41 protein-coding genes and 1 pseudogene are annotated in these 44,691 nt (G+C 70.2%); 21 read left to right on the forward strand and 21 right to left on the reverse strand.

Going from position 1 to position 44,691, the window contains the following annotated elements; all coding sequences use genetic code 11:
* Positions 1–209: 209 nt before the first annotated feature.
* Positions 210–2,330 (reverse strand): DNA topoisomerase IV subunit B, encoded by a 2,121-nt coding sequence (parE, locus tag MKK55_RS28245; RefSeq protein ID WP_243939019.1) that lies wholly within the window; start codon positions 2,328–2,330, stop codon positions 210–212.
* Positions 2,331–2,608: 278 nt separating this feature from the next.
* On the opposite strand from parE, the gene MKK55_RS28250 reads away from it, so the two are divergent.
* Positions 2,609–2,794, forward strand: a complete 186-nt coding sequence (locus MKK55_RS28250) for a hypothetical protein (RefSeq protein ID WP_243939021.1) — start codon at positions 2,609–2,611, stop codon at positions 2,792–2,794.
* A 51-nt stretch (positions 2,795–2,845) separates the two neighbouring features.
* Here MKK55_RS28250 and topA read toward each other — a convergent pair whose 3' ends face one another.
* The 3 genes from topA to MKK55_RS28265 all read right to left on the reverse strand — a co-directional run bounded on the left by topA (position 2,846) and on the right by MKK55_RS28265 (position 7,577).
* On the reverse strand, positions 2,846–5,608 hold the full coding sequence (gene topA / locus MKK55_RS28255) for a type I DNA topoisomerase (RefSeq protein ID WP_243939023.1): 2,763 nt from the start codon (positions 5,606–5,608) through the stop codon (positions 2,846–2,848).
* A 206-nt stretch (positions 5,609–5,814) separates the two neighbouring features.
* Positions 5,815–6,726 carry a molybdopterin-binding protein gene (locus tag MKK55_RS28260; protein WP_243939025.1) on the reverse strand — a complete coding sequence of 304 codons (912 nt, stop codon included), beginning with the start codon at positions 6,724–6,726 and terminating at the stop codon, positions 5,815–5,817.
* Positions 6,723–7,577: a cytochrome b/b6 domain-containing protein gene (locus MKK55_RS28265; RefSeq protein ID WP_243939027.1), complete on the reverse strand. Its 855-nt coding sequence runs from the start codon at positions 7,575–7,577 to the stop codon at positions 6,723–6,725. The genes MKK55_RS28260 and MKK55_RS28265 overlap by 4 nt, the downstream gene beginning before the upstream one ends.
* A 143-nt stretch (positions 7,578–7,720) precedes the next feature.
* Here MKK55_RS28265 and MKK55_RS28270 point away from each other — a divergent pair, with 143 nt between their 5' ends.
* The 4 genes from MKK55_RS28270 to dprA are packed head-to-tail and all read left to right on the forward strand — an operon-like array spanning position 7,721 to position 11,813.
* Complete coding sequence (locus MKK55_RS28270) at positions 7,721–8,668, forward strand: aspartate carbamoyltransferase catalytic subunit (protein ID WP_147859268.1); 948 nt, start codon at positions 7,721–7,723, stop codon at positions 8,666–8,668.
* Between the two features lie 5 nt (positions 8,669–8,673).
* Positions 8,674–9,984 (forward strand): dihydroorotase, encoded by a 1,311-nt coding sequence (locus MKK55_RS28275; RefSeq protein WP_243939066.1) that lies wholly within the window; start codon positions 8,674–8,676, stop codon positions 9,982–9,984.
* Positions 9,981–10,613 (forward strand): glycerol-3-phosphate 1-O-acyltransferase PlsY, encoded by a 633-nt coding sequence (gene plsY, locus MKK55_RS28280; RefSeq protein ID WP_147859269.1) that lies wholly within the window; start codon positions 9,981–9,983, stop codon positions 10,611–10,613. The genes MKK55_RS28275 and plsY overlap by 4 nt, the downstream gene beginning before the upstream one ends.
* 21 nt (positions 10,614–10,634) lie before the next feature.
* Positions 10,635–11,813, forward strand: coding sequence for a DNA-processing protein DprA (gene dprA / locus MKK55_RS28285; protein WP_243939029.1), 1,179 nt, complete (start codon positions 10,635–10,637; stop codon positions 11,811–11,813).
* 29 nt (positions 11,814–11,842) lie between these two features.
* Here the strand turns inward: dprA and ruvX are convergent, their stop codons facing one another.
* On the reverse strand, positions 11,843–12,334 hold the full coding sequence (gene ruvX, locus MKK55_RS28290; protein ID WP_243939031.1) for a Holliday junction resolvase RuvX: 492 nt from the start codon (positions 12,332–12,334) through the stop codon (positions 11,843–11,845).
* Between the two features lie 22 nt (positions 12,335–12,356).
* The gene (locus MKK55_RS28295; protein ID WP_243939067.1) at positions 12,357–12,938 is read right to left on the reverse strand and encodes an SMI1/KNR4 family protein; all 582 of its coding nucleotides are present in this window, start codon (positions 12,936–12,938) and stop codon (positions 12,357–12,359) included.
* Between the two features lie 442 nt (positions 12,939–13,380).
* On the opposite strand from MKK55_RS28295, the gene gatC reads away from it, so the two are divergent.
* From gatC to gatB, 4 genes are all read left to right on the forward strand, one after another.
* Positions 13,381–13,668, forward strand: coding sequence for an Asp-tRNA(Asn)/Glu-tRNA(Gln) amidotransferase subunit GatC (gene gatC, locus MKK55_RS28300; protein WP_243939033.1), 288 nt, complete (start codon positions 13,381–13,383; stop codon positions 13,666–13,668).
* 97 nt (positions 13,669–13,765) lie between these two features.
* Positions 13,766–15,256 (forward strand): Asp-tRNA(Asn)/Glu-tRNA(Gln) amidotransferase subunit GatA, encoded by a 1,491-nt coding sequence (gene gatA, locus MKK55_RS28305; RefSeq protein ID WP_243939035.1) that lies wholly within the window; start codon positions 13,766–13,768, stop codon positions 15,254–15,256.
* Positions 15,253–15,555, forward strand: a complete 303-nt coding sequence (locus MKK55_RS28310) for a hypothetical protein (RefSeq protein ID WP_147727685.1) — start codon at positions 15,253–15,255, stop codon at positions 15,553–15,555. Before gatA ends, MKK55_RS28310 begins: the two co-directional genes overlap by 4 nt.
* Before the next feature lie 64 nt (positions 15,556–15,619).
* Entirely contained in the window at positions 15,620–17,092 is a 1,473-nt protein-coding gene (gene gatB / locus MKK55_RS28315) for an Asp-tRNA(Asn)/Glu-tRNA(Gln) amidotransferase subunit GatB (protein WP_243939037.1), read from the forward strand.
* A 447-nt stretch (positions 17,093–17,539) separates the two neighbouring features.
* On the opposite strand, the gene MKK55_RS28320 is transcribed toward gatB, so the two are convergent.
* The 6 genes from MKK55_RS28320 to MKK55_RS28345 all read right to left on the reverse strand — a co-directional run bounded on the left by MKK55_RS28320 (position 17,540) and on the right by MKK55_RS28345 (position 22,248).
* Entirely contained in the window at positions 17,540–18,037 is a 498-nt protein-coding gene (locus tag MKK55_RS28320) for a DUF3280 domain-containing protein (protein ID WP_243939039.1), read from the reverse strand.
* Positions 18,038–18,140: 103 nt separating this feature from the next.
* Entirely contained in the window at positions 18,141–19,199 is a 1,059-nt protein-coding gene (locus tag MKK55_RS28325) for an HlyD family secretion protein (protein WP_243939041.1), read from the reverse strand.
* A complete protein-coding gene (locus MKK55_RS28330) occupies positions 19,199–19,393 on the reverse strand; it encodes a DUF1656 domain-containing protein (RefSeq protein ID WP_147729829.1) in 195 nt (64 codons plus the stop codon). The genes MKK55_RS28325 and MKK55_RS28330 overlap by 1 nt, the downstream gene beginning before the upstream one ends.
* A 25-nt stretch (positions 19,394–19,418) precedes the next feature.
* Positions 19,419–21,452, reverse strand: a complete 2,034-nt coding sequence (locus MKK55_RS28335; RefSeq protein WP_243939043.1) for an FUSC family protein — start codon at positions 21,450–21,452, stop codon at positions 19,419–19,421.
* Complete coding sequence (locus tag MKK55_RS28340; protein WP_243939046.1) at positions 21,449–21,889, reverse strand: DUF4345 domain-containing protein; 441 nt, start codon at positions 21,887–21,889, stop codon at positions 21,449–21,451. The genes MKK55_RS28335 and MKK55_RS28340 overlap by 4 nt, the downstream gene beginning before the upstream one ends.
* 59 nt (positions 21,890–21,948) lie before the next feature.
* On the reverse strand, positions 21,949–22,248 hold the full coding sequence (locus MKK55_RS28345) for a hypothetical protein (RefSeq protein ID WP_147859278.1): 300 nt from the start codon (positions 22,246–22,248) through the stop codon (positions 21,949–21,951).
* A 244-nt stretch (positions 22,249–22,492) separates the two neighbouring features.
* On the opposite strand from MKK55_RS28345, the gene MKK55_RS28350 reads away from it, so the two are divergent.
* The gene (locus MKK55_RS28350; protein ID WP_243939048.1) at positions 22,493–23,128 is read left to right on the forward strand and encodes a glutathione S-transferase N-terminal domain-containing protein; all 636 of its coding nucleotides are present in this window, start codon (positions 22,493–22,495) and stop codon (positions 23,126–23,128) included.
* Positions 23,129–23,192: 64 nt separating this feature from the next.
* Here MKK55_RS28350 and MKK55_RS28355 read toward each other — a convergent pair whose 3' ends face one another.
* The gene (locus MKK55_RS28355; protein ID WP_243939050.1) at positions 23,193–23,699 is read right to left on the reverse strand and encodes a DUF2147 domain-containing protein; all 507 of its coding nucleotides are present in this window, start codon (positions 23,697–23,699) and stop codon (positions 23,193–23,195) included.
* A 230-nt stretch (positions 23,700–23,929) separates the two neighbouring features.
* Between MKK55_RS28355 and ndk the strand changes: the two genes are divergently transcribed.
* Complete coding sequence (ndk, locus tag MKK55_RS28360) at positions 23,930–24,352, forward strand: nucleoside-diphosphate kinase (RefSeq protein ID WP_147726086.1); 423 nt, start codon at positions 23,930–23,932, stop codon at positions 24,350–24,352.
* 178 nt (positions 24,353–24,530) lie between these two features.
* Positions 24,531–24,893 (forward strand): hypothetical protein, encoded by a 363-nt coding sequence (locus tag MKK55_RS28365; protein WP_147726087.1) that lies wholly within the window; start codon positions 24,531–24,533, stop codon positions 24,891–24,893.
* 55 nt (positions 24,894–24,948) lie between these two features.
* On the opposite strand, the gene purN is transcribed toward MKK55_RS28365, so the two are convergent.
* On the reverse strand, positions 24,949–25,605 hold the full coding sequence (gene purN, locus MKK55_RS28370; RefSeq protein WP_243939052.1) for a phosphoribosylglycinamide formyltransferase: 657 nt from the start codon (positions 25,603–25,605) through the stop codon (positions 24,949–24,951).
* Positions 25,605–26,672, reverse strand: a complete 1,068-nt coding sequence (gene purM / locus MKK55_RS28375) for a phosphoribosylformylglycinamidine cyclo-ligase (protein ID WP_243939054.1) — start codon at positions 26,670–26,672, stop codon at positions 25,605–25,607. Before purM ends, purN begins: the two co-directional genes overlap by 1 nt.
* A gap of 182 nt (positions 26,673–26,854) precedes the next feature.
* Between purM and MKK55_RS28380 the strand changes: the two genes are divergently transcribed.
* From MKK55_RS28380 to ppx, 4 genes are all read left to right on the forward strand, one after another.
* A complete protein-coding gene (locus MKK55_RS28380; protein WP_243939056.1) occupies positions 26,855–27,946 on the forward strand; it encodes an AI-2E family transporter in 1,092 nt (363 codons plus the stop codon).
* A 47-nt stretch (positions 27,947–27,993) separates the two neighbouring features.
* Positions 27,994–28,704 (forward strand): hypothetical protein, encoded by a 711-nt coding sequence (locus MKK55_RS28385; RefSeq protein WP_243938414.1) that lies wholly within the window; start codon positions 27,994–27,996, stop codon positions 28,702–28,704.
* A gap of 310 nt (positions 28,705–29,014) precedes the next feature.
* Positions 29,015–31,210 (forward strand): RNA degradosome polyphosphate kinase, encoded by a 2,196-nt coding sequence (locus MKK55_RS28390; protein WP_409566141.1) that lies wholly within the window; start codon positions 29,015–29,017, stop codon positions 31,208–31,210.
* Positions 31,211–31,319: 109 nt separating this feature from the next.
* A complete protein-coding gene (gene ppx / locus MKK55_RS28395) occupies positions 31,320–32,861 on the forward strand; it encodes an exopolyphosphatase (protein ID WP_147726092.1) in 1,542 nt (513 codons plus the stop codon).
* A 42-nt stretch (positions 32,862–32,903) separates the two neighbouring features.
* Here ppx and MKK55_RS28400 read toward each other — a convergent pair whose 3' ends face one another.
* Positions 32,904–34,349 carry an acetamidase/formamidase family protein gene (locus MKK55_RS28400; protein ID WP_243939068.1) on the reverse strand — a complete coding sequence of 482 codons (1,446 nt, stop codon included), beginning with the start codon at positions 34,347–34,349 and terminating at the stop codon, positions 32,904–32,906.
* A 65-nt stretch (positions 34,350–34,414) separates the two neighbouring features.
* On the reverse strand, positions 34,415–36,745 hold the full coding sequence (locus MKK55_RS28405) for an NADP-dependent malic enzyme (protein WP_147726093.1): 2,331 nt from the start codon (positions 36,743–36,745) through the stop codon (positions 34,415–34,417).
* Positions 36,746–36,799: 54 nt separating this feature from the next.
* Here MKK55_RS28405 and MKK55_RS28410 point away from each other — a divergent pair, with 54 nt between their 5' ends.
* Together MKK55_RS28410 and MKK55_RS28415 are read left to right on the forward strand one after the other, a co-directional pair.
* A complete protein-coding gene (locus MKK55_RS28410; RefSeq protein ID WP_243939060.1) occupies positions 36,800–37,420 on the forward strand; it encodes a CatB-related O-acetyltransferase in 621 nt (206 codons plus the stop codon).
* A 53-nt stretch (positions 37,421–37,473) separates the two neighbouring features.
* Positions 37,474–37,725, forward strand: coding sequence for a DUF3297 family protein (locus MKK55_RS28415; RefSeq protein WP_147726094.1), 252 nt, complete (start codon positions 37,474–37,476; stop codon positions 37,723–37,725).
* On the opposite strand, the gene MKK55_RS28420 is transcribed toward MKK55_RS28415, so the two are convergent.
* The 4 genes from MKK55_RS28420 to aspS form a co-directional block, all read right to left on the reverse strand.
* Positions 37,695–38,033, reverse strand: coding sequence for a hypothetical protein (locus MKK55_RS28420; protein ID WP_243939061.1), 339 nt, complete (start codon positions 38,031–38,033; stop codon positions 37,695–37,697). The genes MKK55_RS28415 and MKK55_RS28420 overlap by 31 nt on opposite strands.
* The gene (locus MKK55_RS28425) at positions 38,030–39,109 is read right to left on the reverse strand and encodes an acyltransferase family protein (RefSeq protein WP_243939062.1); all 1,080 of its coding nucleotides are present in this window, start codon (positions 39,107–39,109) and stop codon (positions 38,030–38,032) included. The genes MKK55_RS28420 and MKK55_RS28425 overlap by 4 nt, the downstream gene beginning before the upstream one ends.
* Entirely contained in the window at positions 39,106–39,975 is an 870-nt protein-coding gene (locus MKK55_RS28430) for a glycosyltransferase family 2 protein (protein ID WP_243939063.1), read from the reverse strand. The genes MKK55_RS28425 and MKK55_RS28430 overlap by 4 nt, the downstream gene beginning before the upstream one ends.
* A gap of 68 nt (positions 39,976–40,043) precedes the next feature.
* Positions 40,044–41,858, reverse strand: coding sequence for an aspartate--tRNA ligase (aspS, locus tag MKK55_RS28435; RefSeq protein WP_243939064.1), 1,815 nt, complete (start codon positions 41,856–41,858; stop codon positions 40,044–40,046).
* A gap of 230 nt (positions 41,859–42,088) precedes the next feature.
* Here aspS and rnd point away from each other — a divergent pair, with 230 nt between their 5' ends.
* From rnd to MKK55_RS28450, 3 genes and pseudogenes are all read left to right on the forward strand, one after another.
* The gene (gene rnd, locus MKK55_RS28440; RefSeq protein WP_147728090.1) at positions 42,089–43,243 is read left to right on the forward strand and encodes a ribonuclease D; all 1,155 of its coding nucleotides are present in this window, start codon (positions 42,089–42,091) and stop codon (positions 43,241–43,243) included.
* A 127-nt stretch (positions 43,244–43,370) separates the two neighbouring features.
* Positions 43,371–43,661, forward strand: coding sequence for a hypothetical protein (locus MKK55_RS28445; RefSeq protein ID WP_243939065.1), 291 nt, complete (start codon positions 43,371–43,373; stop codon positions 43,659–43,661).
* Between the two features lie 684 nt (positions 43,662–44,345).
* A pseudogene (locus tag MKK55_RS28450) lies at positions 44,346–44,691 on the forward strand (PQQ-dependent dehydrogenase, methanol/ethanol family); the annotation flags it as partial.

The raw sequence follows: 44,691 nt of genomic DNA on the forward strand, positions 1-44,691 counted from the left end.
ACCGAGTTCGCCGTCGTGCGCGCCGGCCTGAACTACAAGTTCGGCTCGTACTAGGACCTGCTGGATCCGCCGCGGCTCGCCCAGAGCCGCGGTTCGACCCGACCCGAGAAGCCCGGCCGAAAGGCCGGGCTTTTTTCGTCGTCGGATCGCGGGCATGAAAAAGCCCGGCCTCGCGGCCGGGCTCAGATCGGACCGCCGTGCCGGGCCGCTCAGATGTCGAGGTCGGTCTTCTCGGCGAAGGCGGCTCGCTCGGAGATGAAGGTGAAGCGGGCTTCCGGCTTGTTGCCCATCAGGCGCTCGACCGCGTCGCCGGTCGATTCGCGCGCCTCATCGAGGACGGCGACGCGCATCAGGATGCGCTTCTTCGGGTCCATCGTCGTCTCCTTCAGCTGCGCCGGCATCATCTCGCCCAGCCCCTTGAAGCGGCTGATCTCGACCTTGCCGTTCTTGAACACCGTCTTGATCAGCTGCTCCTTATGCGAGTCGTCGCGGGCGTAGGCCGTCTTGGTGCCCTGCTGCAGCCGGTAGAGCGGCGGCATCGCGAGGTAGAGGTGGCCCTTGTCGATGAGCTTCGGCATCTGCCGGTAGAAGAAGGTGATCAGCAGCGAGGCGATGTGGGCGCCGTCGACGTCGGCGTCCGTCATGATGATCACCTTGTCGTAGCGCAGCTCCTCGTCGCGGTACTGACCGCCCGTGCCGCAGCCGAGCGCCAGGGTCAGGTCGCCGATGAGCTGGTTCGCACCGAGCTTGTCGCGGCTGGCCGAAGCGACGTTCAGGATCTTGCCGCGCAGCGGCAGGATCGCCTGCGTGGCCCGGTCGCGCGCCTGCTTGGCCGAGCCGCCGGCCGAGTCGCCCTCGACGATGAAGATCTCCGAGCCCGCGGTGCCGGCGGCCGAGCAATCGGCGAGCTTGCCGGGGAGCCGCAGCTTGCGCGTCGCGGTCTTGCGCGCGACCTCCTTCTCCTGGCGTCGGCGCAGGCGCTCCTCGGCCCGGTCGATCACCCAGTCGAGCACCTTGTTGGCCTGGGCCGGCGACGCGGCGAGCCAATGGTCAAAGGCGTCGCGGATCGCGGTCTCGACGATGCGCGACGCCTCGACGGTGGCGAGCTTGTCCTTGGTCTGGCCCTGGAACTCCGGCTCGCGGATGAAGACCGACAGCATGGAGGCGCAGGTCGCCATCACGTCGTCGGTGGTCACCGCCGTCATGCGCTTGGCCTGGTTCACCCGCTCGGCGTGCTCGCGCAGCGCCCGCAGCAGCGCGACGCGCAGGCCGGATTCGTGGGTGCCGCCCTCGGGCGTCGGGATGGTGTTGCAGTACGAGGCGGAGATGCCGTCGTCGTGGACCATCCAGGCCACGGCCCATTCGAGCGAGCCGTGCGAGCCGGGCTTTGTGATCTTGCCGGAGAAGATCGCGTCGGTGACGAGCTCCTTGCCCTCGATGTCGCGGGCGAGGTAGTCGCGCAGGCCTCCGGGAAAGCGGTGCACCGCCTCGGCCGGGATGTCGGTGCCCTCGATCAGCGCCGGCGCACACCGCCACCGGATCTCGACGCCGCCGAACAGGTAGGCCTTCGAGCGCGCCATCTTGAACAGGCGGCGCGGGTCGAACGCCAGCGAGCCGAAGATCTGCGCGTCGGGATGGAAGCGGATGCGCGTGCCGCGCCGGTTCTGCACCCGCCCGACGGTTTCCAACCCGCCCTGCGCATGACCGCGCGAAAAACTCTGGCGGTAGAGCGTCTGGTTGCGCGCGACCTCGACCTCCAGGAGGTCGGACAGCGCGTTCACCACCGAGATGCCGACGCCATGCAGGCCGCCGCTGGTCTCGTAGACCTTCGAGTCGAACTTCCCGCCCGCATGCAGCGTCGTCATAATGACTTCGAGCGCGGACTTGCCGGGAAACTTCGGGTGCGGGTCGATCGGGATGCCGCGGCCGTTGTCGGTGACGACGAGCGCGCCGGTCTCCTCCAGCTCGACCTCGATGAAGCTGGCGTGGCCCGCCACCGCCTCGTCCATCGAATTGTCGATCACCTCCGAGAACAGGTGGTGCAGCGCCCGCTCGTCGGTGCCGCCGATATACATGCCGGGCCGGCGCCGCACCGGCTCCAGCCCTTCCAGCACCTCGATGTCGGATGCGGTGTAGCCGGCCTCCGGACCGGCGAGCGGCTCGAGCGCCGCCATCGGCGCCGTCGGCTTGCGCCGGCGCTCGGACGAGGGCAGGGGCGCGGCGGGCGAGGGATCCGTGGCCGAAGGCTTGGCCGGCGAAGAATGGGCGGGCGAAGAATGGGCAGCGGCCTTCGCGCCCGGCCCGAACAGGTCGATGGGGGCGTCGCTCAACCGACGGGCTCCAGGCTTCGGGTCACGTCTCGCATGGGCTTTCATCCGCTCACGATACCGGAACAAAACGGAAACATCAAAGGCGATCGCAGGCCGAATCCGCTATGCAGCTTCGCATGTGCAGCGCGAACCCTCCAAACGCTGCGATGCAACCGTCATCGGGGTGATGCGCAGATCCGGTTAAGATCGCCTCACGCTGCAATTTCGCGCGGAACCGGCGGCATGATCCTGAAATATATCACAAGATCTTTGCCGTAACGAGGGCTGGGACGCCGCCGATGACGAGTGCTTCGATCGAAGCTCGAACCCTGATCCTCGCGCGCCTCGAGCGCGCCGCCGGGCAAGCCTTCGGATGCGAGCAGGACGCGGCGCCCGTCTCTCGCGCGGCCTTCGTCAATCCGACGACGATCGCCCTGGCGACCTTCGCGACGGCCTTCGCCGCGACGATCAGCTACCTCGTCTGAGACCTGCGACGCGCCTGGCGCGGACCGCCGGCAAGCCGCGCCGCCGGCGGTTCAGCCGCTGGCCTTCTTGCTCGAAGCCGGCTTCGCAGCGGCCTTGCCCGCAGCGGCCTTCGGCGTGGCGCGCTTCTTCGCGGCGGGTTTGGCAGAGGTTTTGGAAGCGGTCTTCACCGTCCCGACCTCGCCGTCCTTGGCCGCCTTCGCCGGCTTGCGCGCCGTGGCCTTCGCACCCCGCGCCGGCGCGGCCTTGCGGCCGCGGCTCGGCTTGCCCCCGCCGGCCGCGCGCTTGGCGTTGACGAGGTCGATGCCCTCGGCGAGCGTCAGCGCCTCGGCGGCCATCGATTTCGGCAGGGTCGCGTTGACCTCGCCATCGGTGACGTAGGCGCCGTACTTGCCGGCCTTGACCACCAGCTCGCGACCCGTCGCCTCGTCCTTGCCGATCGGTCGGCCAGGATCCGAGGACGGGCGGCCGCGGCCGCGGCCCTGTTCCTTGGCGACGATCAGGTCGATCGCCCGGTTGGCGCCGACCTCGAGCACGTCGTCGTCCTTGCCCAGGTTCGCGTAGGTCTTGCCGTGCTGGACGTAGGGCCCGAACCGGCCGAGATTGGCCAGGATCGGTTCGCCGGTCTCCGGGTGCCGGGCGACCTCGCGCGGCAGCGACAGCAGCCGCAGCGCCTTCTCCAGGTCGACCATCGACGGCGTCACGCCCTTCGGCAGCGACGAGCGCTTGGGCTTGGCCGCGTCCTTCTCGGTCGAGGCCTCGCCGAGCTGGACGAACGGGCCGAACCGGCCGTCGCGGATCGTCACCGGCAATCCGCTCACCGGATCGTTGCCGAGCACCCGCGTGCCGGGCGGGCTGCCGTCCGGCGATGAGCCGTCGCCCTCGCCCTCGATGCCCGCGGCCGAAAGCTGCCGGGTGAACTTGCATTCCGGGTAGTTCGAGCAACCGACGAAGGAGCCGAACTTGCCGAGCTTCAGCGAGAGCTGGCCCGAGCCGCAGGTCGGGCAGGTGCGCGGGTTCGAGCCGTCGGCCTTCTCGGGGAAGATGTGGTCGCCGAGAAGCGTGTTCAGCGCCTCCAGCACCTCGGTAACGCGCAGCTCCTTGGTGCCGCCGACGGCGGCGGAGAAGTCGCGCCAGAAGTCGCGCAGCACGTCGCGCCAGTCGATCTCGGCGTTCGAGACCCGGTCGAGCTGGCCTTCGAGGTCGGCGGTGAAGTCGTACTCGACGTAGCGCTTGAAGAAGCTCTCGAGGAAGCCGGTCACGAGCCGGCCCTTGTCCTCGGGCTGCAGGCGCTTCTTCTCGATCTTGACGTATTCGCGGTCGCGCAGGGTCTGGAGCACCGCGGCGTAGGTCGAGGGCCGGCCGATGCCGAGCTCCTCCATGCGCTTGACGAGGCTGGCCTCGGAGAAGCGCGGCGGCGGCTCGGTGAAGTGCTGGGTCGAGGCGATGCGCTCGCGCTTCAGCGCCTCGCCGGCCTTCATCGGCGGCAGGCGCTTGCCGTCCTCGTCCTCCTCGTCGTCCTTGCCCTCCTGGTAGAGGGTGAGGAAGCCGTCGAACTTCACGACCTGACCGGTGGCGCGCAGGTCGATCCGGCGCGGGCCGACGCTGGCGGTCACGTCGACCGTGGTGCGCTCCAGCTCGGCCGACTCCATCTGGCTGGCGACGGTCCGCGTCCAGATCAGGTCGTAGAGCTTGGCCTGCTCAGGATCAAGCATCCGCGCGACCTGCTTCGGCAGCCGGCCCATGTCGGTCGGGCGCACGGCCTCGTGGGCCTCCTGCGCGTTCTTGGCCTTGGCGCTGTAGCGGCGCGGCACGCCCGGGACGTACTTGTCGCCGAACTCGCGGCCGATGACCCGGCGCGCGTCGGCGATGGCCTCGGGCGCCATGTCGACGCCGTCGGTCCGCATGTAGGTGATCAGGCCCACCGTCTCGCCGCCGATGTCAACGCCCTCGTAGAGCTTCTGGGCGACGCGCATGGTCTGCGCCGGCGCCATCCCGAGCTTTCGCGACGCCTCCTGCTGCAGCGTCGACGTCGTGAAGGGCGGCTGCGGATGGCGCTTGGCGGGCTTCGCCTCGACCGAGGCCACCTGGAACGTCGCGAGCTCGAGGTCGCGCTTGAACGCGGCCGCATCCTCGCCATTGCCGACGTCGAGGCGCTGGATGCGCTTGCCGTCGGCCCCGACGAGGCGAGCCTCGAACACGCCGCCGTCGGCGGTCGAGAGGGTCGCGACCAGCGACCAGTACTCGCGCGGCTTGAAGCGCTCGATCTCGACCTCGCGCTCGCAGACGAGCCGCAAGGCTACCGACTGCACGCGGCCGGCCGAGCGGGCGCCGGGGAGCTTGCGCCACAGCACCGGCGACAGGTTGAAGCCGACGAGGTAGTCGAGCGCCCGGCGCGCCAGGTAGGCGTCGACCAGCGCCTGATCGATCTGGCGCGGCTGCCGCATCGCCGTCTCGACCGACGCCTTGGTGATCGCGTTGAAGGTGACGCGCTCGACCGGGATGCCCTTCAGCACCTTGCGGGCGGTCAGCGCTTCCAGCACGTGCCAGGAGATCGCCTCGCCCTCGCGATCCGGGTCGGTTGCCAGGATCAGCTTGTCCGCGCCCTTCACGGCGCGGGCGATCTCGGACACCTGCTTCGAGCCGCGGGCGTCGAGCTCCCAGATCATGTTGAAATCGGCTTCGGGATCGACCGACCCGTCCTTGGCCGGAAGGTCGCGGATGTGCCCGAACGAGGCGATGACTTCATAGTCGCGGCCAAGATACTTGTTGATGGTCTTGGCTTTGGCTGGCGACTCGACGACGACGACTTTCATGGACGAAACAGCCTCTCGTCAAAGCCCGAGCAGCAGCAGGAACGCACCAATTGTTGGGTTTCGCGCCGCGGCCGGGCCGGACCTGCGCGGGGCATGAAGTGGTTCATGCCCCGCGGGTTGTCAAATGGGGGGCTGTTCGGGGCGCCTGCCGGGAGGCGCGTACGGGTGGGCATTCTCCCCCCCTCTGCGGGGGGAGGGGGCCGGTCTCAGATGCCGGCGTACCATTCGTAGCCGCGGTCCTCCCAGTAGCCGCCCTGGCCGTCGCCGATCCTGGCCAGCGATTCGACCACCTCGATCCGCATCACGTACTTGGCCTGCTTGTAGCCGAGCTGCCGCTCGAGCCGCAGGCGCAGGGGCGCGCCGTTCGAGACCGGGAGCGGCTTTCCGTTGAGGTCGTAGGCGAGGATCGTCTGCGGGTGGAAGGCGTCGGCGAGGTCGATGCTCTCGTAGTAGCGGATCGGCGTGCGCGTCTCCTCGGGCTCCTCGGCCGGGGCACCGCCCCAGGCGTCGGCATCGTTGCCCGCGGCCGCCACCTGGACGTAGCGCACCGCGCTCGGGTTCTCCGGCTGCAGGAACGCGCCGTCCTTGCCGGCTTCGAGGCCGCCGCCGGCATATTCGAGCGTGTCGGCGCAGTGGAACACGACGTAGCGCGCCTGCGGCTTCAGCCCGGCGCGGTTCAGCACCTCGGCCAACGGCACGCCGGACCATTTTCCGATGCAGCTCCAGCCCTCGACGCAATCGTGCCGGGTCGTCTGCGTCCGCGACGGCAGCGCGCGGAGATCGGCGAGGCCGAAGCTCTGCGGATGCTCGACGAGGCCCCCGACCTCGAGCTTGAAGGTCGAGAAGTTCGAGGCCGCAAGCGCCTTGTAGGCCTTGTCCGGCGGGTCGATCGTGCCGTTCGGCTTGAACACCGCCGAGATCTCGGAATCCGGAAATTCCTTCGCCAGGGAGGCGTTCGAGAGCAGCAAGCGCTGCACGAACAGGTTGGCGTCCTCGCCGGCCTTCAGCGTCCGCGGGCCGTAGGCGGACCCGGCGAAGCGGTCGCAGCCGGCGAGCATCGCGGTGCCGCCGAGCGCGGCGACGGTGGTGAGGAAGCGGCGGCGGTCGAGGTTGCTCATCGCGGGGTCGCTCCGTCCTTCTCGATCGCGAACCAGCCGGTGACCATGCCGCGCATGTTGTTCCAGAAGCCCGACACCAGCACCAGCACCACGTGCACGATCACGAACAGCACCAGGAGGTTGGCCACGATGAAGTGGATCGTGCGCGCCGACTGCCGGCCGCCGAACACGTCAACCAGCCAGGGCCAGGCGGCGTCCATGCCCGGCGACATCGCGAGGCCGGCCAGCACCATCACCGGCAGAAGGCCGGCGATCACGGCGAGGTAGGTCAGCTTCTGCAGCACGTTGTAGCGCTTGGCCTCCTCGCCCTTGGGGAAGTGGAGGGTGAGATGCTCGCGCACCGAGCCGCCGAAGTCGCGGATCTGGTCGCCGTCCGGGATCACCCGCCGGCGAAGCTGCCCCGACACCAGCCCGTAGAGCAGGTAGATCGCCCCGTTGATCACCAGCGCCCAGGCGAACAGGAAGTGCCAGCGCCGCGCGGTGGCGAGATCCTGCCCCGAGGGGATCGTGCTCCACACCGGGAAGGCCCGGTCGGCCATCTGGCCCTGGTCCTTCGAGAGCCCGAGCACGCCGGTGGTGTCGAAGGTGCGGCCGCCGATCGTCACGATGCCGCGGGCGTTGCCGTTGGCGTCGGTGTCGCTGGTGATCGCCAGCGCCGGGGTGTCGAAGGTCGACTTCGCGCCCCAGTACAGGGCCGGATGCGCGTTGAAGATCTGCAGCCCGCTCATCAGCAGGATCAGCAGGGAGGCGGCGTTGAGCCAGTGCGCGACGCGGATCGCCAGCGGATGCCGGTAGATCGCCTCGCGGCGGGGCGTCGCGGTGCCGGAGGGGATCGCCGGGGAAGCTGCCAAGGGAGTGTCACCTGATTGTCCGAGTGGCGACCACTTCGCCGCCTCGTCTCGGCTGGTTACGTATCGCCGCCGCCGAAAGTTGCCAGCCCGGTCTCGCGCCGCGCGCTTGCCGTCGCACCGGGCGCGACCTATCACGCGAGGCGATGAGCCAGCCGACGCACCCGAACTATCCCCACCGGCATCTCCTCGGGATAGAGGGCCTGTCGCGCCCCGACATCGAAGGGCTGCTCGACCGGGCGGACGCGGCGGTGGCGATCTCCCGTCAGGTCGAGAAGAAGCGCGCGACGCTGCGCGGCCGCACTCAGATCAACCTGTTCTTCGAGCCCTCGACCCGCACGCAATCCTCGTTCGAGCTCGCCGGCAAGCGCCTCGGCGCCGACGTGATGAACATGTCGGTGGCCTCGTCCTCGGTGAAGAAGGGCGAGACGCTGATCGACACCGCGGCGACGCTGAACGCCATGCGGCCCGACATCATCGTGGTGCGCCACCATTCGGCCGGCGCCGTGCACCTGCTCGCGCGGAAGGTCGACTGCTCGGTGGTCAATGCCGGCGACGGCGCCCACGAGCACCCGACGCAGGCGCTGCTCGACGCGCTGACCATCCGCCGCAACAAGGGGCGGATCGAGGGGCTTCGCGTCGCGATCTGCGGCGACGTGCTGCACAGCCGCGTCGCGCGCTCGAACCTGATCCTGCTGCAGGCGATGGGTGCGCGCGTCCGCGTGATCGCCCCGTCGTCGCTCCTGCCCGCCGGCATCGAGCGCTTCGGCGTCGAGGTCTTCACCGACATGCGCAAGGGCCTCGACGGCTGCGACATCGTGATGATGCTGCGCCTGCAGCGCGAGCGCATGAACGGTTCTTTCGTGCCCTCGGTGAAGGAGTATTTCCGCTATTTCGGCCTCGACGCCGACAAGCTCGCGCTCGCCGCTCCCGACGCCCTGGTGATGCATCCCGGCCCGATGAACCGCGGCGTCGAGATCGCCTCCGACATCGCCGACGGGGCGCAGTCGCTGATTCGCGAGCAGGTCGAGATGGGCGTCGCCGTGCGCATGGCGGTGATGGAAGCGCTGGCCTCGCATCTGCCGAACGCGTGATGGCCATGACCGAACAAGCTCAGATCCTGACCAACGCCACCCTCCTCGACCCGGCCGACGGCCGCGAAGGGCCGGGCCATGTCCTGATCCGCGACGGCCGCATCGCCGACATCGCCTGGGGCGCGGCGCCCGGCCTGCCGGAGGGCGCGCGGACGATCGACTGCGCCGGCCACGTGCTGGCGCCGGGCCTGATCGACATGCGCGCCTTCGTCGGCGAGCCCGGCGCCGAGCACCGCGAGACCCTGGCGAGCGCCAGCGCCGCGGCGGCGGCCGGCGGGGTCACGACGCTGGTCTGCATGCCGGACACCAACCCGGTGATCGACGGGCCGGCGATCGTCGACTTCGTGCTGCGCCGCGCCCGCGACACGGCCTGCGTCAACGTCCTGCCGGCGGCGGCGATCACCAAGGGGCTTGCCGGCCACGAGATGACCGAGTTCGGCCTGCTCCAGGAGGCCGGCGCCGTCGCCTTCACCGACGGGCTCCGCGCCGTGACGCACGCGCAGGTGATGCGGCGGGCGATGACCTACGCCCGCGACTTCAACGCGCTGCTGATGCAGCACGTCGAGGAGCCCGACCTCGTCGGCGAAGGCGTGATGAACGAGGGCGAGCTGGCCTCGCGGCTCGGGCTGATGGGCATTCCGCGCGAGGCCGAGACGATGATGCTGGAGCGCGACCTCCGCCTCGTCCGCCTCACCGGCGCGCGCTACCACGCGGCGATGATCTCCTGCGCCGACTCGGTCGAGATCGTGCGCCGGGCCAAGCACGACGGATTGCCGGTGACCTGCGGCGCCTCGATCAACAACCTCGTCCTGAACGAGGGCGACATCGGGCACTACCGCACCTTCTGCAAGCTTTCGCCGCCCTTGCGCGGCGAGGCCGACCGGCAGGCGCTGGCGGCGGCGCTGAACGAGGGCGTGATCGACGTCGTCGTCTCCGATCACAACCCGCAGGACGTCGAGACCAAGCGCCTGCCCTTCGCCGAGGCCGCCGACGGCGCGCTCGGGATCGAGACCCTGCTCGGCGCCGCGCTCCGCCTCGTGCGCGCCGGCGACGTCACGCTCGCGCGCCTGCTCGCGGCGCTGTCGGCGAATCCGGGGCGCATCCTCGGGCGCGAATCCGGTCGGCTCGCGGTCGGCGCCCCGGCCGACCTCGTGCTGATCGATCCGGACGTGCCCTACGTGCTCGACAAGCGGACCCTGAAGTCGCGCTCGAAGAACTCGCCGTTCGACGAGGCGCGGATGCAGGGCGCCGCGGTGCTGACGCTCGTCGGCGGCCGGATCGTCCACCGCTCGGCCGACCTCGCGGGGGCCGCATGAGCGCGCTGTCGGACATGGCCTGGCCGGTCGTCCTCGGCTGCCTGGCGCTCGGCTACGCCCTCGGCTCGATCCCGTTCGGGCTCGTCTTCACGCGGCTTGCCGGCCTCGGCGACGTGCGGGCGATCGGGTCGGGCAACATCGGCGCGACCAACGTGCTGCGCACCGGCCGCAAGGGGCTCGCCGCCGCGACGCTGCTCGGCGACGCCCTGAAAGGCACCGCGGCGGTGCTGATCGCGCAGCGGTTCGGCGAAGGGACCGGCGAAGGGACCGGCGCGTGGCCGGCGCTCGCGGCCGGGCTCGGCGCCTTCCTCGGGCATCTCTTCCCGGTCTGGCTCGGGTTCAGGGGCGGCAAGGGCGTCGCGACCTTCCTCGGGGTGCTGCTCGCCCTGAGCCCGCCGGCGCTGCTCGCCTTCGCGGCGATCTGGCTCGGCCTCGCCTTCGCCCTGCGCTACTCGTCGCTCGCGGCGCTCGCAGCCTCGGCCGCGACCCCTATCATTCTGTGGGCCTTGAACGATCCGGCGCGCGCGGGCCTCTTCCTCGTCCTCGGCCTGCTGCTATGGTGGAAGCACGCGCCCAACATCCGCCGGCTGGTCGACGGCACCGAGGGACGGATCGGTCAGAAGGGCTGAGACCCCTTCGGGGGAAGGCCCGTGCAGCTCACCGACGCACAAAGGCTCGACTGGCTCCGCCTGATCCGAACCGAAGAGGTCGGGCCGCGCACGTTCCGCAGCCTGATCAACCGCTTCGGCGGCGCGGCCGGCGCCCTCGCGGCCCTGCCGGACCTGACCGCGCGCCGGGGACGGCGCGTCGTGCCGCCGGCGCGGGCCGAGGCCGAGGCGGAAATCGCGGCAGCGTGCCGCCTCGGTGCCCGCATCGTCGCGATGGGCGAGGCGGGCTACCCGAAGATCCTTCAGGCGGCCAATTCCGCGCCGCCCCTCGTCGCGGTGCGCGGATCCGCCGACGCGCTTTCAAGGCCGGCGGTGGCGATCGTCGGCTCGCGCAACGCCCCGGCCGCCGGGCTCGCCTTCACCGAGCGGCTGGCGCGCGGTCTCGGCGAAGCGGGGCTCGTCGTCGTCTCCGGCCTGGCCCGCGGGATCGACGCCCGCGCGCACAAGGCGTCCGCCGCGACCGGCACCGTCGCGGTGCTCGCGGGCGGCCACGACAAGATCTATCCGGCCAACCATGCCGGCCTCGTCGAGGCGATCCTGGAGGCGGGCGGGGCGGTGATCGCCGAGATGCCGATGGGCTGGGTGCCGCGCGGGCGCGACTTCCCGAGGCGCAACCGCATCATTTCGGGGCTGGCCTACGGCACCGTGGTGGTCGAGGCGGCACGCCGTTCGGGCTCGCTGATCACCGCGCGCTTCGCCCTCGAGCAGGGTCGCGAGGTCTTCGCGGTGCCGGGCTCTCCGCTCGACCCGCGGGCGGAGGGCACCAACGACCTGATCCGACAGGGGGCGACGCTCGTCGCCGAGGTCGAGCACGTCCTCGCCGCCATCGCACCGCTGATCGAGCGCGGCGACGACCCCGACCGGGTGCCGGCGCTCCCGCGACCGGACCTCGCCGACCAGCCGGACTTCTGGGACGAGATCGACCTCGATGACGGCGCCGCGCCGATGCCGGCTGCGCCGTTCGAGGCGCCGGAACCGGCAGAGCCGGTGGGCGACCGGGAGACGCTCGTCGCCGCGCTCAGCCCGACGCCGGTCGGCACGGACGAGCTTGCGCGTGCCACCGGGCTCTCCGTGCGCCGCGTCCAGACCACGCTGCTCGAGCTCGAACTCGACGGGCGGATCGAGCGGCACGGCAGCGGGATGGTGTCGCTGATCGGCTGAGCCGCGGCCGGCGAGACGCGCGCAAGCGCTCAGAACGGGTCGTCGTCCTCGGACTCGACCAGCCCCCGCATCCGGTCGAGGCAGCCCTGCAGGATGTAGGCGGCGGCGAGCTTGTCGACGAGCGCGCCGCGCTTGGCCCGCGAGGTGTCGGCCGCGATCAGCGCACGCGTGACGACGGCGGTCGAAAGGCGCTCGTCGTAGAACAGGACCGGCAGGTCGAGGAGCGGCTTGAGGTTGCGCACGAACGAGCGCGTCGATTGCACCCGCACGCCCTCGCTGCCGTCCATGTTGAGCGGCAGCCCGATCACCAGCCCGCCGACCGCGTGCTGCTCGCAGAGGAAGCGCAGCCGCGCGACGTCGGGCGTGAACTTCACCCGCTTGATCGTCTCCAAGGGCGACGCGATCTGGCGGCCGAGATCCGACAGGGCGAGCCCGATCGTCTTGGTGCCGAGATCGATGCCGATCAGCCGGGGCCCGCCGCGCGAGGCCTCGGCGAAGGCGCGTAAGGTGTCCGTGTCCATCGTATCCCGTTCCGCTCGCGCCCTATGCCGGCTCGCCGGGCGGGCTCGCCTCGCCGGCCCGCGCCAGCACCGCCGCCTCGATGCCCTCGAAGGTCGAGGCCAGCGGCGGGGTGCCGTCGACGAGCACGTCGAGGATCGTCAGGCCCTGCGTGCGCCGGAAGAACGCGTCGAGGCTGTCGCCGCCGAAGCGGACTGTTTCGAGATCCGCGGCCATCACCCAGATCGGGTACTCGCCCGCGCCGGCGACGTCCCAGAACAGGAAGCTGCCGTCCTCGCCCTCGCCGAAGAAGCAGGCGCGTGCGAGCCGCGACAGGTCGCCGTCCTCGATCGCGAACCGGTGCGGCGCGTCGGTGGCCGAGAGCGCCGCGATCGCCGCGTTGATGCTGTCGGCGATGATCTCCGCCCGCGTCATCAGGTCGGCCGCCGGGTAGGGCAGGGGCGTGGCGATCCGGAAATGGCCGTTGGCGAGGCCGGCGCCGCAGTCACGGCAGAAGCTGCGATACGATTCGGGCAGCGCGAAGCCGAGCTCGGCCTCCGCCCGCGCGATCTCGGCGTCGCTCGAGCGTGCGCCCGGATGAAGCCGCTCGAACACCGTGTTCCACATCGCGCTCACGCTCCATCCACAACCGTTAACCGCGTCGCGAGTTTGCCGTGGCCGACAACGCAGCGCTTCCCTCATAACGATGGTTAAGGTTTCGTTAAGCCCGCTGCGGAGGCAATCTTGCGCGCCATCGGTTCTCTCGTCCCCCACGCGTCCCCTCCTCGCCGCCCGCTGCCGCGGCGGCACAAGGTGATGCTGCTCGTCGCCTTCGAGGTCCTGGTGCTCGGCTTCACCCTGGCCGCGTGCTTCCCGATCCGCCCGGCCGGCATCGTGGTCGAGACGACGGTGACGCCGAACCACGTCGTCACCTGACGCCCCGGCGCGTTGCGGCGTCGCGAAGCCCGGTGCTATAGCGCCCGGACCGTCGAGGGACCAGCCGACGCGGCGCATCTCCGCCGCGGCGCGCCGGGTCCTTCGGGACGAACAGCCGAGACGAACAGGCAGCATGTCGGTCGACGAGAAGACAGTCCGGCGCATCGCGCATCTGGCCCGCATCGCGGTCGCCGAAGACGAGGTCGCGCCGCTGCAGGGCGAGCTGAACGCCATCCTCGCCTTCGTCGAGCAGCTCGGCGCGGTCGACGTGACCGGCGTCGAGGCGATGACCTCGGTGACGCCGATGGCGATGAAGAAGCGCATGGACGTGGTCACCGACGGCGGCCGCGCGGTCGACGTCGTCGCCAACGCGCCCGAGACGGAGGACCACTACTTCCTGGTCCCGAAAGTCGTCGAGTAGGCGGTCCTTCCGCGAAGGACGCCTGCCGCGCCCGCCGGCCCCGCCCGACGGAACGCCCCCGACCCGCATCGCGGCCGAACGGCCGAGGACGAACAGCGTGACAGACCTTAACGAACTCAGCCTCGCCGAGGCGCGCGACGGCCTGAAGGCCAAGACCTTCTCCGCCCGCGAGATCGCGCAGGCGCACATCGCGGCGCTGGAGAAGGCGCGGGTCCTCAACGCCTACCTGCTGGAGACGCCCGACCGCGCCCTGACGATGGCGGACGCCTCCGACGCGAGGATCGCCAAGGGCGAGGCCGGCCCGCTCGAAGGGCTGCCGCTCGGCATCAAGGACCTGTTCTGCACCGAGGGCGTCGTCACGACCGCAGGCTCCAGGATCCTCGAGACCTTCGAGCCGCACTACGAATCCGCCGTCTCGGCCAACCTCTGGCGCGACGGCGCGGTGATGCTGGGCAAGCTCAACCTCGACGAGTTCGCGATGGGCTCCTCGAACGAGACCAGCGCCTACGGCGACGTGATCTCGCCGTGGCGCCGGCAGGAAATGGGCGTCCTCTCCGACGCCAAGATCGTCCCGGGCGGCTCGTCGGGCGGCTCGGCGGCGGCGGTCGCCGCGCATCTCTGCCTCGGCGCCACCGCGACCGACACCGGCGGCTCGATCCGGCAGCCGGCCGCCTTCACCGGCACCGTCGGCATCAAGCCGACCTACGGCCGCGTCTCGCGCTGGGGCACGGTGGCCTTCGCCTCCTCTCTCGACCAGGCCGGCCCGATCGCCCGCACGGTGCGCGACTGCGCGATCCTGCTCGGCTCGATGGCCGGCCCCGACGCGCGCGACACCACCTGCGTCGACCTCCCGGTGCCGGATTTCGAGGCCGCGGTCTCGCGCGGGGTAAAGGGCCTGACCATCGGCATCCCGAAGGAGTATCGGGTCGAGGGCATGCCCAGCGAGATCCAGAAGCTCTGGGACGACGGCGCCGCCTGGCTGAAGGATGCCGGCGCGACGATCCGCGAGATCTCGCTGCCCCACACCAAGCTGGCGTTGCCGGCCTACTACATCGTCGCGCCGGCCGAGGCCTCCTCGAACCTCGCCCGCTACGACGGCGTGCGCTACGGCCTGCGGGTGCCCGGCAAGGACATCGCCGCGATGTACGAGAACACCCGCGCGGCGGGGTTCGGCCGCGAGGTCAAGCGCCGGATCATGATCGGCACCTACGTGCTCTCGGCCGGCTACTACGACGCCTACTACGTCCGCGCCCAGAAGATTCGCACGCTGATCAAGCGCGACTTCGAGGAGGTATACGCGGCCGGTGTCGACGCGATCCTGACGCCGGCGACGCCGTCCGCCGCCTTCGGCATCGGCGAGAAGGCCTCGGCCGACCCGGTCGAGATGTACCTCAACGACGTCTTCACCGTGACGGTGAACATGGCCGGTCTTCCCGGCATCGCGGTGCCGGCCGGCCTCGACGGCCAGGGCCTGCCGCTCGGGCTCCAGCTCATCGGCCGCCCCTTCGACGAGGAGACCCTGTTCGCCACCGCCGAGGTGATCGAGCGCGCCGCCGGACGCACGGTCCTGCCGAAGGCCTGGTGGTGACGGTCCCCTACTATCCCTGGACGGTCTGGATCTGGGCCGGGTTCGACCCGGTCCTGATCGCGGTCTGCCTCTATCTCGGCTGGTCGGCCGATCAGTTCGGCAAGCTGTTCGTCGCGGTCATCGCCGGCTTCGTCGCCGCGGTGCTGTTCTCCTGGGCGGTCACCGCGATCGGCATCCCGTGGCCGGCGCCGGTCAGCCACGACGGGCCGACCTTCTTCCCGGTGCGGGTGGGCGCGGCCATCCTGTGGTCGATCCTCGGCTTCACCGCCCGGCGGATCCTGCGGCCGCACGCGCCTTGACCGGTCCCCGCACCGCCACGACACTCCGCGGCGCCCCGGCGCCCCGTTGCATGAAAGTCCGAGCATGACGGCTCCCGTGAACCCGAAGAAGCTCATCAAGGGCGCCGAGCACGACTGGGAGGTGGTGATCGGCATGGAGATCCACGCCCAGGTCACCAGCCGCTCGAAGCTGTTCTCCGGCGCCTCCACCGAGTTCGGGGCCGAGCCGAACGACCACGTCTCGCTGGTCGATGCGGCGATGCCCGGCATGCTGCCGGTAATCAACGAGGAATGCGTGGCCCAGGCGGTGCGCACCGGCCTCGGCCTTAAGGCGCGAATCAACCACCGCTCGGTGTTCGACCGGAAGAACTACTTCTACCCGGACCTGCCGCAGGGCTACCAGATCTCGCAGTACAAGGACCCGATCGTCGGCGAGGGCGAGGTCGTCGTCGACCTGCTCGACGGCGAGTCGATCACCGTCGGGATCGAGCGGCTGCACCTCGAGCAGGATGCCGGAAAGTCGCTGCACGATCAGAACCCGACCCAGAGCTTCGTCGACCTCAACCGGTCCGGCGTCGCGCTGATGGAGATCGTCTCGCGGCCGGACCTGCGCTCCTCCGAGGAGGCCCGCGCCTACGTGACCAAGCTGCGCACCATCCTGCGCTACCTCGGCACCTGCGACGGCGACATGGAGAAGGGCAGCTTGCGCGCCGACGTGAACGTCTCGGTGCGCCGTCCCGGCCAGCCGCTCGGCACCCGCTGCGAGATCAAGAACGTCAACTCGATCCGCTTCATCGGCCAGGCGATCGAGTCGGAGGCGCGCCGCCAGATCACGCTCATCGAGGATGGCGGCACGATCTCCCAGGAGACCCGCCTGTACGACCCGGCCAAGGGCGAGACCCGCTCGATGCGCTCCAAGGAAGAGGCGCACGACTACCGGTACTTCCCCGATCCGGACCTGCTGCCGCTCGAGTTCGACCAGGCTTACGTCGACGCCCTCGCCGAGGGCCTGCCCGAGCTGCCGGACGCCAAGAAGGCGCGCTTCGTCGCCGATTTCGGGCTCAGCGCCTACGACGCCAACGTGCTCGTGGCCGAGCGGGCGTCGGCCGACTACTACGAGGCGGTGGCGCGCGGGCGCGACGGCAAGGCGGCCGCGAACTGGGTGATCAACGAGCTGTTCGGCCGCCTCAACAAGGAAGGCCTCGGCATCGACGCGACGCCGGTCTCCGCCGACCAGCTCGGCCGGATCATCGACCTGATCGGCGAGGGCGTCATCTCGGGCAAGATCGCCAAGGACCTGTTCGAGATCGTCTGGACGGAAGGCGGAGACCCGCGCGCGGTCGTCGAGGCCCGCGGCATGAAGCAGGTCACCGATACCGGCGCGATCGAGGCGGCGGTCGACGACATCATCGCCAAGAACCCCGACAAGGTTCAGCAGGCGAAGGAGAAGCCGACGCTGCTCGGCTGGTTCGTCGGCCAGACCATGAAGGCCACCGGCGGCAAGGCGAACCCGGCGGCGGTCAACGCCCTGCTCAAGAGCAAGCTCGGGATCGAGTAGAATCTGAGAACCGGGCGGAAGCGGCCGAGCCGGGGCATTTCGCGCATTCGAAGGCGAGCCGTGCCGGCCGCTTCTGCGCCCCTGAGGCCGCTTCCGTCCGTCGTCCGTCTGATGCCGCTGGACCTCGGGCCGAACGGGTCACGAAGTCGTCGTGGCGGCGTCGCGCTGCGGTGGAGTCATGCTCGTCTCCTCCTGCCTGCTCCGGCGGAAGGCTCACCCCACCGGTCGGCCTCGGCTTCGCCATCGGCGAAGCACGGAGATAGACTGATCCCGACAGACCACGACGTCAAGCGTGCATTTCGGCTGCCCTTTCCAGTCTTCGCATGTGCGAATAGTCGATCGCACCGCAAAAGATCGCCTGGACGATAGTGGGCGATCTCTCGATGCGTCGCGACATCGATCGGGTCGGCGTCTCAAGCTCTGCGAGATCCTTAGGATCGACCGGTCCTACGGCCCGTCGCTCATGTTGTTCTCGACCATGTGGGGCACGGCGCGATCGAACGATTCGTCGGTGTTGCCGCGCAGGTCGACGCTGCAGGCCCGCTTCGGCGCGTCGTCGGCGACTGGCTTCACGTAGACATCGAGGTCGAGGATCAGGTTCGAGACCTTCTGGACCTCGCCGGTGATCGCGGTGTCGGCCCCGAGCCTTTTCGCGACGGTGACGGCGCAGCCGTTGCAGGGACGCAGGTCCACGCTCCTGGCGACCTCCTCGCGGACCGGCTCGGCCGAGACCAGCGTGAACAGGCCCTTGTTCTGCAGAAGGTCGCGAAATTCGGTGCCGATGCGCTTGAGGCGCCCCGTCTCGGCCGCGTCGGGGGCGACGGGCGACCGGTTCGCGAACTGGACGTCGAACACCGCCGCCTTGGCTGGCGCGGCCCGGGCGCCGGTCGCGGCCAGCGCCAGCCCGGCGGCGGCGATGAGGACGCGCAGGGGGCGGCGTGTCATGGCGTTCCTCGCGAGCCCGCGCATCCGGGCGCGCCGGTACAGGGACACGCGGCAGGCCGCAACTTTCTGCAACACGGCTCGGCGGGCTCGGACGGCGCCGGCCTCAGCGCTTCTCGGCCTCCGCCTCCCGGGTCGGCGCCGGCTCGCCGGTGATGCGCCGGCGCAGATTCATGAACCAGGCCGGCGGCGGCGTGCCGCCCTCGCCGACGACGACCGTCGCGGTCATGCCGGCGACCAGGGGAACGCCCGGCGGCACGTGGCCGATGCGGATCCGCACCGGCACCCGCTGCGCCAGCCGCACCCAGGTGTAGACCGGATCGACGTTGGGGAGGCCCTGCGTGCTCGGTGCCGCATTCGCGGTGGAGATGCCCTGCGTGATGCTCTCGACCGTGCCGCGCAGGTGCCCGGAATAGCCCATCAGCGCCATCTCGGCCGGGTCGCCGACATGGATGTTCTCCATCTTGGTCTCCTCGAAATACCCGTCGACCCAGAACGAGTCCGTGTCGATCACCGAGATGTTCGAGGTGCCCGTCGAGGCGTAGTCGCCGGTGCGCAGCAGCAGGTTGGTCACGCGGCCGTTGACGGTGGACTTCACCTGGGTGCGCGCGAGGTTGGTCTTGGCCTGCGACAGCTGCGCCTTGGCGGTCTCCAAGGCCGCCTCGGCGATCTTGGCGGTGCCCGCGTATTGCTGCTTCTCCTCGACGGAGGTCGAGACCGTGGTCAGCGCCTGTCGCCGCGCCGACTGGGCGTTCTTGACGGAAAGGTCGGCCTCGCGGTTCTTCACCTCGGCCTCGGCCGAGGCGACGTTCACCTCGAAGTCGAACGGATCGATCACGTAGAGAACGTCGCCGCGCTTCACGGTCTGGTTGTCGCCGACGCGAAGCTCGACGATCTGCCCCGACACCTGCGGCGCGATGCTGGCGACCTGGACCCGCACCCGCCCGTCGCGCGTCCACGGCGCGGTGACGTAGTACGACCAGACCACCGCCGCGGCGAGGAAGGCGAGCAGCAGGATCACTCCGGTCGCGGCGAGCCGAAGGACCTTTCCGATGCGCCCGCGCCGGGCACGGGCCGGGCGGTCGTCGGCGAGCGCCGGCGGGTCGGCGCGCGTCGCGTCCGCGCGATCGGCCGTCGAGGCCTTGGGGTCGTCCTCGTCGGCCATCACAGCAACACGATCAGGAGGGCGAGCACGCAGACGTAGATCCCGGCCTCGGCGAGCGGCGGGTTGGCGACGTAGCGGCTGAAGCGGATGCGCGCGAAGACGAAGCGTAGCGCGATCAGGATCGCGAAGGCGCCGAGCGCATAGGCGACGAAGGGCGAGACCAGGATCCCGCCGATTTGCAGTTCGTGACGCATCGTCGCCTTCCGGGACCCCTTCGTTTCAAAAACCGGGCATGTCGAGGCGCACGAGGAAGCGCCGATGACGCTCGATAACGCGTGCGGCGGCCACCAGGTCGGTCGCCGCGCGCGCGACCGTCATGCGCGTGCCGCGCTCGTGATCGGCGGCGGCGCGGAGGAGGTCGCGGGCCGCGTCCTGCAGGCGCCAGGCATCGCCGCGCGCCAAAGCCTCGCGGCCCTTCGCGACGGGGGCACGCATCGCCTCGGTGCCGCTCAGCAGCCGCATCTGGGCGTGGGCGCGCGCCGCCGCGGATTCGAGCTGCGACAGGGCGAAGGCGTGCACCATCGCCATGTGCCGCACGGCGCGGCTGCCGGAGGTGTATCCCGCGAACTGGAACAAGCGGTCGGCGTTCAGGCTGGTCCGCGTGGTCGCGTCGCCGCCTTCGCCCGCCAGCGCTTCCGCCAGGGCGCGCTTGGCGGAATCGAGGGCAAAGGCGCGATGCTGCGAGGCCGAGATCGGCAGCACCAGCCGGACGGCGAGAAACAGGATGACCGCGGAGGCCATCACCAGCACCGCGTTCATCAGGAAGGTCTGCGGGTCGTAGCTCTGCGGGTTCTCGGGCGCGATCAGCACGGGCGTGAACACCAGCGCGATGAAGCCGATGCCGAAGGTGGACGGGTTCAGCGACAGGAAGCAGGCGACGAACACCGGCACGATCATCGCGATCGCGAGCAACGGGAAACCCTGGTTCCCGTTGAGGAAGCCGAACAGCACGATGCCGGCGAACAGCGAGGCCAGCGGCATGCCGATGAGGACGCCGACGGCGAACTTCTTCGGATCGGGCGCGGTCGAGGACAGCGCGCAGGTCGAGGCGACCTGGACCAGCGCGAACGAGGTCTGCGGCAGGCCCGAGAGGACCATGAAGGCGGCTGTGAGCCCGAAGCCGATCGCCACCCGCAACGCGGCGCGCAGGGCCACGGGGAAGTCGCGGTGGGTCGGAAGCTTGACGTCGCGCAGCGGCACGTGGCCGTCCGCGAGGGCGCGCAGGCCGTCGTCGGCGAAGGTCGCGGCGTTGACGAAGTCGAGGCAGCGCTGGAGCGCCACCAGCTCGTCCAGCGGCCGGCGCCCATCGCGGACCGCCGCATCGACGAGGTCGCGCAGGCGTGCATCGATCCGGTCGAGGCGGCCGGCATCCGGTTCGCCGACCCCGCCGGACGCGACCTCGCGGCACAGCCCGATCGCCTCCTCGACCGCCGAGCTCGGATGGCGCAGGGACGCGGCCGCGTTCGCCGCGGCACGGCTCGCCGCCGCCATCACGTAGAGCGCCGCGATGGCGCTGCGGGCGCCGGCCGCCCGGTAGGGGCCGTCGTCGAGCTCGCCGGCGATCGCGCTGGCATCCGCCCGCATCGGCGCGATCGTCCGGATCAGCGCGGCGGTCCGCAGCGCCCCGGGATCGCCCGAGGTGAACGCCTCGCGGGCGAAGGTCTTGGTGCCCGCGTAGGCCGAGGCCAGCGTCGGCAGCAACGTTCGCCACGTGCTCGGCGAGGCGAGGGCGTCGTTGATGAAGGTGATGGTGACGATCGCGACCGTGATCGCGGCCAGGCGCCCGACCGCCGCGTCGAAGGTCGACTGCGGCGCATCGATATGCGCGAGCGCGATGATCGCTACGGTGTAGCCGGACAGCATCGCGCCGTAGGCGCGGGTGTCCTGCAGGTACTGGGCGATGAAGACGCAGACCCCGATCCAAACCGCGAACGCGACCAGCAGCGTCACCCGGTCCTGCGCGAACAGCGCCATGAACACGATCGCGACGATGCCGCCGATCACGGTGCCGAGGAAGCGGTAGGCGGCCTTCGAGATCGCCTGCCCGCGCTTCGGCTGCGCCAGGATCGCCACGCCGGTGGCGGCCGACGACGCGCTGTCGAGCTGCAACCAGAACGCGGCGTAGAGCGCCAGCATCATCGCCAGCCAGATCCGCAGGGCGAAGGCCCAGGCGGCCGGCTTCGGCACGATCGCGTCGAGCCGGTCGACCATCCGGCCGAGCCAGGGCGTGGTTTCGGTGGCGGCCTCGCTCATCGCGCCGGCGTGCCGGGGGCGGCCCCTGTCTCCACGATCGCGGCGGCGTCCCGCGCCCGCCCGGCGATCCGCGCCTGCCACAGGCAGAGCAGCGGCGTGACGCCGAGCTCCATGCCGAGCGCCGCGAGCATCGTCAGCGACGGGACGCCGGTGAGCCACAGGCCGAGCAGGCGCGCGAGCCCGCCGAGCACGACGACGAGGGTGAGGAACCGGAAGAGCCGGCCCTTCTCCTCGATCCCGGCGACGCAGGTCAGGAACAGGATGCCGATGCCGGTGAGCAGGCCGGACAGGTAGCGGAAATGGCTGTCGGCCGAGATGTCGGGCAGGCCGACCTCCAGGCCGTTCATGCCGAAGACCACGCCATACAATCCGGCGGCGATCGGAACGATCGCCGCGACCGCCACCGTGCGCTGCAGCGCCTGTCGTTCCGTCATCATCGCGTTCGGTTACGCTTGAGTACCAGAACGCACAACCCGCCGGAACGCAGGACGATCCGTCAGGCCTTCTCGCCCTTCAGGCGCTTGTTGCACTTGCTCCAGTATTGCGGCCACTTCGGACCCTGCGACACCTTCTCGGCGTCGGCTAGCGCCCGCCACTGCGCGCCGCAGGTCTTCTGGCGCTGGCGCGCCGCCATCTGCCCCGCGCTCGGGGCGGCGTCGGGCTTGGCCGCTGGCGCGGCCGGCGCGGCCATCGGCGTCTCGGTCGGCTTGGCCGCGGGCGGATCCTTGGCCAGGACCGGCTGTGCGAGGGCCAGCGGAACGGCGAAGGCGGCGATCGCGAGGAAACGGGCGAACATGACGGCGGACCCTCCGGGGCGGCACGTCGAATCGCGACGTGCGCTACCTCGCCCCACCACATCGCCAAGCTTGGCCGAGGACAAGGCCGAACGACCGAGCGGCAACAGGCGACCCGGTGATCTCTCGAAAACGTGAGCGGTGATCGGGCGCCCTTGAGTACGCGCCGAGTTCCGAGGTAGCTACCGTCGGCAGACGGGGCCCGTCGTGACGGCCGGCCGATCCGTTGGAGAGCGAAGGCAAGCGATGGCGGCCGTGACCGGCAAACCGATCGATCTCCACACCTGGAGCACGCCGAACGGCTGGAAGATCCCGATCATGCTGGAGGAGTGCGGCCTGCCGTATCGGGTCGTCCCGGTAGACATCGCCAAGGGCGAGCAGATGGCGCCCGCGTTCCTCGAAATCTCGCCCAACAACAAGATCCCGGCGATCGTCGATCACGACGGGCCGGGCGGCGAGCCGGTCTCGATCTTCGAATCCGGCGCGATCCTGCAATACCTCGGGCGCAAGACCGGCCGCTTTTATCCGCCCGACGAGCGGGCGCGCGTCGCGGTCGACGAGTGGCTGTTCTGGCAATGCGCCGGCTTCGGGCCGATGCTCGGCCAGACCCACCATTTCAAGATCTACGCGAAGGAGAAGATCCCCTACGCGATCGAGCGGTTCACCGCCGAGACCAACCGGCTCTACGGCGTGCTCGACAGGCGGCTGGCGGATCGCGAGTACCTCGCCGGGGACTACTCCATCGCCGACATGGCGACGGTGCCGTGGGCGAAGTTCACCGGCAAGCAGGGCGTCGACCTCGGGGCGCTGCCGAACGTGAAGGCGTGGCTCGACCGGGTCCTGGCACGGCCCGCCGTGCAGAGAGGCCTCTCCGCGATCTGATCGGGCGCGCCGGCATGCTGATCGGACGCCGCCATCGACGGCGTCCGCAGGGGAGTGGTCCCGCCTACTTGGCGGCGGGCTTGGCCGGCTTCTGCGGCGCCGGCTCGGCGCCGACATTCGCGGCCTGCTGGTTCACGTCCGGCACCTTGGTCCAGGTCTGCGAGCCGCACAGCACCTTGAGCAGGCAGCCCGAGACCGACAGCTCCGAGGCGTTCTCGCGCTCGAGGCTGACCTGATAGATCTTGCCTTCCTCGATGTTGTAGATGCTGCCGGAGAACTTCGCCTCGTCCGGCTGCAGGCCCTCGATCAGCGGCAGGCCGAGTACGGGGCGCGAGCGCTTCTTCGGATCGGGGTTCTTGATGTCGGTGCGCGGCGCGCCGGCTTCCGTGGTGGCGACCTTGAGCCACACCACCTTGCCGCAGACCTGAGCGTGGCCGGCGCCGCAGCGGTCGATGCGGATCTTCGCGCGGCCGTCCTCGGTCAGCCAAGTGCCGGAGGGATCCTTGCTCGACTGGGCGTGCGCCGAGGCGATGCCCGCGAGGAGGAGGGTGGCGGCGAGGGCGAGACGCATGCAGGTAGCTCCGAAGCTGGCGCCTGACGGCGCGGGGCGGGTGGAGTTCGTGAGATCACTCAGCCACCGCATTCGGGCGATTTTTCGGCAGTGTTGCAGCGTTGCCATGGCCAAGCATCGTGCAGGCTCGGGTTGAGGGTGTCCGGCGCCCTCGCTATAAGCCCGGCGCCAAAGCGTTTTTCGCGACGCGCTTGCTGGCGTTTTTTATTTTCATCCGAAGCGGACTGACCATGGCCACCGAGCGCACCTTCTCCATCCTCAAGCCCGACGCGACCAAGCGGAACCTCACCGGCGCCGTCAACGCGGTCATCGAGAAGGCGGGCCTGCGGATCGTCGGCCAGCGCCGCATCCAGATGAGCCAGGCCCAGGCCGAGAAGTTCTACGAGATCCACAAGGAGCGCCCGTTCTTCGGCGAGCTCGTGACCTTCATGACCTCGGGCCCGGTGGTGGTTCAGGTGCTCGAGGGCGAGAACGCCGTCGCGAAGTACCGTGAGGTGATGGGCGCGACGAACCCGGCCCAGGCCGCCGAGGGCACCATCCGCAAGACCTTCTCGGAATCGGTCGGCGAGAACACCGTCCACGGCTCGGACAGTGCCGACAACGCCAAGATGGAAATCGCGCAGTTCTTCCAGGATTCCGACATCGTCGGCTGAGGAACGCGGGAACCGCGGGCCCGAGGGTGGTCGCCGGAACACACCGGGGACGCCTTCGGCTCGGTAGAACGCCACATCGCCCGGAATGGAGGGCGGTGTGGCCGCACCGTCATTGACGAAGCGGGCGGCCAGAGAGTCCAACGGCGTCGGATTTCCAGATCTCGCCAATGGACCTGCCATGACGACCCGCCGCCTGTCCCTGATCGCCGCCGGCCTGCTCTCGCTCGCCGCGACCGCCGCCCTCGCCAGCGGGTCCTCCGCGCCGTTCGATCAGTACCAGCCCGACCCGGCGCTGCGCACGGTGCCGAAGGCCAACCTCGAAGGCCGCGTGCGCCACGCCTGCGCCGTGGTCCAGGCCCGCATCACCAACGCGCCGGAAGCCTCGCTGGAGCGCCCCTGCGGCTGCTACGCGAAGCAGACCATGCGCTCGCTCGACGAGTCCGAGATCGAGGCCTACCGCGCCACCGGCTACTTCAACGATTCCGCCCGCGCCAAGGCGCTGAACGCACTGGATTCGTGCAAGCTGCAGCGGCCGGTCTAGAAACAAGTACGAGGCTTTCCCTCTCCCTTCTGCGGGTGAGGGAAGGCGCGGAACGCTACAGGCTCAGCAGGGCCGCGTCGGCCGCGCCGCGATCGTCGTCGATCACGACGCGCTCGCCCTCCAACCGGGCACGCCCCCCCGCCACCAGCGCGAGCGCTGCCGGGTAGAGCCTGTGCTCCTGCACGATCACCCGCGCCGCGAGGCTGTCGGGATCGTCGCCCGAACGCACCGGGACCGCCGCCTGCGCCACGATCGGGCCGGCATCGAGTTCCGGCACCACGTAATGCACCGTGCAGCCGTGGAGGCGGACGCCGGCGGCGAGCGCCTGCGCGTGGGTGTGCGTGCCCTTGAACAGCGGCAGCAGGGACGGGTGGATGTTGATCATCCGCCCGGCCCAGGCCTCGGCGAAGCCCGCCGAGAAGATCCGCATGAAGCCGGCGAGGCACACCAGCTCGATGCCGGCCGCGCGCAGCTCGGCGTCGAGCGCGGCGTCGAAGGTCGCGCGGTCCGAGAACGTGGTGTGGTCGATCGCGTGCGCCGGGATGCCGACGGAACGCGCATGGGCGAGGCCGCCGGCCTCCGGCCGGTTCGAGAGCACCAGCACGATCTCGGCCGGGTAATCCGGCGCCTTCGCCGCCTCGATCAGCGAGACCATGTTCGAGCCGCGGCCCGAGATCAGGATCGCGACGCGCGTTCTGGGCATCGCCGCCATCAGAGCGCGAGGCGGCCGGTGAACGCGACGGGCTCCGGGCCGCGGGCGGTGATCGCCCCGAGCCGCACCGGTGCCTCGCCGGCCTCGGCGAGGGCCCGAATCACCGCCTCGGCGCGGTCCTCGGCGACCACCAGCACCATGCCGATGCCGCAGTTGAAGGTGCGCAGCATCTCGGCCTCGGCGACGCCGCCCTCCCGCGCGAGCCAGCCGAAGACCGGCGGCGGGCGGACTGCATCGAGGTCGATCGTGATGCCGACGTCGTCGGGCAGGACGCGGGGCAGGTTGTCCGGGAAGCCGCCGCCGGTGATGTGGGCGAGCGCCTTGATCCCGTCGGTCGCCTTCAACACCGCGAGCAGCGGCTTCACGTAGATCCGCGTCGGCTCCAGCAACGCCTCGCCCAGCGTCCTTCCGGGGGCGAACGGCGCGGCCGCGTCCCAGGCCAGGCCGGTGCGCGCGACGATGCGGCGGACCAGCGAGAAGCCGTTCGAGTGCACGCCGGAGGAGGGCAGGCCGAGCACCACGTCTCCGGCGTGGATGCCGGGCTTCGGCAGAAGGGTGCCGCGCTCGGCCGCGCCGACCGAGAACCCGGCGAGGTCGTAGTCGGCGCCGTCGTAGAGGCCCGGCATCTCGGCGGTCTCGCCGCCGATCAGGGCGCAGCCGGCCTGGCGGCAGCCCTCGGCGATGCCGCGGACGATGTCGGCGCCGACGCCCGGCACGAGCTTGCCGGTGGCGTAGTAGTCGAGGAAGAACAGCGGCTCGGCGCCCTGGACGATGATGTCGTTAACGCACATCGCCACGAGGTCGATGCCGATCGTGTCGTGCCGACCGGTCTCGATCGCGACCTTCACCTTGGTGCCGACGCCGTCGTTGGCGGCCACCAGGATCGCGTCCTTGAAGCCCGCGGCCTTGAGGTCGAACAGGCCGCCGAACCCGCCGATCTCCGCGTCGGCCCCGGGCCGGCGCGTGGCGCGCACCAGCGGCTTGATGGTCTCGACCATCGCGTTGCCGGCATCGATGTCGACGCCCGCATGCACGTAGGTCAGCCCGTTCGTGGTCTCGGCCGTCATCGGCGTTCCGTTCCTGTGGTCCGGGGCTGCTTTAGCCGAGATTCGCGCCGACCGAACCCGTCGGGCCACAAGAAAATGACGCGCCGCGGCCGCTCCGTGGCACGGCGGGCACCGGCGGCCGCCTTGACCGTTCGGAACCGCCTTCCCACTGTCCCCACGCGAGTTCGCAGGGGAGGGCGTCGATGCGCGGCAGGGCTGTGATCGGTCTGGCGGCGCTCGTCGCCCTCGGCATCGTGGTCTACCTGCTGCGGGAGGTGATGCTGCCCTTCGTGGCCGGCATCGCGCTCGCCTACCTGCTCGATCCGCTGGCCGACCGGCTCGAGCGCCTCGGCCTCGGTCGGCTAACGGCGAGCCTGCTGATCCTGGCGATGTTCGTCGCCGGCCTGATCGTGTCGCTGCTGATCCTGGTGCCGCTCGCCGCCAACCAGGTGGCGGCGCTGATCAACAGCCTGCCCGGCATGATCGGACGGCTGCAGGGCATCATCGCCGAGCGGGCCGGCCCGGTGCTGCAGCGGCTCGGCGGCGCCGACGTGGTCAACGAGCTGCAATCCTCCGTCGGGACCCTCGCGACGCAGGGCGGCGCATGGCTGCTCGCCTTCCTCAAGTCGATCTGGTCCGGCTCGCAGGCCGTGATCTCGGTGATCTCGCTGCTGGTGGTGACGCCGGTGGTCGCGTTCTACATCCTCGTCGACTGGGACCGGATGATCGCGACGCTCGACACCTGGGTGCCGCCGCGCCACCGCACGACGGTGCGCCGGCTCGCCGCGCAGATCGATCGGGCGATCATCGGCTTCGTCCGCGGCCAGACGCTGGTCTGCCTGATCCTCGGCACCTTCTACGCGGCCGGCCTCTGGCTCGTCGGGCTGAACTTCGGCGTGCTGATCGGGCTGATCGCCGGCTTCCTCACCTTCATCCCGTATGTCGGCACACTCACCGGCTTCCTGCTCTCGGTCGGCGTCGCGCTGGTGCAGTTCTGGCCGGGCTCGGACTGGCTGCATCTCGGGCTGACGGTGGGCGTGTTCCTCGTCGGGCAGTTCCTTGAGGGCAACGTGATCGCGCCCAAACTCGTCGGCGAATCCGTCGGCCTGCATCCGGTCTGGCTGATGTTCGCGCTGCTCGCCTTCGGCTCGCTGTTCGGCTTCCTCGGGCTGCTGCTCGCAGTGCCGGTTGCGGCCTCGATCGGCGTCGTCGTGCGCTTCGCCCTGTCGCGCTACCTGCAGAGCCGGCTCTACCACGCCGAGCAGCCGGTGCTGATCGAGGTGCCGCGGCCTTGAGCCTTGGCGCTTGACTGTCGGGCCGGCACGGTCACCCTGGGCGCCGCATGCGCGAGAACGCCCCCCCGAAGCAACTGGCCTTCGACCTGCCGCTCGATCCGCGCTACGGCCGCGAGGATTTCCTGGTCGGCACGGCCAACGAGGCCGCCTACGCGTCGATCGAGGCCTGGCCCGATTGGCCGGACACCGTGCTCGTGCTCACCGGCCCGCCGGGCAGCGGCAAGAGCCATCTCGCCTCGATCTGGGCGACGCGGGCCCATGCCTGGACCGTGCCGGCGGCCGAGGTCACGGCGGAGACCGTGACCCACTGCATCTCGAACGGCGCCCTGGTGATCGAGGACATCGACCGCCCGGGCCGCGACGAGGCCGCCCTGTTCCACCTGCTCAACCTCGCCCGCGAGCGAAAATGCCCGGTGCTGCTGACCAGCGGCGCGGCGATCGACCAGATCGGCCTGACGGTGGCCGACCTGCGCTCGCGCCTGAGGCTGGCGCCGGGCGTCGCGATCCGCGAGCCCGACGACGCGCTGCTGCGCGCGGTCATCGTCAAGCTGTTCGTCGATCGGCAGCTCGTGGTCGATCTCCGGGTGATCGACGCCGTCGCCCTGCGGATCGACCGCTCCCTCGGGCGCGCCCGCGAGGTGGTGACCGAGCTCGACCGCGACGCCCTCGGCCGCGGCCGCCGCATCACGCGGCCGCTGGCGCTCGCGGTCCTCGAACGCCTCGGGATCGCGGATGGCGGCGACGACGAGGACGACTGATCGCGATCGGTCGGACGCCGCCGGCCATCGCCGAGGAACGGGCTCGCCCGTCGCCGACCGTCACGGCAGTGTCGCATTCCGGCAGAGCACCCATGTTAGGGACGCCGCGACAGGCGGCAGGTGAGGAGTGGCAGGGTTGTCGGACATCGAATCGAACGTGGACGCCCTCGATCGTGCGAACGACGTCACCGAAGCCGGAGACGACGCGGCGCCGAAGCGCGCGCCGCGCCGGGCGCCGGCATCAGCACGGACCTCGCGCCGTCCCTCAGCATCCGAGGCCGCCGGCGACGAGTGGCCGACCACCGCCGAGATCCCCGAGCCGCCGGCGGCCGACGACGACAAGGCCGCGCGCGAGACGATCCTTGAGGCCGGCCGTGCCCTGCGGCTTTCGCCGGAGCGCTTCGTCAACCGCGAGCTGTCGTGGCTGCAGTTCAACCGGCGCGTTCTCGAAGAGGCCGCGAACCCGTCGCATCCGCTGCTGGAGAAGCTGCGCTTCCTCTCGATCTCCGCCAACAACCTCGACGAGTTCTTCATGGTCCGAGTCGCCGGCCTGCACGATCAGGTCCGCGCCGGGCTGACGCTGCCGTCGCAGGACGGGCTGTCGCCGTCCGAGCAGCTCGCGCGCATCGGCACCGGCGTGTCGAAGCTCGCGGAGGACCAGCAGGCGCGCTGGCGCGAGCTGCGCGAGGAGCTCGACGGCGTCGTCGCCCTGGTCGAGCCCGACGCCCTGCGCCCGGAGCACGCCGCGTGGCTGGAGGAGTACTTCCTCAACCACGTCTTCCCGGTGCTGACGCCGCTGGCGATCGACCCGGCACACCCGTTCCCGTTCATCCCGAACCTAGGCACCACCATCGCGCTGATGCTGATGCGCCCGCGCGACGGCCGCGTGCTGCGCGCGCTGATCCGCATGCCGGGCGTGCTCGACCGCTTCGTGCGGCTTCCGGCGATCGAGGACGACACGGTCGCGCGCTTCATCGCGATCGAGCAGGTGATCGTGCTGTTCACCGGGCGCCTGTTCCCGGGCTACCTGGTGAAGGGGCAGGGCGCCTTCCGGGTGATCCGGGACTCGGACCTCGAGATCGAGGAGGAGGCGGAGGACCTCGTCCTGCATTTCGAGACCGCGCTGAAGCAGCGCCGCCGCGGCATCGTCATCCGCCTCGAGGTCGAGTCCGGCATGCCGGAGGACCTGCGCAGCTTCGTCTGCGACGAGCTCGAGATCGGCGCGGACGCGGTGTTCATCGTCGAGGGCATGCTGGCGCTCAACGAGCTGTCGCAGATCGTCGGGATCGACCGGCCCGACCTCAAGTTCAAGCCGTACAATCCGCGCTTCCCCGAGCGCATCCGCGAGAGCGGCGGCGACGTGTTCGCGGCGATCCGCCAAAAGGATTTCTGCGTCCACCACCCTTACGAATCGTTCGATTCGGTGGTGCAGTTCCTGGCGCAGGCCGCGCGCGACCCGAACGTCGTCGCGATCAAGCAGACGCTCTACCGCACGTCGTCGAACTCGCCGATCGTCGCGGCGCTCGCCGAGGCCGCCGAGCTCGGCAAGTCGGTCACCGCGCTGGTCGAGCTGAAGGCGCGCTTCGACGAGGAGGCCAACATCCGCTGGGCGCGCAACCTCGAGAAGGCCGGCGCGCAGGTGGTGTTCGGCTTCGTCGAGCTGAAGACCCACGCCAAGCTGTCGATGGTGGTGCGGCGCGAGGGCGACAAGCTCGTGACCTACTGCCACGTCGGCACCGGCAACTATCACCCGATCACCGCGCGCATCTACACCGACCTGTCGTTCTTCACCGCCGACCCGGCGGTGGCGCGCGACGTCTCGCGGATCTTCAACTTCATCACCGGCTACGCCGAGCCGGCGCAGCTGGAGCGGATGTCGGTCTCGCCCCTGACCGCCAAGGCGCGGCTGCTGGCAGACATCGAGGCGGAGGCGGCCCACGCCAGGGCGGGCCGGCCTGCCGCGATCTGGATCAAGTGCAACTCGCTGGTCGACGCGCAGATCATCGACGCGCTCTACGATGCCTCGCAGGAGGGCGTGCAGATCGACTGCGTGGTCCGCGGCATCTGCTGCCTGCGGCCGGGCGTGCCGGGCCTGTCCGAGACGATCCGCGTGAAGTCGATCGTCGGGCGCTTCCTCGAGCACGGGCGCATCTACGCCTTCGGCAACGGCGTCGGGCTGCCGCACCCGAAGGCGACGGTCTACATCTCCTCGGCCGACCTGATGAGCCGCAACCTGGACCGCCGCGTCGAGTCGCTGCTGCCGATCAGCAACCCGACGGTCCATCAACAGGTTCTCGACCAGATCATGCTGGCCAACCTTCTCGACAACCGCCAGAGCTGGCGTGTACTGGCATCGGGCGGCGCCGAGCGCATCCACCCCGCCGAGGGCGAGGAACCGTTCAACGCGCACAAGTACTTCATGACGAACCCGAGCCTGTCCGGCCGCGGCAAGTCGTCGAAGAAGTCGAGCCCGCGGGCTCTCAGCCGTCGCGCGCAGCGGGGCTGATCGTCCGGCCCCGGGCCGGATACACGGATCGGGCGGTGCGGATCGCGCCGCCGGGTCATCCAGACGTGCGTTCGACGAGCCGATCGGTATCATACAGCGAGGTCGTTGCTTGGGTCCCCATCGCGCCAACCTCACGCTCGCCCATTCCGCCGACCGGGAGCCGGCCTTGGTCAACGCGCCCGTCGCGATCATCGACATCGGCTCGAACTCGGTCCGCCTCGTCGCCTATGACGGCCTGAGCCGGGCCCCGACGCCGCTCTACAACGAGAAGGTCCTGTGCGGGCTCGGCCGCAACGTCCTCACCACCGGCCGCCTCAACGACGAGGCGGTGCGGCGGGCGCTCGCCGCGCTCGCCCGCTTCCGGGTGCTGTGCGAGACCATGCGGGTTTCGCGGCTGTTCGTCCTCGCCACCGCCGCCGCCCGCGACGCCTCCAACGGGCCCGCCTTCCTCGAGGCCGCCGAGGCGGCCTGCGGCACGCGCATCGAGCTGCTGTCGGGGCGGCGCGAGGCCGAGCTGTCGGCGCTCGGCGTGGTCTCGGGCTTCCATGCGCCGGACGGCGTGGTCGGCGACCTCGGCGGCGGCTCGCTGGAGCTCGTCGACGTGCGCGGCGCCGTGGTCGGGCAGGGCGTGACGATGCCGCTCGGCGGCCTCGCGCTGCAGGACCTCTCCGGCGGCTCGCTGAAGAAGGCCGGCAAGATCGTGCGCGAGCACATGAAGAAGGCCGCGCCGCAGCTCGAGACCCTGCGCGGCCGCACCTTCTACGCCGTCGGCGGCACCTGGCGGGCGCTCGCCCGCCTGCACCAGGCCGCGCGGCAATATCCCGTCCACGTGATGCACGGCTACAGCGTCGAGCCGACGGACGAGCTGAGCTTCCTCCAGGTCGTCGAGCAATCCGACGCCGCGACGCTGCAGGACGTCGAGGCGATCTCCGAGGCGCGGCGACCGCTCCTGGCCTACGGCGCGGTGGTGCTGGAGGAGATCATCCGCGTCGGCCGCCCGCGCGAGGTCGCGATCTCGGCCTCCGGCGTGCGCGAGGGCCTGCTCTACGAGCAGGTCGACCGCGAGACCCGGGCGCTCGATCCGCTGCTCGCCTCCTGCGCCGAGCTGAACCAGCTGCGCGCGCGCTCGCCGCGCCACGCCGACGAGCTGATCGCCTGGACCGACCGGTTCGTGGCGGCGCTGGACGGGCCGGAGACCGCCGACGAGCGCCGGCTGCGCCACGCCGCCTGCCTCCTGTCCGACATCGGCTGGCGGGCGCATCCCGACTACCGCGGCGAGCAGAGCATCGCGATCATCCAGAACGCGGCCTTCGTCGGCATCGACCATCCCGGCCGCGGCTTCCTCGCCCTGGCGATCTACTTCCGCCACGAGGGCGTCGCCCCGGAGAAGGCGAACCCGATGCTGCGGGCGCTCGCGGGCCCGCGCCTGTTCGAGCGCGCCCGCCTCATCGGCGCGCTGCTGCGCGTCGCCTTCCCGATGACCGCCGGCATGGAAGGCGCGCTCCGCCGCATGCCGCTCAGCATCGAGGACGGCCGCGTCGTCCTGAGCCTGCCGCCCGAATGGGACGCGCTGAACGGCGACCGCCTGCTCAACCGCGTCCGGGGTCTCGCCCGCATCGCCGGCCTGGAAGGGCGCGTCCGCGTCGGGTGACAATCCGGGTATGGGACCGGAGCGTGGCGCTCCGGTCGGGGCTCAAGCCGTTCGCTCGGCGAAGATCGCCTTCTTCACGATGGCGTGGACGCCCCAGTTGCCGTCGACCACCTGCGTGATGCCGAAATCGACCGCGATCGACATCAGCGAGATCGCCTCGTCCTCGGTCAGTCCCTTCGCGTGCATCAGGAACTGCCGCATCTTGCGGAAGGCGTCGCGCATCGCGAGGTCGATCGAGGACTTCTGGAAGATCGCGTCCTGCGCGGCCGGCCCGAGGTCCTTGAGGTAGTTCGGATAGCTGAAGCCCGAGAGGACCCACTCGTCGCGCGTCTCGATCATCGGGAAGTCGAGGCTCTCGAGCGCGGTGCCGGGCAGGTCCTGCTTCTTGTGCAGCACGAACTGGAACGTGCCGGTGAGCGAGCACTCGATCGCGGTGCCGCAGAGTTCCGAATCGCCCTGGCTGGCATGCGGATCGCCGACCGAGAACAGCGCACCCGGCACGGCGACCGGATAGTACATCGTCGCCCCCTTGCCGATGCGCCAGTTGTCGATGTTGCCGCCGGTGTAGCTCGGCGGGATCGAGTTCACCATGTCGGCTTCGGCCGGCGCCAGGCCCATCGTCCCGAAATGGGGGCGGATCGGCACGCGGATGCCCTTCAGGACGTCGAAGTTGCGCTCGGTCTTGGTGTGATCGACCAGCAGCCCCGGATAGTCGATCGTCGGGTGCGCGATCCCGTTCGGGTCGGTCACGCCGGGCCAGCGGAAGCTGTAGACCGCCTTCGCCCAGTCGCGCGTGCCGGTGGCGTCGACCTCGTAGATCGTCACCACCTCGCGCGGCCGGTCGCCGGTGATGAGGTCCTTGTAGTGGTAGCCCCACCAGGCGGCGGCGTTGCTTCCGAACGCCAGGCCCTTGAACTTCGGGTTGGCGCAGGGCCGCGGCGCGACGTCGAGGATGCGGACCTCCAGCACGTCGCCCGGCTCGGCTCCGCGGATCGCCACCGGGCCGGTGCAGATGTGGACGCCGAGACCGCCGCCCGGCCCGAGCTTGGCATCCTCCGGGCCCGCCCCGCGCCGCGCGACGCCCTTCTTGTCCTTGGTCCACAGATAGACGCTCTCGGCACCCGGATCGCCCTGGATCATCCGCTCGGCATCGTCGCTGGCCTGATGCGTGAGGGTCTCGATCGTGACGAAGTCGCCCGACGCGATCTCGACCTGCGGCTTCAGGTTCTTGCTGAAGTAGCCCCAGTGCACCGTGTCGGCGTTGGCTGGCAGCATCTGGTGCGTCGCCTGCCGCGGTCCGCGCGCCGCGCTGGTCTGGGCGAGGGCGGGCGTGACCAGGGACAAGCCGCCGGCCGCGAGCGCGGCAGCGCCGCCCGTGGCGACGAAGCCGCTCTTCAGGAAGGCGCGTCGCTCGGGCGCGAGATCGCCGAGGAAGCGGCGGCGGTGCTCCGCGAACGCCGCGCAGTTCGGATCGTCGCCCTGGCACATCGTCTCGACCCCCGGCATCCCACTCGGATCGGGAAATGCAAGGACACGGCCAGAGTCCCGGGCCGCTACTCCGACAGCATGCCCGCGCCGGGCTCGGCCGAGTCGAGCATCTGGCCGCCGCCCGCCTGGGCCTCGACCACCGCCGCGGTCGTCACGTTGACGATGCCGCGCGCCGTGACCGACGGCGTCAGGATGTGGGCGGGCTTGGCCGGGCCGATCAGCAGCGGGCCGACCGGGAGGGCGTCGGCGAGCACCTTGGCGAACTGGTAGGCGATGTTGGCCGCGTCCAGGTTCGGGAAGATCAGCACGTTGGCCGCGCCCTTCAGGCGCGAGCCCGGCAGCACCCGATCGCGGACGATCTCGGACAGCGCGGAATCGGCCTGCATCTCGCCGTCGACCTGAAGCTCGGGCGCACGGTCGTTGATCAGGCCCAGAGCCGCCCGCATCTTCATCGCCGAGGGCGTGTCGGACTGGCCGAAGTCGGAATGGCTGAGCAGCGCGATCTTCGGGGTGATGCCGAAGCGCGTGACGTGCCCGGCGCAGGCGACGGCGAGCTCGGCGATCTCCTCCGCGCTCGGATCCTGGCGCACATGCGTGTCGGCGAGGAAGTAGGCGCCCTTCTTCGTGACGATCAGGCTCATCGCGGCGCATTGCGTCACGCCGGGCGACAGCCCGATGATGTCGCGGATGATGCGCAGGCGCGTCTCGAACCGGCCTTCGAGCCCGCAGATCAGCGCGTCGGCCTCGCCGCGGCGCACGGCGATGGCGCCGATGATCGTGGTGTTGGTGCGCACCAGCGTGCGGGCCGCATCCGGCGTGATGCCGCGGCGCCCGGCGATGTCGAGGTAGGTCTGGACGTAGGAGCGGTAGCGCGGATCGTCCTCGGGATCGATCAGCTCGAAGTCGCGGCCCTCCTGGATCGAAAGGCCGAAGCGCTTGAGCCGGGTCTCGACCACCCGCGGGCGGCCGACGAGGATCGGCTTGGCGACGCCGTCCTCGACGATGGCCTGGACCGCGCGCAGCACGCGCTCGTCCTCGCCCTCGGCGTAGATCACGCGCTTGGGATTCTCCTTCGCCTTGGAGAACAGCGGCTTCATGATGAAGCCGGAGCGGTGGACGAACCGATCGAGGGATTCGGCGTAGGCCGCGATGTTCTCGACCGGGCGGCCGGCGACGCCGGAATCCATCGCCGCCTGGGCGACGGCCGGCGCGATGCGCAGGATCAGTCGCGGGTCGAACGGGCTCGGGATCAGCGAGCGCGGCCCGAACGGCCGGGCCTCGCCGCCATAGGCACGGGCCACCACGTCGGAGGGGGTCTCGCGGGCGAGCGCGGCGATGGCCTTCACCGCCGCCTTCTTCATCTCCTCGTTGATGCTGCGCGCGCCGACGTCGAGCGCGCCGCGGAAGATGTAGGGGAAGCACAGGACGTTGTTGACCTGGTTCGGGAAGTCCGAGCGCCCAGTGCAGATCATCGCGTCGGGGCGCTTCTCCTGCGCCAGGTCGGGCATGATCTCGGGATAGGGGTTGGCCAGCGCCATGATCAGCGGCTTCTCGGCCATCTTCTCGAGGTATTCGGGCTTGAGCACGCCGCCGGCCGAGAGGCCGATGAACACGTCGGCGCCGGGGATGACCTCGGCCAGCGTCCGCGCCTCGGTCTCCTGGGCGTAGACGTCCTTCCAACGGTCCATCAGCTCGGTGCGGCCCTTGTAGACCACGCCCTTGATGTCGGTGACCGTGATGTTCTCACGGGTCGCGCCGAGCGAGACCAGCAGGTTGAGGCAGGCCAGGGCCGCCGCGCCGGCGCCCGAGGTGACGATGCGGACGTCCGACAGCTGCTTGCCGGCGAGCTCGAGCGCGTTAAGCACGGCCGCCGCCACGATGATCGCGGTGCCGTGCTGGTCGTCGTGGAAGACCGGGATGTTCATACGGGCGCGGCACTGCTCCTCGACCTCGAAGCATTCCGGCGCCTTGATGTCCTCCAGGTTGATGCCGCCGAAGGTCGGCTCCAGCGAGCACACCACGTCGACGAGCTTGGCGACGTCGAGCTGGTCGACCTCGATGTCGAACACGTCGATGCCGGCGAACTTCTTGAACAGGACCGCCTTGCCCTCCATCACCGGCTTCGAGGCGAGCGGGCCGATGTTGCCGAGGCCGAGCACGGCGGTGCCGTTGGTGAGCACGGCGACGAGGTTCTGGCGGATGGTGAGGGTCGCGGCCTCCTGCGGGTCGGCCGCGATCGCCTCGCAGGCGGCGGCGACGCCGGGCGAGTAGGCCAGCGCCAGGTCGCGCTGGTTGCCGAGCGGCTTGGTCGCCTGGATCTCGAGCTTTCCGGGGCGCGGGAGGCGGTGATAGACGAGAGCCCCTGACTTGAGATCCTCGGACATGTTGTCGCCCATGGCCCATTCTCCCTCGATCAGGCGCGTACGTCGTGTGGCGCCGAACGCCCTCGCATGAAGGCCCTGTTGCACCGGCTGCGCAGCGGGCGCAACCCGAACAACGAGACGCGGATCCACCTGGAAAAGCTGGTGCGCGCCCACGGATTCTCCATCGGTGCCTATTCGTACGGCCGCCCGAAGGTGCGATTCGCCGAATCCGGGCGGAGGCTGACGATCGGCCGCTATTGTTCCATCGCCGACAAGGTCGAGATCCTGCTCGGCGGCGACCATCGCCTCGACTGGGCCTCGACCTATCCCTTCGCCGCGATGCGCGGGCTGTGGCCGGATGCGGACGCGCCGGCCGGGTACCACGCCTCGCACGGGGACGTGTCGATCGGGCACGACGTCTGGCTCGGCTCGGGCTGCCTGATCCTGTCCGGGGTCACGGTCGGGCACGGCGCGGTGGTGGCGGCGCACGCCGTGGTCACGCGCGACGTGCCGCCCTACGCAATCGTCGCCGGCAACCCGGCCCGGGTCGTGCGCACCCGCTTCGACGCGGCGACGGTGGCGGACCTCGTCGCCTGCGCCTGGTGGGACCTGCCGCATGCGGCGGTGGCGACGCTGGTGCCGCTGCTGCAGAGCGGGCGCATCCCCGAGCTGATCGCCGCCGCCCGCGCCGTTGCACCGCCTGCCTGAATCCCTTACCCGCGGGCCGATCGCACTTGAGCGCCCGCCCGAAGGTCCGACCGATGTCCCAGACGCCCCCCGACCGCCTCGCCGTGAACCCGAACAGCCCGTTCTACGACGAAACCATTCTGGAGCGCGGCATCGGCATCCGCTTCAAGGGCGTCGAGAAGACCAACGTCGAGGAATATTGCGTCAGCGAGGGCTGGGTCCGCCTCAGCGCCGGCAAGACCCTGGACCGCGCCGGCAACCCGATGACGGTGAAGCTCAAGGGCACAGTCGAGCCCTACTTCCGCGACGCCGCACCCGAGGCCTGAGCCTCGCGCCGGCCGCGCGCCAGGTCGAAATCGCGCAGGGCACCCGCGACCAGGGCCGCGACCTGCTCCGGGCTGCGCGCATCCCGGACCACGAGGCTCGCCAGCACGTCGGTGCGGCGTTGCCGCTGCTTGGCCGTCCGGGCGTGGTTCGAGAGCCGCAGGGCGAAGCCGCATTCCGCGCGTTGCAGGTACAGGCTGTCGCCGCGCTCGTTGCGCGCGGTCACCCGGAAACCGTGCTCGGCGAGAAGCCGCGCCGCGTGCGCGAGCGCCGCGGCCGGGGGCAGGGCGCGTGCGCCCGAGCCGGTCACGGACCGGCCGGCTCGATGGTGCCGAGGGCGCGGCGGCCCAGGGTCCGCGTCTTCAGCCGCAGCGCCGGCCGCTCGATGGCGTACCACGAGACCGCGGCCACCGGGATCGTCAGCGCGAGCGCCGGGATCAGCAGCAGCGCCGGGGAAGCACCGGGCCACGAAGCATGCAGGCTCTGCTGCACCGGCCAGCCGTAGAGGTAGATCCCGTAGGAAAGGTCCGCCGCCGGGTCGAAGGCCTTGCGCGACAGCCAGGGCGACAGCCCGAGCCAGATTGCGCCGTAGCCTTCCGCCGTGAACAGCAGCGTGCGGTAGAGCGGGGTGTGGCGCGCCAGGAGGCAAGCCAGCGCCAGGATCGCGAGCGGGACAACCGAGAGGCGCACGGATGCCCTTCCGGCGTAGAGCGCCGCGCCGATCGCGAAGATCAGCGGCAGCCGCAACGCCGTCTCAAGGCCCTTCGGCAGGTCGGGATGCCTCGCATCCGCGATCAGGAGCGCGATCGCGAAGCCGGCGGCGATCAGCGGCACCACCAAGCGCGTCCGCAACGCGCCGACGAGGCCGGCGGCGACGACGCCCAGATAGCACAGGGTTTCGTATTTCAGGGTCCAGACCGTGCCGAGCGGGCTGCGATACGGGTTGTCGGGAAAGACGCCCGGCAGCGACGCGTTGCTCTTGAAGGTGGTCAGCGTGCCACGCACGAAGCGCCAGACGCCGCCATCGCGCAGATACTCGCCGAGCGGCAGCGTGCTCATCGCGGCGCCGAGGACGAGGGCGACCAGCAGCGTCGCGGCGACGAGCCCCGGCAGGATGCGCAGGGTCCGTGCGATGAGGTAGTCGACGAGGCCGCGCCGGTCGAAGCTCATCGTCACGAGGAAGCCCGACACCGCGAAGAAGCCGTTCACCGCGTGCTCGCCGAGAGTGAAGCCGGTCGCCCGCGCCAGCGGCTCGTCGAGGGCGTTGCCGCTGGTGACGCTGAAGGCATGCGAGACCACCACCGCCAGCGCGAGCGCCAGGCGAAGGCCGGAGAAGCCGTTGTGCGGGCGGGCCAGCGCGTCCGCCACCGTCGCGGCGCGGGTCATTCGAGGCCCTCGCGGGCCAGCGCGGACCGGCCCCGCAGCGCGGCCCAGGCGCCCGCGGCCGAGCCGCCGTAGCGCTCGACGCCGGCACGCCGCAGGACCAGCAGGGACAGGCAGGCCTTGAGCGCGTTGGCCGCGAGCCCCGGCAGGATGGGGTCGGCGAGCCCGTACTTGCGGGCGACGTAGGCGCGCGACCACGCCTGGTGCCAGCGGGTGCGGAACATCCGGCCGCGCTCCGGCGCCGAGGAGCGCCCGCGCCCGTGCAGGACCTCGGCGCCGTGCACGTGGACGAGGGCGCGGCCCGCATCGGCGATGCGGCGACAGAGGTCGTCGTCCTCGTAGAACAGGAAGATCCGCTCGTCGAAGCCGCCGAGCGCCAGGAAGAACGTCCGCTCGATCATCAGGCACGCGCCGGACAGGAACGGCGCGCAGGCATCGCCCGCGGGCAGGTCGCGGCGCCCGCGCGGGTTGGTGAGGTACGGCGCCAGCAGGGAGCGCGGCTGGTAGAAGAACCGGCCGTCCGGCTCGACGATGCGCGGCGCGAACAATCCGGCCTCCGGCCAGCGCTCGGCGGCGGCGAGCAGGGCGTCGGCCGCGCCCGGCCGCAGGATCACGTCGGGGTTGAGGATCAGCACGTAGCGGGCCTGCGCGGCAACGCGGACGCCGAGGGTGTTGGCGCGGCCGTAGCCCTCGTTCCGAGCGTTGCGGACCACCTGCGCGCCGGCCGCCTCCGCGATCTCCGCCGATCGGTCGCGGCTCGCATTGTCGACGACGATCGCCGGCACATGCTCGGCCGCGAGCGCCGACAGGCAGGCCGGCAGAGCCTCGGCGCTGTCATGCGCGACGACGACGGCGACGAGGCTGGGCACTTAACGGACTCCCCGGGGCGACCGCTTTTCCCTCCCCCTTCTGCGGGGGGAGGGAAGGACGCGTGGGGTCACGCCTTCTTCTCAGGCAGGTTCAGGCGGATGTGCAGCTCGCGAAGCTGCTTCGGGGTCGCCTCGGAGGGAGCGCCCATCATCAGGTCCTCGGCGCGCTGGTTCATCGGGAACAGCACCACCTCGCGGATGTTCGGCTCCTCGCAGAGCAGCATCACGATGCGGTCGACACCCGGCGCGATGCCGCCGTGCGGCGGGGCGCCGAGGCGCAGCGCGTTGAGCATGCCGCCGAACTTGGCTTCGAGCACGTCGCGCCCGTAGCCCGCGATCGCGAAGGCCTTCTCCATGATCTCGGGCTTGTGGTTCCGGATCGCGCCCGACGACAGCTCGATGCCGTTGCAGACGATGTCGTACTGGAACGCCTTGATGTCGAGGATCTTGGCGTCGTCGCCTTCGCCGAGCGCCAGGAAGGCGTCGTGGTCGAAGTTCGGCATCGAGAACGGGTTGTGCGAGAAGTCGATGTGCTTCTCGTCCTCGTTCCACTCGAACATCGGGAAGTCGGTGATCCAGCAGAACGCGAACTGGTCCTTGTCGGACAGGCCGAGGTCGTCGCCGATGCGGATGCGTGCCTTGCCGGCGAGCGCCGCGGCCTTCGCCTCGGTGCCGGCGGAAAAGAAGACCGCGTCGCCCGCCTTCGTCCCGGTCTTCTCGGCGATCCGCGCCAGGATCGGCGCGGGAATGAACTTGGCGATCGGGCCCTTGCCCGTGAGGGCGTCGTCGACCTCCTCGAACACCACGTAGCCGAGCCCGGGCGCGCCCTCGGCGCGGGCGAAGTCGTTGAGCTTGTCGAAGAACGAGCGCGGCTGCGTCGCCGCGCCCGTCGCCGGGATCGCGCGGACCACGCCGCCGGACTTGATCACGCCCTTGAACGCTTTGAACTCGACCGCGTCCTCGGCGAACTCGGCCGTGACGTCGGCGATGAGCAGCGGGTTGCGCAGGTCGGGCTTGTCGACGCCGTACTTCAGCATCGCGTCGGCGTAGGTGATGCGCGGAAACACGTCGGTGACGCGCTTGTCGCCGGCGAACTCCTTGAACACCCCGTGCAGAACCGGCTCGACCGCCTGGAACACGTCCTCCTGGGTGACGAAGCTCATCTCGATGTCGAGCTGGTAGAACTCGCCCGGCGAGCGGTCCGCGCGCGCATCCTCGTCGCGGAAGCAGGGCGCGATCTGGAAGTAGCGGTCGAAGCCGGCGATCATCGTCAGCTGCTTGAACTGCTGCGGTGCCTGCGGCAGCGCGTAGAATTTCCCGGGATGGACGCGGGAGGGGACGAGGTAGTCGCGTGCGCCCTCGGGGCTCGATGCCGTGAGGATCGGCGTCTGAAACTCGAAGAACCCGCCCTCGCGCATGCGCCGACGCAGCGAGTCGACGATCGCGCCGCGCTTCATGATGTTAGCGTGCAGCTTCTCGCGGCGCAGGTCGAGGAAGCGGTACCGCAGGCGGGTCTCCTCGGGGTACTCGAGGTCGCCGAAGACCGGCAGCGGCAGCTCGGCGGCCGCGCCCAGCACCTCGAGCTCGTCGATGTAGACCTCGACCGCGCCGGTCGGCAGCTCGGCGTTCTCGGTCCCGGCCGGCCGGGTGCGGACGCGCCCGTCGAGGCGCACGACCCATTCCGAGCGCACGGTGTTGGCCGCCTTGAAGGCCGGCGAATCCGAATCGACCACGCACTGCGTCAGCCCGTAATGGTCGCGCAGGTCGATGAAGAGCACGCCGCCATGGTCGCGGATGCGGTGGCACCAGCCGGAGAGGCGGACGGATGCGCCGACATCGGATGGGCGCAGCGCCCCGCAGGTATGGGTCCGGTAACGGTGCATCGCAAAACCTTGGAATGGAAGCGCGGCACCATTCACGCGAGGGGGGCGAAGTCAAGGCGCGCCGCAGGACCGGGCGGCCGGGTGCCGAGCCTCGCCGTCGCGGATGCCCGGCGGAACCGCGGGCCCAGCGAAGACGGCTCAGGTCCTCGGGGACGTCGAACCTGAGGATCGATGGGGATGCCGGCGCATCCGGCTCCCCTTTACAAGAAACCTCCGATATAGCCGGGGGCATGGATCTGATCAGTACGACGCAGGCGCTCCGCGACGCCTGCGACCGCCTCGCCGCGCAGAGCTTCGTCACCGTGGACACGGAGTTCATGCGCGAGACGACCTATTACCCCAAGCTCTGCCTGATCCAGATGGCGGCGCCGGACGGGACCGGCGTGCTGGTCGATCCGCTGGCGGACGGCATCGACCTCCAGCCCTTCGTCGACCTGATGGCGGACGAGGGCGTGGTGAAGGTGTTCCATTCCGCCCGCCAGGACCTCGAGATCATCTGGCTGATGGGCGGGCTGCTGCCGCAGCCGTTCTTCGACACCCAGGTCGCGGCGATGGTCTGCGGCTACGGCGACTCCGTGTCCTACGAGCAGCTGGTCAACGACGTGGCCAAGGCGAAGATCGACAAGTCCTCGCGCTTCACTGACTGGTCGCGGCGCCCGCTCTCGGACGCGCAGCTCTCCTACGCCCTGTCGGACGTCACCCATCTGGTGACCGTGTACGAGAAGCTGGTCGCCGACCTCGTGCGCGACGACCGCGGGCAGTGGCTCGACGAGGAGATGGCGGTGCTGACCTCGCCCGACACCTATCGCGCCGACCCGGCTCAGGCCTGGCGCCGCCTGTCGGGGCGGATGCGCAAGCCGCGCGAGATCGCGGTGCTGATGGAGGTCGCGGCCTGGCGCGAGCGCGAGGCGCAGACGCGCAACGTGCCGCGCGGGCGCATCCTGAAGGACGAGGCGGTGATCGACGTCGCGACCTCGGCGCCGCGCAGCGTCGAGGCGCTCGGCCGCTTGCGCTCGATCCCGGCGGGCTTCGAGCGCTCGCGCACCGGTACCGACATCCTCGCCGCCGTCGAGCGCGGGTTCGCCCGCGACGTCGGCGAGATCGCGCTGCCCGAGCGCGGCCGCGGCCGCAGCGGCGGCAACGGGGCGCTGGTCGAGTTGCTGAAAGTGCTTCTGAAGGCGGTGTGCGAGACCGAGGGCGTCGCGCCGAAGATCATCGCCACGGTGGACGATCTCGAAGCGGTGGCCGACGACGACGCGGCCGACGTGCCGCTGCTCCAGGGCTGGCGCCGCGAGCTCTTCGGCAGCAAGGCGCTCGACCTGAAGCACGGTCGCCTCGCGCTCTCCGCCGAGGGCGGGCGCATCGTGGTGCGGTCGCTGGCCTGAACCGGCGATCGGCCGGCATCCGGTCATCGACGCGAGACCATCGCAGGCGAACCCGTGACACGGGGACGGACCGGGACTAAATGGCAATGCGATTGCCGAAACGTCCCAGGGCCCCACGTCGCATCCGATGCACGAACCCAACGAAGTCCTCCAGACGCTGACCGGGCGGGGCACCCTCTCGGCGGAGGGCTGCGGAACCGTCCGCATCCGCTACCGGGTGATCGTGGAACGGCGGGCATCCGTCGTCACGGCCCATGGCAGCCTTCACGGAAGCCATGCCGGCCTGCGCCCGATCTGGCTGATCCCGGACTCCACCCTGCGCCTGAAGACCGGCCGGACCCTCGCGATCTCGCTCACCGACCTCGTCGGCGACGCCGCCGAGTTCGAGAGCACCGGCGCCGTCGGGCCCCTCGCCTGAGATCGTCGCGGCCGGCCTGCGAGGCAATCCTCCTTCCCGGATGACCACCGTTGAGACGGCGATTCTCGACATCGCTCGGCGCAGAAAAATGCCGTTCTGGGTCGCCGACGGCGGTTTCATGCGACCAGAGCGCGCAGAAGCGGCAGGAAATCACCTAAGCTTGACCGCGAAGCATCCTCAGCGGTGTCGCGACCGGATTTTGCAGCGCATCTGCCCATTGCCAAGGCGATGCCGCGTCATGCCGCGCGAAGCGGCAGCGCACCGTGCACCGAACGCATGAAAAACGCGAATGTCGAAGCTCAAGCTGCAAACGGCGCATGTGTTTGCCGCTCATGCCGAAGCACAACACCTGGGCATGACCTCTTTTTGTGCGATGCACAATAAGTTTTTGCGGCGCGTCAACGACCCTGGTCTTCCCGCGAGGGTGCGGCGACTTGCGCACAACCCTATCGGAGGCGCCCGAACCGAGTTGACGAGGCTCAAAAATCTCTTAGAGTTCGTTCAAGCTTCGGTTTCGAGGGGGCCGCCTCAGGGATGGCGGCCTCTGGCTCGGCGACCCAAAGTCGTCGATTTCCTGCCCGCTACCGAAGCAAATCGATCCCTGTCGCAAAGAGTCAGGTCAGGTCTTCTCGACGCGGTCTGCGTCGTGTCCGGAAGGCATCAAGACTTGTCGGAGGAACACACATGAGAGCGGTTCATCTTCTCGCGCTTGGCGCGAGCCTTGCGGTTGCCGCCCCGGCGATCGCGAACGACGATCTGATGAAGCATCTGGCGAACCCGGCCGAGCAGTTTCTTCATACTTTACACTACTCCAACACCCCCCATCGGAAGCCAGACCAGACAAACGCGGGCAACGTCAAGAACCCATCCCTCCCACACACCCCCACAACCAACTCCTTTCTCTTCCACTATTTCTCTCCTCTCTTCTTCTTCAACATGATGTACGTCCACACGCCGTTCCCGAACATCTTCTACTCTCTCTACCTCGACCATTGTGCCAAGATCGTGTGTAGGTACTATCCGAATCAGG

The sequence above is a fragment of the Methylobacterium sp. J-059 genome (assembly GCF_022829485.1).
GTDB lineage: Bacteria > Pseudomonadota > Alphaproteobacteria > Rhizobiales > Beijerinckiaceae > Methylobacterium.

Excerpts from the sequence above, each read along its gene's own strand:
- MKK55_RS28330 (WP_147729829.1), bottom strand. The coding sequence starts at position 19,393 with ATGCGTCACGAACTGCAAATCGGCGGGATCCTGGTCTCGCCCTTCGTC.
- MKK55_RS28445 (WP_243939065.1), top strand. The coding sequence starts at position 43,371 with ATGCACGAACCCAACGAAGTCCTCCAGACGCTGACCGGGCGGGGCACC.
- MKK55_RS28350 (WP_243939048.1), top strand. The coding sequence starts at position 22,493 with ATGGCGGCCGTGACCGGCAAACCGATCGATCTCCACACCTGGAGCACG.
- purM (WP_243939054.1), bottom strand. The coding sequence starts at position 26,672 with ATGACGGCCGAGACCACGAACGGGCTGACCTACGTGCATGCGGGCGTC.
- MKK55_RS28340 (WP_243939046.1), bottom strand. The coding sequence starts at position 21,889 with ATGATGACGGAACGACAGGCGCTGCAGCGCACGGTGGCGGTCGCGGCG.
- MKK55_RS28260 (WP_243939025.1), bottom strand. The coding sequence starts at position 6,726 with ATGAGCAACCTCGACCGCCGCCGCTTCCTCACCACCGTCGCCGCGCTC.
- MKK55_RS28400 (WP_243939068.1), bottom strand. The coding sequence starts at position 34,349 with ATGTGCCAGGGCGACGATCCGAACTGCGCGGCGTTCGCGGAGCACCGC.
- MKK55_RS28250 (WP_243939021.1), top strand. The coding sequence starts at position 2,609 with ATGACGAGTGCTTCGATCGAAGCTCGAACCCTGATCCTCGCGCGCCTC.
- MKK55_RS28385 (WP_243938414.1), top strand. The coding sequence starts at position 27,994 with ATGCGCGAGAACGCCCCCCCGAAGCAACTGGCCTTCGACCTGCCGCTC.
- MKK55_RS28325 (WP_243939041.1), bottom strand. The coding sequence starts at position 19,199 with ATGGCCGACGAGGACGACCCCAAGGCCTCGACGGCCGATCGCGCGGAC.
- MKK55_RS28425 (WP_243939062.1), bottom strand. The coding sequence starts at position 39,109 with ATGACCCGCGCCGCGACGGTGGCGGACGCGCTGGCCCGCCCGCACAAC.
- MKK55_RS28355 (WP_243939050.1), bottom strand. The coding sequence starts at position 23,699 with ATGCGTCTCGCCCTCGCCGCCACCCTCCTCCTCGCGGGCATCGCCTCG.
- gatC (WP_243939033.1), top strand. The coding sequence starts at position 13,381 with ATGTCGGTCGACGAGAAGACAGTCCGGCGCATCGCGCATCTGGCCCGC.
- MKK55_RS28320 (WP_243939039.1), bottom strand. The coding sequence starts at position 18,037 with ATGACACGCCGCCCCCTGCGCGTCCTCATCGCCGCCGCCGGGCTGGCG.
- rnd (WP_147728090.1), top strand. The coding sequence starts at position 42,089 with ATGGATCTGATCAGTACGACGCAGGCGCTCCGCGACGCCTGCGACCGC.
- MKK55_RS28295 (WP_243939067.1), bottom strand. The coding sequence starts at position 12,938 with ATGTGGAACACGGTGTTCGAGCGGCTTCATCCGGGCGCACGCTCGAGC.
- ruvX (WP_243939031.1), bottom strand. The coding sequence starts at position 12,334 with ATGGACACGGACACCTTACGCGCCTTCGCCGAGGCCTCGCGCGGCGGG.
- topA (WP_243939023.1), bottom strand. The coding sequence starts at position 5,608 with ATGAAAGTCGTCGTCGTCGAGTCGCCAGCCAAAGCCAAGACCATCAAC.
- MKK55_RS28415 (WP_147726094.1), top strand. The coding sequence starts at position 37,474 with ATGTCCCAGACGCCCCCCGACCGCCTCGCCGTGAACCCGAACAGCCCG.
- MKK55_RS28365 (WP_147726087.1), top strand. The coding sequence starts at position 24,531 with ATGACGACCCGCCGCCTGTCCCTGATCGCCGCCGGCCTGCTCTCGCTC.
- MKK55_RS28345 (WP_147859278.1), bottom strand. The coding sequence starts at position 22,248 with ATGTTCGCCCGTTTCCTCGCGATCGCCGCCTTCGCCGTTCCGCTGGCC.
- MKK55_RS28380 (WP_243939056.1), top strand. The coding sequence starts at position 26,855 with ATGCGCGGCAGGGCTGTGATCGGTCTGGCGGCGCTCGTCGCCCTCGGC.
- purN (WP_243939052.1), bottom strand. The coding sequence starts at position 25,605 with ATGGCGGCGATGCCCAGAACGCGCGTCGCGATCCTGATCTCGGGCCGC.
- ndk (WP_147726086.1), top strand. The coding sequence starts at position 23,930 with ATGGCCACCGAGCGCACCTTCTCCATCCTCAAGCCCGACGCGACCAAG.
- aspS (WP_243939064.1), bottom strand. The coding sequence starts at position 41,858 with ATGCACCGTTACCGGACCCATACCTGCGGGGCGCTGCGCCCATCCGAT.
- MKK55_RS28270 (WP_147859268.1), top strand. The coding sequence starts at position 7,721 with ATGAGCCAGCCGACGCACCCGAACTATCCCCACCGGCATCTCCTCGGG.
- MKK55_RS28405 (WP_147726093.1), bottom strand. The coding sequence starts at position 36,745 with ATGGGCGACAACATGTCCGAGGATCTCAAGTCAGGGGCTCTCGTCTAT.
- MKK55_RS28335 (WP_243939043.1), bottom strand. The coding sequence starts at position 21,452 with ATGAGCGAGGCCGCCACCGAAACCACGCCCTGGCTCGGCCGGATGGTC.
- plsY (WP_147859269.1), top strand. The coding sequence starts at position 9,981 with ATGAGCGCGCTGTCGGACATGGCCTGGCCGGTCGTCCTCGGCTGCCTG.
- gatB (WP_243939037.1), top strand. The coding sequence starts at position 15,620 with ATGACGGCTCCCGTGAACCCGAAGAAGCTCATCAAGGGCGCCGAGCAC.
- MKK55_RS28410 (WP_243939060.1), top strand. The coding sequence starts at position 36,800 with ATGAAGGCCCTGTTGCACCGGCTGCGCAGCGGGCGCAACCCGAACAAC.
- MKK55_RS28275 (WP_243939066.1), top strand. The coding sequence starts at position 8,674 with ATGACCGAACAAGCTCAGATCCTGACCAACGCCACCCTCCTCGACCCG.